52 protein-coding genes and 1 pseudogene (1 of these 53 running past the window's edge) are annotated in these 56342 nt (G+C 72.6%); 29 read left to right on the forward strand and 24 right to left on the reverse strand.

The window, feature by feature from the left end; translation table 11 throughout:
* Positions 1-1016 precede the first annotated feature (1016 nt).
* A complete protein-coding gene (locus PV682_RS33910) occupies positions 1017-1808 on the reverse strand; it encodes a DUF429 domain-containing protein (protein WP_319735667.1) in 792 nt (263 codons plus the stop codon).
* Positions 1809-2069: 261 nt separating this feature from the next.
* Between PV682_RS33910 and PV682_RS33915 the strand changes: the two genes are divergently transcribed.
* The 3 genes from PV682_RS33915 to PV682_RS33925 all read left to right on the forward strand — a co-directional run bounded on the left by PV682_RS33915 (position 2070) and on the right by PV682_RS33925 (position 4049).
* Positions 2070-2654, forward strand: coding sequence for a sigma-70 family RNA polymerase sigma factor (locus tag PV682_RS33915; protein WP_319735591.1), 585 nt, complete (start codon positions 2070-2072; stop codon positions 2652-2654).
* The gene (locus PV682_RS33920) at positions 2651-3403 is read left to right on the forward strand and encodes an anti-sigma factor (RefSeq protein WP_319735592.1); all 753 of its coding nucleotides are present in this window, start codon (positions 2651-2653) and stop codon (positions 3401-3403) included. Before PV682_RS33915 ends, PV682_RS33920 begins: the two co-directional genes overlap by 4 nt.
* Before the next feature lie 76 nt (positions 3404-3479).
* On the forward strand, positions 3480-4049 hold the full coding sequence (locus PV682_RS33925; protein WP_319735593.1) for a helix-turn-helix domain-containing protein: 570 nt from the start codon (positions 3480-3482) through the stop codon (positions 4047-4049).
* A 6-nt stretch (positions 4050-4055) separates the two neighbouring features.
* Here the strand turns inward: PV682_RS33925 and PV682_RS33930 are convergent, their stop codons facing one another.
* Genes PV682_RS33930 through PV682_RS33940 form a run of 3 tightly spaced genes read right to left on the reverse strand, consistent with a single transcriptional unit; the run spans position 4056 to position 5607 of the window.
* Positions 4056-4394, reverse strand: a complete 339-nt coding sequence (locus PV682_RS33930; protein ID WP_319735594.1) for an Asp23/Gls24 family envelope stress response protein — start codon at positions 4392-4394, stop codon at positions 4056-4058.
* Positions 4391-5011 (reverse strand): Asp23/Gls24 family envelope stress response protein, encoded by a 621-nt coding sequence (locus PV682_RS33935; RefSeq protein WP_319735595.1) that lies wholly within the window; start codon positions 5009-5011, stop codon positions 4391-4393. The genes PV682_RS33930 and PV682_RS33935 overlap by 4 nt, the downstream gene beginning before the upstream one ends.
* Positions 5008-5607 (reverse strand): RNA polymerase sigma factor, encoded by a 600-nt coding sequence (locus PV682_RS33940; RefSeq protein ID WP_319735596.1) that lies wholly within the window; start codon positions 5605-5607, stop codon positions 5008-5010. The genes PV682_RS33935 and PV682_RS33940 overlap by 4 nt, the downstream gene beginning before the upstream one ends.
* A gap of 253 nt (positions 5608-5860) precedes the next feature.
* Here PV682_RS33940 and PV682_RS33945 point away from each other — a divergent pair, with 253 nt between their 5' ends.
* From PV682_RS33945 to PV682_RS33970, 6 genes are all read left to right on the forward strand, one after another.
* Positions 5861-7450 (forward strand): sulfite oxidase, encoded by a 1590-nt coding sequence (locus PV682_RS33945; protein ID WP_319735597.1) that lies wholly within the window; start codon positions 5861-5863, stop codon positions 7448-7450.
* Between the two features lie 81 nt (positions 7451-7531).
* Complete coding sequence (locus PV682_RS33950) at positions 7532-8188, forward strand: fasciclin domain-containing protein (RefSeq protein ID WP_319735598.1); 657 nt, start codon at positions 7532-7534, stop codon at positions 8186-8188.
* 132 nt (positions 8189-8320) lie between these two features.
* Complete coding sequence (locus tag PV682_RS33955) at positions 8321-8821, forward strand: Asp23/Gls24 family envelope stress response protein (RefSeq protein WP_319735599.1); 501 nt, start codon at positions 8321-8323, stop codon at positions 8819-8821.
* Between the two features lie 54 nt (positions 8822-8875).
* Positions 8876-9061 (forward strand): hypothetical protein, encoded by a 186-nt coding sequence (locus PV682_RS33960; protein WP_319735600.1) that lies wholly within the window; start codon positions 8876-8878, stop codon positions 9059-9061.
* Complete coding sequence (locus PV682_RS33965; RefSeq protein ID WP_319735601.1) at positions 9058-10032, forward strand: DUF6286 domain-containing Asp23/Gls24 family envelope stress response protein; 975 nt, start codon at positions 9058-9060, stop codon at positions 10030-10032. The genes PV682_RS33960 and PV682_RS33965 overlap by 4 nt, the downstream gene beginning before the upstream one ends.
* Positions 10032-10616: a hypothetical protein gene (locus tag PV682_RS33970; RefSeq protein ID WP_319735602.1), complete on the forward strand. Its 585-nt coding sequence runs from the start codon at positions 10032-10034 to the stop codon at positions 10614-10616. The genes PV682_RS33965 and PV682_RS33970 overlap by 1 nt, the downstream gene beginning before the upstream one ends.
* 378 nt (positions 10617-10994) lie before the next feature.
* Here the strand turns inward: PV682_RS33970 and PV682_RS33975 are convergent, their stop codons facing one another.
* The 7 genes from PV682_RS33975 to PV682_RS34005 all read right to left on the reverse strand — a co-directional run bounded on the left by PV682_RS33975 (position 10995) and on the right by PV682_RS34005 (position 17791).
* Positions 10995-11816 (reverse strand): DUF1295 domain-containing protein, encoded by an 822-nt coding sequence (locus PV682_RS33975; protein WP_319735603.1) that lies wholly within the window; start codon positions 11814-11816, stop codon positions 10995-10997.
* The gene (locus PV682_RS33980) at positions 11813-12832 is read right to left on the reverse strand and encodes a cyclopropane-fatty-acyl-phospholipid synthase family protein (protein ID WP_319735604.1); all 1020 of its coding nucleotides are present in this window, start codon (positions 12830-12832) and stop codon (positions 11813-11815) included. The genes PV682_RS33975 and PV682_RS33980 overlap by 4 nt, the downstream gene beginning before the upstream one ends.
* The gene (locus PV682_RS33985) at positions 12829-14109 is read right to left on the reverse strand and encodes a class I SAM-dependent methyltransferase (protein WP_319735605.1); all 1281 of its coding nucleotides are present in this window, start codon (positions 14107-14109) and stop codon (positions 12829-12831) included. The genes PV682_RS33980 and PV682_RS33985 overlap by 4 nt, the downstream gene beginning before the upstream one ends.
* Positions 14106-14834 carry a DUF1365 domain-containing protein gene (locus PV682_RS33990; RefSeq protein WP_319735606.1) on the reverse strand — a complete coding sequence of 243 codons (729 nt, stop codon included), beginning with the start codon at positions 14832-14834 and terminating at the stop codon, positions 14106-14108. Before PV682_RS33990 ends, PV682_RS33985 begins: the two co-directional genes overlap by 4 nt.
* The gene (locus tag PV682_RS33995) at positions 14831-16090 is read right to left on the reverse strand and encodes an NAD(P)/FAD-dependent oxidoreductase (RefSeq protein WP_319735607.1); all 1260 of its coding nucleotides are present in this window, start codon (positions 16088-16090) and stop codon (positions 14831-14833) included. The genes PV682_RS33990 and PV682_RS33995 overlap by 4 nt, the downstream gene beginning before the upstream one ends.
* Positions 16091-16868: 778 nt before the next feature.
* Positions 16869-17324, reverse strand: a complete 456-nt coding sequence (locus PV682_RS34000; RefSeq protein WP_319735608.1) for a pyridoxamine 5'-phosphate oxidase family protein — start codon at positions 17322-17324, stop codon at positions 16869-16871.
* 125 nt (positions 17325-17449) lie between these two features.
* Positions 17450-17791, reverse strand: coding sequence for a hypothetical protein (locus PV682_RS34005; protein ID WP_319735609.1), 342 nt, complete (start codon positions 17789-17791; stop codon positions 17450-17452).
* A 201-nt stretch (positions 17792-17992) separates the two neighbouring features.
* Here PV682_RS34005 and PV682_RS34010 point away from each other — a divergent pair, with 201 nt between their 5' ends.
* Together PV682_RS34010 and PV682_RS34015 are read left to right on the forward strand one after the other, a co-directional pair.
* Positions 17993-19684: a GAF domain-containing sensor histidine kinase gene (locus tag PV682_RS34010; protein ID WP_319735610.1), complete on the forward strand. Its 1692-nt coding sequence runs from the start codon at positions 17993-17995 to the stop codon at positions 19682-19684.
* A gap of 103 nt (positions 19685-19787) precedes the next feature.
* Positions 19788-20210: an Hsp20/alpha crystallin family protein gene (locus tag PV682_RS34015; protein ID WP_109360904.1), complete on the forward strand. Its 423-nt coding sequence runs from the start codon at positions 19788-19790 to the stop codon at positions 20208-20210.
* 68 nt (positions 20211-20278) lie between these two features.
* Here PV682_RS34015 and PV682_RS34020 read toward each other — a convergent pair whose 3' ends face one another.
* Positions 20279-20917 carry a CBS domain-containing protein gene (locus tag PV682_RS34020; RefSeq protein ID WP_319735611.1) on the reverse strand — a complete coding sequence of 213 codons (639 nt, stop codon included), beginning with the start codon at positions 20915-20917 and terminating at the stop codon, positions 20279-20281.
* 209 nt (positions 20918-21126) lie between these two features.
* On the opposite strand from PV682_RS34020, the gene PV682_RS34025 reads away from it, so the two are divergent.
* The gene (locus PV682_RS34025) at positions 21127-21294 is read left to right on the forward strand and encodes a hypothetical protein (RefSeq protein ID WP_319735612.1); all 168 of its coding nucleotides are present in this window, start codon (positions 21127-21129) and stop codon (positions 21292-21294) included.
* A gap of 78 nt (positions 21295-21372) precedes the next feature.
* Here PV682_RS34025 and PV682_RS34030 read toward each other — a convergent pair.
* Positions 21373-21657, reverse strand: a pseudogene (locus tag PV682_RS34030) (universal stress protein); the annotation flags it as partial.
* A gap of 154 nt (positions 21658-21811) precedes the next feature.
* On the opposite strand from PV682_RS34030, the gene PV682_RS34035 reads away from it, so the two are divergent.
* From PV682_RS34035 to PV682_RS34050, 4 genes are all read left to right on the forward strand, one after another.
* The gene (locus PV682_RS34035; protein ID WP_319735613.1) at positions 21812-23014 is read left to right on the forward strand and encodes an NAD(P)/FAD-dependent oxidoreductase; all 1203 of its coding nucleotides are present in this window, start codon (positions 21812-21814) and stop codon (positions 23012-23014) included.
* Positions 23015-23131: 117 nt separating this feature from the next.
* Positions 23132-24178: an ABC transporter permease gene (locus PV682_RS34040; RefSeq protein ID WP_319735614.1), complete on the forward strand. Its 1047-nt coding sequence runs from the start codon at positions 23132-23134 to the stop codon at positions 24176-24178.
* 58 nt (positions 24179-24236) lie between these two features.
* Positions 24237-25193 carry a sigma-70 family RNA polymerase sigma factor gene (locus tag PV682_RS34045; RefSeq protein WP_319735615.1) on the forward strand — a complete coding sequence of 319 codons (957 nt, stop codon included), beginning with the start codon at positions 24237-24239 and terminating at the stop codon, positions 25191-25193.
* A gap of 8 nt (positions 25194-25201) precedes the next feature.
* Positions 25202-25333 (forward strand): hypothetical protein, encoded by a 132-nt coding sequence (locus PV682_RS34050; protein WP_319735616.1) that lies wholly within the window; start codon positions 25202-25204, stop codon positions 25331-25333.
* A 130-nt stretch (positions 25334-25463) separates the two neighbouring features.
* Here PV682_RS34050 and PV682_RS34055 read toward each other — a convergent pair whose 3' ends face one another.
* Positions 25464-26171, reverse strand: a complete 708-nt coding sequence (locus PV682_RS34055; RefSeq protein WP_319735617.1) for a CBS domain-containing protein — start codon at positions 26169-26171, stop codon at positions 25464-25466.
* 184 nt (positions 26172-26355) lie between these two features.
* Here PV682_RS34055 and PV682_RS34060 point away from each other — a divergent pair, with 184 nt between their 5' ends.
* Entirely contained in the window at positions 26356-27246 is an 891-nt protein-coding gene (locus PV682_RS34060) for a universal stress protein (RefSeq protein ID WP_319735618.1), read from the forward strand.
* A gap of 109 nt (positions 27247-27355) precedes the next feature.
* Here PV682_RS34060 and PV682_RS34065 read toward each other — a convergent pair whose 3' ends face one another.
* The gene (locus PV682_RS34065) at positions 27356-28573 is read right to left on the reverse strand and encodes an MFS transporter (RefSeq protein ID WP_319735619.1); all 1218 of its coding nucleotides are present in this window, start codon (positions 28571-28573) and stop codon (positions 27356-27358) included.
* A gap of 184 nt (positions 28574-28757) precedes the next feature.
* On the opposite strand from PV682_RS34065, the gene PV682_RS34070 reads away from it, so the two are divergent.
* Genes PV682_RS34070 through narI form a run of 4 tightly spaced genes read left to right on the forward strand, consistent with a single transcriptional unit; the run spans position 28758 to position 35317 of the window.
* Entirely contained in the window at positions 28758-32426 is a 3669-nt protein-coding gene (locus PV682_RS34070; protein WP_319735620.1) for a nitrate reductase subunit alpha, read from the forward strand.
* Between the two features lies 1 nt (position 32427).
* Positions 32428-33912 (forward strand): nitrate reductase subunit beta, encoded by a 1485-nt coding sequence (gene narH, locus PV682_RS34075; protein WP_319735621.1) that lies wholly within the window; start codon positions 32428-32430, stop codon positions 33910-33912.
* Positions 33909-34622 carry a nitrate reductase molybdenum cofactor assembly chaperone gene (gene narJ / locus PV682_RS34080; RefSeq protein ID WP_319735622.1) on the forward strand — a complete coding sequence of 238 codons (714 nt, stop codon included), beginning with the start codon at positions 33909-33911 and terminating at the stop codon, positions 34620-34622. Before narH ends, narJ begins: the two co-directional genes overlap by 4 nt.
* Positions 34619-35317, forward strand: coding sequence for a respiratory nitrate reductase subunit gamma (gene narI / locus PV682_RS34085; RefSeq protein ID WP_319735623.1), 699 nt, complete (start codon positions 34619-34621; stop codon positions 35315-35317). Before narJ ends, narI begins: the two co-directional genes overlap by 4 nt.
* A 109-nt stretch (positions 35318-35426) precedes the next feature.
* Here the strand turns inward: narI and PV682_RS34090 are convergent, their stop codons facing one another.
* The gene (locus PV682_RS34090) at positions 35427-37619 is read right to left on the reverse strand and encodes an MMPL family transporter (RefSeq protein WP_319735624.1); all 2193 of its coding nucleotides are present in this window, start codon (positions 37617-37619) and stop codon (positions 35427-35429) included.
* Positions 37620-37782: 163 nt separating this feature from the next.
* Between PV682_RS34090 and PV682_RS34095 the strand changes: the two genes are divergently transcribed.
* On the forward strand, positions 37783-38673 hold the full coding sequence (locus tag PV682_RS34095; RefSeq protein WP_319735625.1) for an acyl-CoA thioesterase: 891 nt from the start codon (positions 37783-37785) through the stop codon (positions 38671-38673).
* Positions 38674-38679: 6 nt separating this feature from the next.
* On the opposite strand, the gene PV682_RS34100 is transcribed toward PV682_RS34095, so the two are convergent.
* A complete protein-coding gene (locus tag PV682_RS34100) occupies positions 38680-39417 on the reverse strand; it encodes an SDR family oxidoreductase (protein ID WP_319735626.1) in 738 nt (245 codons plus the stop codon).
* A gap of 93 nt (positions 39418-39510) precedes the next feature.
* On the opposite strand from PV682_RS34100, the gene PV682_RS34105 reads away from it, so the two are divergent.
* Positions 39511-40350, forward strand: a complete 840-nt coding sequence (locus tag PV682_RS34105) for a LysR family transcriptional regulator (RefSeq protein WP_319735627.1) — start codon at positions 39511-39513, stop codon at positions 40348-40350.
* A 22-nt stretch (positions 40351-40372) separates the two neighbouring features.
* Here the strand turns inward: PV682_RS34105 and PV682_RS34110 are convergent, their stop codons facing one another.
* The 4 genes from PV682_RS34110 to PV682_RS34125 all read right to left on the reverse strand — a co-directional run bounded on the left by PV682_RS34110 (position 40373) and on the right by PV682_RS34125 (position 47802).
* The gene (locus PV682_RS34110) at positions 40373-41134 is read right to left on the reverse strand and encodes an SDR family oxidoreductase (RefSeq protein ID WP_109360940.1); all 762 of its coding nucleotides are present in this window, start codon (positions 41132-41134) and stop codon (positions 40373-40375) included.
* On the reverse strand, positions 41131-42558 hold the full coding sequence (locus PV682_RS34115) for a coproporphyrinogen-III oxidase family protein (RefSeq protein WP_319735628.1): 1428 nt from the start codon (positions 42556-42558) through the stop codon (positions 41131-41133). The genes PV682_RS34110 and PV682_RS34115 overlap by 4 nt, the downstream gene beginning before the upstream one ends.
* 69 nt (positions 42559-42627) lie before the next feature.
* On the reverse strand, positions 42628-46533 hold the full coding sequence (locus PV682_RS34120) for a type I polyketide synthase (RefSeq protein WP_319735629.1): 3906 nt from the start codon (positions 46531-46533) through the stop codon (positions 42628-42630).
* 429 nt (positions 46534-46962) lie between these two features.
* Complete coding sequence (locus PV682_RS34125) at positions 46963-47802, reverse strand: helix-turn-helix transcriptional regulator (RefSeq protein WP_319735630.1); 840 nt, start codon at positions 47800-47802, stop codon at positions 46963-46965.
* Between the two features lie 171 nt (positions 47803-47973).
* Here PV682_RS34125 and PV682_RS34130 point away from each other — a divergent pair, with 171 nt between their 5' ends.
* The 3 genes from PV682_RS34130 (at position 47974) to PV682_RS34140 (ending at position 51337) form a co-directional block, all read left to right on the forward strand.
* Positions 47974-49023, forward strand: a complete 1050-nt coding sequence (locus PV682_RS34130; protein ID WP_319735631.1) for an aldo/keto reductase — start codon at positions 47974-47976, stop codon at positions 49021-49023.
* A gap of 126 nt (positions 49024-49149) precedes the next feature.
* Positions 49150-50193, forward strand: coding sequence for an SMP-30/gluconolactonase/LRE family protein (locus PV682_RS34135; protein ID WP_319735632.1), 1044 nt, complete (start codon positions 49150-49152; stop codon positions 50191-50193).
* Between the two features lie 310 nt (positions 50194-50503).
* Positions 50504-51337 carry a PIG-L family deacetylase gene (locus PV682_RS34140; protein WP_319735633.1) on the forward strand — a complete coding sequence of 278 codons (834 nt, stop codon included), beginning with the start codon at positions 50504-50506 and terminating at the stop codon, positions 51335-51337.
* 18 nt (positions 51338-51355) lie between these two features.
* On the opposite strand, the gene PV682_RS34145 is transcribed toward PV682_RS34140, so the two are convergent.
* Positions 51356-52612, reverse strand: coding sequence for a cation:proton antiporter domain-containing protein (locus PV682_RS34145; protein ID WP_319735634.1), 1257 nt, complete (start codon positions 52610-52612; stop codon positions 51356-51358).
* 74 nt (positions 52613-52686) lie between these two features.
* The gene (locus PV682_RS34150; protein WP_159052224.1) at positions 52687-52854 is read right to left on the reverse strand and encodes a hypothetical protein; all 168 of its coding nucleotides are present in this window, start codon (positions 52852-52854) and stop codon (positions 52687-52689) included.
* Between the two features lie 147 nt (positions 52855-53001).
* On the opposite strand from PV682_RS34150, the gene PV682_RS34155 reads away from it, so the two are divergent.
* The 3 genes from PV682_RS34155 to PV682_RS34165 all read left to right on the forward strand — a co-directional run bounded on the left by PV682_RS34155 (position 53002) and on the right by PV682_RS34165 (position 55985).
* Positions 53002-54297, forward strand: a complete 1296-nt coding sequence (locus tag PV682_RS34155) for an aminotransferase class I/II-fold pyridoxal phosphate-dependent enzyme (RefSeq protein WP_319735635.1) — start codon at positions 53002-53004, stop codon at positions 54295-54297.
* Positions 54298-54315: 18 nt separating this feature from the next.
* Positions 54316-55173 (forward strand): dihydrodipicolinate synthase family protein, encoded by an 858-nt coding sequence (locus PV682_RS34160; protein ID WP_319735636.1) that lies wholly within the window; start codon positions 54316-54318, stop codon positions 55171-55173.
* A 125-nt stretch (positions 55174-55298) separates the two neighbouring features.
* Positions 55299-55985: a B3/B4 domain-containing protein gene (locus PV682_RS34165; protein ID WP_319735637.1), complete on the forward strand. Its 687-nt coding sequence runs from the start codon at positions 55299-55301 to the stop codon at positions 55983-55985.
* A 2-nt stretch (positions 55986-55987) separates the two neighbouring features.
* On the opposite strand, the gene PV682_RS34170 is transcribed toward PV682_RS34165, so the two are convergent.
* A protein-coding gene (locus PV682_RS34170; protein WP_319735668.1) for a helix-turn-helix domain-containing protein crosses the window boundary here: on the reverse strand, positions 55988-56342 show its 3' portion. The gene runs 215 nt beyond the window's last position; 355 of the gene's 570 nt are visible here — the last part of the coding sequence; its start codon lies off the right edge, out of view; the stop codon is at positions 55988-55990.

Below are 56342 nucleotides of genomic sequence, written 5' to 3' on the forward strand. Positions count from 1 at the left end.
GAACCGAACTCCACGACGCATTCGTCTCTTTGGCCTGCGCTCTGATCTGCTGGAGACGCCTCAAGAAACACCGATCATGATCGTGTTACGAGCTCTTAGCCTCGATCTTTCGTGAGCTCGGGCGGCTCTCCGGGAAGGACTTCGTTTCGAAGGAGGCACCGACGATCGGCTCACCGGTCCATGGGAGTTGCCGTCACCCATCGCCGCTCCCACGAGGCACGCGCCCCACGAAAGGGTGCGGCACTCGAAGCGCGTCTCGCGGAACGCGGCCCACTCGCCGACCGGCCGTCTCATGCGAAGTGCCGTGCGACTCATCGAGAACATGATCGACTGTTGGATGAGATCTCACGGCTCCCCAGAGGTCACCGGCCACCACGCGCAGTAATTCGGACTCGGCTATCCGAAGGATGTCTGACAGATGTCGAGTCGCCCCTCGCCGAACCGGCAGGACGGCTGGTGCACGACCTGCGGGGAATCTCCTTGCCCATACGGAATCGACACGGTCGCGCAGGATCTCCTCGACGATCTGATCCAGGGATGCGATCAGGCCGACGCCTTGGCGAGGGCTGTCGGCGAAGTCGAGCGAGCCGGCAACGACTTCGTCGGAGCCGACCTCAGCAGGATCAAACTGGATGGAGTCCTGCTCGAAGGAATCCTGTGCGACGCCACCACACGGCCGGAAGCACGGGAAGTCGGTACATCATCTCCCGCCACCCGATCCATCGGCGGGCTCCGAGACCTACGCATGACGAGACGATGAGCGCTCGTGTCTGCTGGTGCCGCGTCGTGCCAGCCCATGACGTTTCCGCTGATCAGAACAGGTGTCTCAGGTTGGGCTGTGCTGCTCCGTGTCGCACCGTCCAAAAGCGTCCGCCCACCGGCTGTCCACCGATGGAAGCGCCAAAAGCAACGGCCGTTGTCGACTGGACGTTCCGGTCCGAGGTCCGATGCCCTCGCGAGCGCTCGTTGTCTCCGGACCACCGCATAGCCCATGCCCGAAGAACCCGTCTCTGGGTTCAGAACTCGGTCCGCCCCCGAACTTCGGCAAGGCCGACGTCCCGACGGGGCAGGTGTATCCAGCCCTCGACCGCGGCCATGGCCCGCTCATGGTCGGTGGCAGGCGCCTCTGTCAGGCCACGCGCGGCGGCCCGTGCGACGACTGCCGAGATCAGGGCGTCCAGGTCGTGGTCACTGGCCGTACACCGGTCACGGACCCGGTCGGACAGCTCCAGGTCCAGGCCGGCTTCAAGACCGGTGAGAATCCGGGACCGCGCAGCCGTGGCGCCCTTGCCCTTGTAGGTCCCCTCTTGGGCGAGTCCCCACTGGATGAGCGCGAACGCCGGGTAGACCTCGACAACGGAGCCCGAGCCGTCGCGCGGTACCGCCGGACCGCCCTCGGCCAGCCGGGCCAGCAGACCGGCCGCACGCATGGCGACGATGCCGAGCTTGTCGGCCGACACCGACAGCGGACGCCGCTTGCCCGCCCCGGTGCGCTTCCAGGCCACGTCATCGGTCAGCCGGTGGGTGAAGGTGTTGCCGAGTCCGGGGCGGCCATCGGCGCACGCTGCGTGGTGATCGAGCGCAGGCAGCTCGCCACCGGTCCGGTGCGCGGTGAGCAGGGCAATGAAGGCGACCGGCCAGCCCAGGGGCGAATCAAGCCCCGTCTTGTCCGCGGACCGCATCGCCGCCAACAGGTCGTCGTCATGCCTCGCGGGAAGGAGTTCGGCCGTAGGCCGCCGCCCCCACGTCACACGGCACACGCCCGTGGTTCCGGTACGCCCGGCCAGATCAACGCCCACCGTGACCATGGCACCACGCCGCACCCCGCCGTCGGCCTCTGCTGTCACGGGCTGCACCTGCACGTGGTCTCCCTTCTGTGGCCCACTGGCAAGTGTTCATCCGCCGTCGGCCACCACCAGGAGTCTGCCGGACGGCCCGGACCGCGCTGTTCCCGGTCCTCCCCGGTCCTCTGCCACCGACGTCGGCGAATTTCGCCACGAGTGCAACCAATCCACGTGGCCGACGGGAACGGATTACGCCCGGACATGTCCCGACGGTGGAGGACCTCGGTGAAAGAAGCGGTACATATCATCAGAAACCCCTCTGCGGGGCCCGACCTGGAGGAACTCGTGGGGCAGGTGGCCCTGGGAAACGAGGAAGCGTTCGCTCACGTGTACGACATCGTCGCGGGCCCGGTCCTGGGCGTCGTGCGTGCCGTCCTGCGGGATCACGCGCAGTCGGAGGAGGTGGCGCAGGAGGTCCTGGTGGAGGTGTGGCGGACAGCTCCCCGCTACCGGCCCGATCGCGGAACGGCGGTCAACTGGATTCTCACCCTGGCGCACCGCCGGGCGGTGGACCGGGTCCGTTCGGTGGACGCCGCGACGGCCCGGGACCACAAGGCCGCACTGCTCGACAAGGTGCCGGAGTACGACGAGGTGGCAGAGCATGTCGAGGCGCGGCTGGAGCGGGAACAGGTGCGGCGCTGCCTGCGCACGTTGACCGAGCTCCAGCACCAGGCCGTCACGCTCGCCTATTACCGGGGCCTGACCTACCGCGAGGTCGCCGAGGCACTGGAGATCCCGCTCGGGACCGTGAAGACCCGACTGCGCGACGGACTGATCCGGCTGCGCGACTGCCTGGGGGTGACCGCGTGACGACCATCGACCCGCACCGGCTGACGGGCGCGTACGCCCTGCACGCCCTGTCCGACGAGGAGAACGCCTCGTTCGAACGTCACCTCGCGGACTGCGAGCCCTGCACGCAGGAAACGGCCGAGCTCGGCGCGACCGCCGCCCGTCTGGGACTGGCCGTCGCCACGCGTCCGGCCCCGGCACTGCGCGAGCAGGTGCTGCGCCGGATCACGACCGTCCGCCAGGAGTCGCCCGGCGCGTCCGTCCGGGTCCTTCCGGCGCGGGCGGGACTCACGGCCCGGCTGGTGTCCCGGTGGGCGCTCGCCGCCTGCCTCGCGGCGGCCACGGCGCTCGGCGGGACGGCGGTGTGGCAGCACCGGCAGGCCGCGGACGCCCGCGCCGAGGCACGCCAGGCGTCCCGGAGTGCCGACGAGATCGCCGCTGTCCTGTCCGCCCCGGACGCCCGCGTCCGGGCGTCCGGGCTGGCCGGCGGCGCGACCGGTACGGTCGTCGTCTCCCACAGCCGGGACAGGGCCGTGTTCGCCGTCTCGGGAATGGCCCGTCCACCCGGCGGCAAGGTCTATCAACTCTGGTTCGACGACGGTGGGACCATGCGGTCCGCCGGGCTCATGGACCCCGGCCGCAGCGACCAGGCCGTCCTGATGCGAGGCGGTGTCGACCAGGCGTCGGGCATGGGCATCACCGTCGAGCCCGACGGCGGCTCGAAGCAGCCCACCACCGCGCCGATCGCCTTGATGGCCTTTCCTGGCTGACCACGACTCGATACTGCATACGGGTGCATTACATGACATAAAGTCACATGGCGTGCCGACTTGTTGTCATACGGTCATGACGATCGATGTTCTGCCCCGACAGCCCATGCCGTCCCACCCCCGTCGACGTGACGGCAGAGTCCCGTTGCCGGCCCCCGAGGAGCGCGTACGGCTGCGCCGGGCGTGGCGGCTCACCGAAGAGCAGGTCGCCGCCGCGTTCGGCGTGACCGTGTCGACGGTCCGCTCCTGGGAGGCGGGGCGCACCGCACCGACCGGTCTGCGCCGGGCCTCCTACGCCGCGTTCCTCAGCGGACTGGCGTACGGGCTGGTACCGGTCCCGGCTGCCGGCGCTGCTTCCGCGACCGGCACACGGCCGGCCCGGCGGGCCGAACGCTCACGCCGAGCCGTGCCCCCGCCGGCGGCCCGGCCGCTGGAGGGTCGCCGGGGCGAAGGCCCGCTGTCGGACGGTGCCGTGCCCGTCCTGCCCGGACGTGCTCCGGCGCCGGCTGCCGGGCGGCCGGTCGGCGTTGGACCGGACCCGGTCTCCGCCCTCCGTCTGCGCAGGTTCCGGATGACGGCGACCGCGGTCGGAGTGTGGATCGTCGTGGCGCAGTTGATGGCGACCGCGCCTCCGCCCCACTGGTGACCGGCCTCAGAGCAGCCCTGTGACCGTCACGGTGATCCGGGGCGGGGATTCGGCGGGGGCCAGGACGTCCAGGCGCCGCCCTACCTCGTCGCGGACACCGCGAGCCACGTCCGCGGTCCGCACCTGCCGGAGCGCCACGACGTGGATCTCGACGTGCCAGGGCCCCTCGCCGTCCGGTCGGGTCATCCGGACCCCTGCCGGGTGCTGCGCCGGTCGCGGCAGCGCGGTGCGCAGCCGGCCGGCCAGGCCGGGCCGGAGGAAGGCCACCCCCGGTACACCGGTCACGGCGGTGGCGAGTTCCTCGACGAGCGTGCTGTGCGGGGTCCTCGCGGTGTGCTCGGTCATGGCGTACGGCCTTCCCGGTCGTCGTCGGCCGTCAGGGGGAGGAGGTCCGTGACCCGGATGTGTACGGCCGCTATGGCCATGCCCAGGGCGCGGTCGGCGGCCTGTCCGACCTGTTCCCGCACCCGTGCGGTGAGGTCGGGCAGGGGAACGCCGGTCGGGGCGTGGATGTCGAGGCGGACCTCGACCGTTCCGTCCGCATGGCCGTCGAGGAGGCGGCAGGAGCCGGCGTGGACGCCCGGGACCGTCTCCGCCGCGGCGCGCAGGGCGCGGGCCGCGACCGCTTCCATGATCCACAGGTCCTCCGAGGGGTCACCCAGCGGCAGGGGGCGGCCCGGACGCAGTTCGAGGCGGACGACGTCCATGATCCGCCGGGTCAGCGGCTCGGCGTCGTAGGAGCCGGTGTCCGCCGTCTCCGTGCGCAGCCCGCGTACGGCGGACTCCAGTTCGTCGAGCCCGCGCACCGCGTGCCGGCAGTGCGGGCAGGTCCGCGCGTGGGTGTCGTCGGCCTGGGTCTCCCAGTCGGCCCACGCTCGGGACAGCAGCCGTCCGCAGGGCAGGAGTTCGTCATCGTCCTCCTGCGCGGACGTGCCGTACGGCGGGTCGGTCCGGTCGGTCATCGCCAGGCCCCCAGTGCTTGTGTCAGACAACGGCGCGCGCGGAAGACACGGGCGCGGACGGCCTCCTCGCTGATGCCCACCGCTTCCGCGACGAACTCGTAGGATCGCCCGTCCAGCTCCCGCAGCACCCAGCAGGCCCGCTGTTCGGCCGTCAGCAGGTCGAGGGCCTCGCGCAGTTCACGTACCGCGCTTCGGCCCTCGGTGATCCGCGCCGGGGACGTGCTGTACTCGGCCGCGGCCACGTCCTTGGCCTCCTCCAGCGGGGCCGTGGGCCTGCGGGAACGCAGCACGTTCAGGCAGCGGTTGGTGACGATCCGGTATATCCAGGTGCCGAAGGAGGAACGTCCCTGGAACTCGGGCAGCCGTCGCCAGGCGCTGAGGAAGGCGTCCTGGACCGCGTCCTCCGCCTCGGTCCTGGTGCCGAGCAGCCGGGTGGCGAGCCGGGTCAGCGACGGCGCGTGCCGTTGCACGAGCACGGCGAACGCGTCCTCGTCGCCCTCCGCGGCACGGACCGCCAGCAGGGCGTCATCCGTGTCGGACCGGGTGTCCGGTGGTGCGCTGCCGCATGGTGCGCTCGGTGTGCGGGCCCCCGCCACTGGGCGGCTCCTCTCGTCCGGTCTTCCGGTCTTCCCTTGGTTGGACCCTTCGGTGCGGTCCCTGTTACGCGGTACTTCGGGGCGCGCGGGCCCGGCGGATGCGGACGGCCGCCGCCCTCTCCGACGGCCGGCGAAACGAAAAACGTTCGACAAGGAATCCGTAGCCGAAGCGGGCGCGGATTGGCGGGAAAACAAAATTCATCCGATCGTGGGTGCGACCAATCCGGCGGGGTTCCAGAACCGGATTCCTCACGTGACCGAGAACGAGAAGGATCCCCGCCGCCGGCCCGGCCCGACGCGGCTGCTGCTGGGCGCGTTCAGTGGTGTGCTGGCCGGGTGTGCGGCGCTCGCGGTCGCCGAGGCCGTAGCGGGTGCGGTCCGCCCGCAGGCCGGTCCCGTCGTCGCCGTGGGCGGCGCCGCGATCGACCGCACGCCCGCCGCGGTCAAGGACTGGGCGGTCCGGCATTTCGGCACCGACGACAAGCTGGTTCTCCAGCTGGGAATTCTCGTGGTCCTCGCGCTTTTCGCGGTGTCGCTCGGAATTGCCGGACTGCGGTTCCGCCGTACGGCCGCAGCGGGCGTGCTGTCGTTCGGGGTGGTGGGAGCCCTCACGGCGACCGGACGGCCCGACTCGGCCGGCGTCGCGGACGCGCTGCCCTCGATGGCCGGGGCCGTCGCCGGAGCCGTACTCCTGTACGCGCTCACGGGCCGCCTCGCACCCCGCCCGCCCGCGCCGGTGCCGTCCGATGCGGACTGGGACCGCCGGGGCTTCGTGATCGCGGCGAGCGCGGCGGCCGTGGCATCGGCGGGAGCCGGTCTGCTGGGCCGGTCCCTGGCCGGAGCCAAGGGACGGGACGCGGTCGCCTTCCGGCGGAACGTAGTGCTGCCCGCGCCCGCGTCTCCCGCTCCCGCCGTACCGAAGGGCGCGGCACCGAAGGTCTCCGGCCTCAGCCCGTTCATCACGCCCGACGCGGACTTCTACCGCGTCGACACCGCCCTGGTGGTGCCCAAGGTGGACGCGACGTCCTGGCGGCTGCGGATCCACGGCACGGGCGTCACCCGGCCGGTCACGCTCTCCTACGACGATCTCCTGCGCCGCACTCTGGTCGAGCGGGACATCACGCTGACCTGTGTCTCCAACGAGGTCGGCGGCCCCTACGTCGGCAACGCCCGCTGGACCGGCGTACGGCTGGCCGATCTGCTGGCCGAATGCGGGGTGAAGCCGCCCTCGAAGGGTGGCCCCGCCGATCAGCTGGTGGCCCGTTCCGTGGACGGCATGACGATCGGCAGCCCGGTCGAGGACGTGATGGATGGCCGTGACGCCCTCCTCGCCCTGGGCATGAACGGCGAACCCCTGCCTTTCACGCACGGCTTCCCCGTCCGCATGGTGGTGCCCGGCCTGTACGGGTTCGTCTCCGCCTGCAAATGGATCAAGGACATCGAGCTCACCACGTTCGACGCCTACGACCCCTACTGGGTCAAGCGCGGCTGGGCCCGCAGGGCGCCGGTCAAGACGCAGTCGCGCATCGACACACCGAAGCCGTTCGCCCGGCCCGAGGCGGGCACGGTGATGGTCGCCGGCGTGGCCTGGGCCCAGCACCGCGGCATCGACAAGGTCGAGATCCGCGTCGACGACGGTCCCTGGCAGGAGGCCCGGCTCGCCGCCGAGGACACGGCCGACACCTGGCGCCAGTGGACCTTCCCCTGGCAGGCCACCAGGGGCGGCCACACCCTCACCGTCCGGGCCACCGACCGTACCGGTGCGGTGCAGACGGAGAAGCGCACCCGCACCATTCCCGACGGCGCCAGCGGATGGCACTCCGTGGTCGTGACCGTCGACTGAACCACCTTCCCCTTTCCCCGTGTCGAGGCAGCTCAGGCTGCGCCGATCAAGCCGATCAAGCCGATCAACAGGAGAAACACCATGAACACCCGTATCCGCCGTACCGCCGCCACCCTGGCCGCCGCGGCCGTCCTGCCTCTCGCCCTGAGCGCCTGCTCCGACAGCGGCTCCGAGTCGGCGAAGTCGGATTCCGCGTCGGCGTCGGCGTCGACGTCCGCCCCGGAGGACGGCATGACCGGCTCCGGCAGCGGCACCGCCACGGACAAGCCCTTCGGTCCCGCCTGTTCCGCAGTGCCCGCGAGCGGTGCCGGTTCCTTCGACGGCATGGCCCAGGACCCGGTCGCCACCGCCGCCTCCAACAACCCGGCGCTGTCCACCCTCGTGGCGGCGGTGCAGAAGGCCGGCCTGGTCGACACCCTCAACAACGCCCAGAACATCACCGTGTTCGCTCCCACCAACGACGCCTTCGCCAAGATCCCGAAGGCCACCCTGGACAAGGTCCTCAACGACAAGGCCCAGCTGACGAAGATCCTCACCTACCACGTTGTCGGCCAGAAGCTCACGCCGAAGGACCTGGAGAAGGGCTCCTTCGAAACCCTGGAGAAGGGGAAGCTCACCACCTCGGGCTCCGGCGAGTCCTACACCGTCGACAGCTCCGCCAAGGTGGTCTGCGGCGGCGTCAAGACCGCCAACGCGAACGTCTACATCATCGACAGCGTCCTGATGCCCACCAGCTGACGCCGCGTCATCGGCGGGGTGCCACGCGTATGGCACCCCGCCGATCTGTTTCCGGTCCCTCGTCACAGACGCGCCTGGACCGGGTCTGACGACGTGAGAGCCCGTCGAGAACGAAGCCGAGAGGAACCCGCGATGACCACGCAGACCGCATCCGCCCCCAAAGACCTGTCCGCGCCGCAGACCGGCAGGCCGCCCCACACCACAGCCGTGTCCGGTGGCACGGCCGGGGCCGACCAGCCCGCGCCCGACCGGGGCCGTACCTCGATCGCCGACGTCGTCGTCGTGAAGGTCGCGGGCATCGCGGCCCGCGAGATCCCCGGTGTGCACGACATGGGCGGCGGCCTCTCCCGCACCATCGGCGCCGTCCGTGACCGCGTCCCCGGAGGCCGGCCGAACGTCGGGCGCGGCGTCAAGGTCGAGGTGGGCGAACGGCAGACGGCGGTCGACCTGGACCTGGTCGTCGAGTACGGCGTCTCCGTCATGGACGTGGCCCGGGACGTCCGGGAGAACGTGGTCGACGCGGTGGAGCGGATCACCGGCCTGGAGGTCGTCGAGGTCAACATCACCGTCAACGACGTCCACCTGCCCGACGAGGACGAGTCCGGGAGCACCGCCGGCTCCCGCGTGGAGTGACGGCGCCGGGCACGGGACACGCGGTGAGTCGTACGAGGTGAGAGGCACAGGGACATGAGCACACCAGTGGTGGGAATGACCGCGGGCATGGCGCTGGCGTTCGCCGGCTTCTTCGGCGGGTTCGGCGCCTTCCTGCTCGTGGCCGCGCTCGGCGGCCTGGGCTGGGCGCTGGGCCGGTGGATCGAAGGCGGCGGCAGCGTCCAGGACGTGCGCGACACGTTCGAGCGGAACCACCGATGACGGCCTCGGCCGAGCGGGGCACCACCACCGTCTCGGAACGGGCCGTGCGCCGGATCGCCGAGCAGGCCGCCACCGAGACACTCCCGCGACGGGGAGTCTCACGGGCGACCGGGGCCACGGCGTCCGTGCACGGCGGGCGGGCGGAGCTCTCCCTGGGGATGACGCTGCCCTACCCGGCTCCCCTCACCGACACCGTGCGGGACGTCCGACATCATGTCACCGCGCGCACCGGGCAGTTGACGGGGCTGGACGTGACATCCACGCGGATCACGGTCACCTCGCTGGCCGCGCTCCGGGGACCGGTGCCCCCCGCTCCCCGGAGCGAGGAGGGCCGTACGCCCCGCCGTTGGTGGTCCCAGCGCCGGGTCCCCGTCGCCGTGCTCACGGCGACGGCCGCCGCGGCCTGTGGCGCGCTCGCCTTCGACATGGTCCAGGTGCACACCTCCCACCGGGCGGTCGCGCCCTGGCGGGTCCGGGCCGTGGACTGGCTGTCGGGGCACGGGCCCGGGGATCCGGCCGTGGTCGCCGTCGGCGCGCTCACCGCCCTGCTCGGTGCCTGGCTGATCCTGCTCGCGGTGACCCCGGGCCGGCGCCGCCAGTCCACGGTCGCCGCGTCCACGGCCCGTGTGGACGCGGCGGTGGACCGTTCCGCGGTGCGGTCGCTGGTCCATGACGCGGTGGCGGACGTGCCGGGGACCGGAGCGGTGCGCGTACGGGTGCGCAGGCGCCGCGTCAGCGTCCGGGCCGGTCTCCGCTTCGGCGACCGGGCGCACACGCGGGACGCCGCCGCAGCCGCCGCCCGGAGCGCCCTGACCGCCTGCGACCTGCGTCGCGTCCCCCGACTGCGGGTCATCGTCGTCCCGGAGCCGGTCTGGGGCCCGCCTCTCCACCCGGTGCGGGAAGCACCCCACGATCACACGGCCGACCGGTCCATGCCAGTGTCCGCTCGTACCCCGGAAGGCGACATGTGATGAGCCGCGCCCGTACGACCGTCAACCGGACCGTCCTCACCGCCGCCGGGCTCGCCATGCTCCTGGCGGGCGCGTGGCTCAGCCTGACCGGTGGGCCCCTCCGTGAGCGGCTGCCGTCGTGGTGGCCGGCCACAGGCACGGACACCGTCCTGCTGGACCGCACCCGCCTGGCACAGCTCCGTGCCGAAGACTGGTGGACCCCCACCGTCCTGGCCGCGACGATCGCCCTGACCCTGCTCCTCGCGTACGGGGCCCTCGGGCAGCTCCGCTCGGGCCCGGCCCGGCGCCTGGCCCTGCCCGCTCCCGGCTCCGCCGTCCGCACCCAGGCCCTCGCGGAGGCCCTGACCGCCCGCGCCGCGACCGTACCCGGGGTCGCCCGCGCCCGGGCACGCGTACTGCCCCGCCGACGCCAACGCCTGGACGTCGGTCTGCGAGTCTGGCTGCACCCGGGCACGCCTCCGCACGCCGTCCTGCCCCCGCTCCAGGCCGTGATCGCCGAGGCCGAGCGGGCGACCGCGCCGTACACCTCGTACACCCGCATCCGGCTGAGCACGCTCTCGCGCGGGAAGTCCCGTGTCCGCTGAACCGTGGGCGGGGCCGTGTCCCGCGTCGTGAGTGAGCGACCTTGCCCTACGGGCTCCGGTGGGCCGCGCGGCGGCCACCCCGTCGGACCCGGCACGGCGGCCGACCTGGCGCCGACGCCACAAGCGCTCCCGAACCGCGGCGATACGGCGATGACCTGCGGATTTCCACGCCTTGATCCCCTGCACCGGTGTGCAGGGCGGCCCGGCCGCACGGACGGCAGGACGTCCTCTCGGGGTAGCGCGGCGGTCACGGTCCACAGCACCGGGTTCGTCCGCGGGGCCGGGCGCTCCGGAAGGGACTCGGTGTCGTCCCCCAGCACGATCGGAAGCCCCGTGTCGCCTTGAGCCGCACTCGCGCCTTGTCCTTCGGCCGACCCGTCACCGCCGCCCCCGGCGTGTGCCCCGCTTCGGCGGCCGGGGGAAGAAGCCGCTGGTGCGGGCGCGGTACTCGGCGTAGCCGGGCCGGTCCGCCATGTGCCGTTCCAGTAGCCGCTTTCCGCTGCCCCGGGTCAGCAGCAGGCTCATCACCAGGGGCGACACGGCGGACACGGCGGCTGCTGCCGGGGAGTCGCAGACGAGCAGGAACAGGCCCCACCAGACGCAGAAGTCACCGAAGTAGTTGGGGTGCCGGGTCCACGCCCACAGTCCCCGGTCCATGATGCGTCCGCGATGGGCGGGGTCGGCCTTGAACCGGGCGAGCTGAGCATCGCCGATCGCCTCGAAACCCACGCCGGCCGCCCACAGCGCGACTGCGGCCCAGGCCAGGAACGACGGCCGGCCGGGCACGTACTGGGCCGCCTGCACGGGCAGGGACACCAGCCACACCAGGGCGCCCTGGAGCAGGTAGACCATGCGCAGGGCGTACGTGTTCCGGCTGCCGGGAGCCTTCGCGAGCATCGCCTCGTAGCGCGGGTCCTCTCCGTGGCCCCGGCCCCGGCGGGCGATGTGCACCGCCAGGCGCAGCCCCCAGACCGCCGTCAGCACGGTCGCCAGCAGCCGCCGTACGGGATCGCCGTGCCCGGCGGACGCCGCGAAGGTCACGGCCGCCACCGCCGTGAAGCCGATCCCCCAGGCCACGTCCACGATCCGGTGCAGGCCCAAGCGGAGCGCGACGGCGAAGGTCACGAGCATGACCGCCAGGGCCGCGGCGGCACCCCAGGCCAGGTTGAGCGCGAACACACTCCACGGGAAGGTGCTCACAGGTCTTCGTACCCAGCGCTTGAGGTGGACGGCATCCCGGCCGCGCCGACCGGATAGGGCCGCCACACCCGGGCGGTCTCCTCACCGGCCAGCCGCACGAAAGCGTCCCAACGCTCCTCCAGGGTGTGGTGCCAGGCGGCGACCGTACGGGCGTAGTGCTCGCGCAGCGACTCCGTGTGCCGGACCTCCAGACCGGCTTCCTCCAGCAGCGTCACGGTCTCGCCGAGGGGACGCATGTGCGTGTCCGGGGCGTTGTACGCCTCGATGAACGCCGGGTACTCGGCGTCCCCGACGTGCTCACCCATCTCGACCGTGGCGACGGCGTCGTATCCGCTGCCCTGGATGTCCCGGTAGTCCTGGCACACCACCTCCACCCGCTCGGTGAGTCCGCGCTCGCGCACCTGTCCGCGCACGTACGCCGCCTGCTCCCGGGCCAGGGTGGCGGCGGTGACCTGGACGCCGTGCCGTTCGGCCGCGTGCAAAACGAGTGAACCCCAGCCGCAGCCGATGTCCAGCAGCCGGGCACGGGGTTCCAGGGGCAGCTTGCGGCAGATCAGCTCCAGCTTGGCCCGCTGTGCGTCGGCGGCGGTGAGGCCGGGCTCGTCGCTCGCCCAGTAGCCGCAGGAACAGGTCATGGTCTCGTCGAGGAGAAGGCCGTAGAAGTCGTTGGACAGGTCGTAGTGGTGGCTGATGGCGGCCCGGTCGGTGGACGTCGGCCGGGGCGGGCGGGGGCCCCGCTCCCGCTGGGCCGCCCACATGGTCCGCAGCCCCTCCGCGAGGTCGCCCTCGACATCGAGTTCGCCGGTGACGTACGCCTGCGCGAGGCCCAGCTCGCCCGGCTGCCACAGCAGTCGGCGCAGTGCGCGCCGGGAGCGCACCACCACGACGGGTGCGTCGGCCGGGCCGGTCTCGCTGCCGTCCCAGGCGCGCAGGCGCAGCGGCAGGGGACCATCGAGCGCGTCCTCGACGAGGGCGGCGAGCAGCTGGGCGGCACCGGGCCGGGCAAGGGTGCTCATCGGGTGGGATTCTCCTTGGTCTCCTCGTTCTCCTTGGTGAACAGGTACTGCTGGACGTCGAGGTAGCCGGAGCGGAATCCGGCCTCGGAGTAGGCGAGGTAGAAGGTCCACAGGCGGCGGAAGGTCGCGTCGAAGCCGAGGGCGTCGACCTCGTCGGCGCGGTGCGTGAACCGCTCGCGCCACAGCCGCAGGGTCTCGGCGTAGTGGGCGCCGAAGGCGTCACGGCGGGACAGGCGCAGCCGGGTGTGCTCGCGGGCGGTGTCCTCGATCGCCTCGGTGGAGGGAATGAGGCCGCCGGGGAAGACGTACTTGTGGATCCAGGTGAAGGTGTCACGGGCGGCCAGCATGCGGTCGTGGGGCATGGTGATCGCCTGGAGCGCCACCCGGCCGCCCGGGGCGAGCCGTTCGTCGAGGGTGCGGAAGTAGTCCGGCCAGAACTCCGCGCCGACCGCCTCGATCATCTCCACGCTGACGACGGCGTCGTACTCCCCGCCCGCCTCCCGGTAGTCGCGCAGCTCGACCGCGACGCGGTCCTGGAGGCCCGCCGCCCGTACGCGTTCCAGGGCCAGGGCCCGCTGCTCGGCGGAGAGGGTGAGCGAGGTGACGCGGGCGCCTCGGGCGGCGGCGCGCAGGGCCAGTTCGCCCCAGCCGGTGCCGATCTCCAGCAGCCGGGTGCCCTCGCCGGCACCGGCGAGGTCGAGCAGCCGGTCGATCTTGCGGTGCTGGGCCGCCGCCATGAGGTCCCAGCTCGCCGGGAAGCCGCGGAAGACGGCCGAGGAGTAGCTGAGGGTGTCGTCGAGGAAGAGGGCGAACAGGTCGTTGGAGAGGTCGTAGTGGCGGCTGATGTTGGCGCGGGAGCCGTCGGGGGTGTTGCGTTCCTCGTGCGGGTGCCGCAAGGCCCACAGTCCGCGCAGGCGTTGCAGCGGGGCCGGGATCAGGCCGGCCAGGTCTCCGGCGAGCACGGTCAGGACGGCGACGAGGTCGGGGGCGTCCCACTCGCCGGCCATGTAGGACTCGCCGAACCCGACCAGGCCGCCGGTGCCGATCCGGGCGTGGAAGGCGGCCGGGTCGCGCACCTCCAGCAGCGGGCCGCCCCGTCCCGCGTCGTCGCGGCCGGCGAACCGGGCCCGCACGGGCAGCCCGTCCAGCGCCCGGCGGACCAGCGCGCCGGTCACGGCGGTACGCGGCCACGAGGATGCGGGTACGACGGCCACGTCCGGCCAGCGCTCGGCGTCGACGGGCGTGTCGGCGGTGCTGCGGTGGTCCGCGGTTCTCATGTCGTGTTCTCCGGGGTGCGGTGGTCGTCGGGTCGGGGCTGGACGGGCAGGCCCCGCAGGTGGAGGCGGATGCCGTGGAAGCGGATCGCGGCCGAGACGGCGAGGGTGGACCAGGGGTGGCGCAGGGCGGCCCGCAGCAGGTTCGGGACGGTCGCCGGGTGCCGGGTGCCGTGGACGGTGGCCGTCAGGGTGCGGGCGGCCTCGCGGTCCAGGCGCACGGTCAGGTCGAGCCGGGGGCCCGGTCTCGGCAGCCGCATGCGGTAGCGGCCGTCCACGGGGAGGAACGGTGAGACGTAGAACTCCTTGTCGGCACCGGCCGTCCCGGTCTCGTCGGGGTGGAGGAGATAGGCGTGCCGGCCGCCGTAGGTGTTGTGCACCTCGGCGACCACGCAGCGCGGTTCGCCGTCGGGTCCGTGGCACCAGTACAGGCTGATCGGGTTGAACACGTACCCGAACACCCGGGCGTGGGTGAGCATCAGCACCGGCCCGCCCTCCAGGTCGACCCCGTGTCCGGCGAGGAAGGCGTCGAGGGCGGCGCGCAGGGACGGCTGGTCGCCGGTGAAGTGGTCGCGCGGGTCGAACCTGGCCAACGGCCGCAGCGGGAGGGGCAGTCGGGGCGGGCGGTCGGGGTCGATCAGCCACATGTACGTGCGGTGGCGCAGCGCGTACCGCGACGGGGTGGTCCGAACATGGCGGATCGTGCAGGTGTACAGGGCGGCGTTCACCAGCGTGCCCCCAGCGCGGCGGCGGCCTCGACGCCTGAGCGGCAGCCGTCCTCGTGGAACCCCCACCCGTGGTAGGCACCCGCGAACACGCAGACGTCGCGGGCGAGTTCGGGCAGCCGGCGCTGGGCGGCCACCGACTCCGGGGTGTAGACGGGGTGTTCGTAGACCATGCGGGCCAGCACCCGTCCGCTGTCGACGCGGTCCTCGCCACCCAGGGTGACGACGAACGTCTCGGCGGCGTCGAGGCGTTGGAGCCGGTTCATGTCGTAGCTGACCCGTACGCGGTCGGCGCCCGAAGTGCAGGACGGCATGAGGTAGTTCCAGGAGGCGCGGGCGCCGCGGGCACGGGGCAGCAGCCTGGTGTCGGTGTGCAGGAACGTGGTGTTGCGCGAGTAGCGGAACGCCCCCAGCACCTTCCGCTCCCGGTCGGTCGGGTCGGCGAGCAGGCGCAGCGCCTGGTCCGGGTGGACCGCGATCACCACGGCGTCGTACGACTCGGTGGTGCCGTCGGCGACGGTCACCTCGGCGCCGTCGTCGCGGCGGCTCACCGCCCGGACGGGGGTGCCGGTGCGAATCTCGCCGATGTGCTCGGCAACCCGGTCGACGTACTCGCGGGAACCGCCGGTGACCGTACGCCACACCGGTGAGCCGCCGACCGACAGCAGCCCGTGGTGCTCCAGGAAGCGGAACAGATAGGCGGCCGGGTAGCGCAGGGCGGTGACGGCGTCGCAGGACCACACGGCCGACACCACCGGAGTCATGAAGTGGGCGCGGAAGTAGGCCGAGAAGCCCTCCCGGTCCAGGAACTCGCCCAGGGTGAGGTCCTGTTCGCCGTCCCGGGCCAGCAGGCGCCGCGCGGCCCGGTGGAAGGCGGGCACCTCCGCGAGCAGCCGCAGGTACGCGCCGCGCAGGGCGTGGCGGGGGCGGGCGAGCAGACCGGCGGGGCCGCGTGCTCCGGCGTACTCCAGGCCGCAGCCCTCGCACCGGACCGACATGCTCATCTCCGACTCCTGCGTGGCGACGCCGAGTTCGTCGAAGAGGCGCAGGAGGTTCGGGTAGGTGCGGCGGTTGTGCACGATGAACCCGGAGTCCACGCGGTGCACCCGGCCGTCGTACGGCGAGGTCAGCTCGTGGGTATGCGCGTGTCCGCCGAGCCGGTCGTCGGCCTCGTACAGGGTGACGTGGCAGGTCCGGCCCAGGATGTACGCGGCTGTCAGTCCCGCCACGCCGGAGCCCACCACAGCTGTCCGCCTCATCCTCTTTCCTCCCGGGCTCGCGATCAGGTCCACGCGTAATCCGGAGCAGGTGGCGCCGCGGATTGGAGTGGAGCCGCATCAGGTTCCGGGGCCTCGGGGGCACCGTCGACGAACCGGAGGGCCAAGGGGCGGGGGCGTACAGGACTCGATCACCCGCTCGGTACCAGGCTCCCTGTCCGCGCCTGGCCCCCCGAGCACTCTCCTCGCAGCGCCGCCGTCTCCGCGTTTCCCCTGAGCGGTGCGCACCTTGACGTCGCTGGTCACGAAGCTGGCGCGCGTGGACATCGGGATACTCGTGCCGGTCGAAGAGCCGAACGTATGCCTCGTACTCACAGCCCGGCCAGGACCGCCCGCAACGCTTGGGCGAAGCAACCGGATCGAACTCGGTATCGTGCCCCGATTCCCACTCCGGCAGTTGCTCATCCGAGTACCGGCCGGAGGCGAGCGCGGCACGACCGGACCGATCTCCACCACGGCAGGCGGGCGAGCCCTCCGGTCACCCCCAAGCCCGCGCCTTGCCCTGGACGTGACACTGTCAGGACCACCTAGTCCCGACGTCTCCGGCAGCCCCATCGAAGACCGGTGGACTCCACCCGTCGGCCGGGGTGGCGAGAATCTCTGACGGAGTTTCACGCACGGCTGTCCACCGGCTGTCCACCGGGGCTTGCCTCGTCAGCATGAACCGCTCCCCGCAAGCCGTCGAAAGACCAGTTCAGCCTCACTTCACCGATCCCGTCGCAGAGACGAAACCTCTGGCCTGCGCATGACGACGCGCAGATCACAGGTCGTCGGCCACGAGCCGGACCCCCGTCACCAGCGCCGGAAGGATCCGTACCGCGTGTTCCATGGTCCGGTCGACCCAGGGACGCAAGAGCGTGTCGTACAGGGCGAGTTCGGACGGGTCCGTGACGAGGTGGGCGTAGCCGGTGACGACGACGCTCCAGCCGAGGTGGGTGCGGGGGTCGATGTCGTCGGCCTCGTAGGCGACGACGACGCCGGTGGCGTCGGTGTGGGTGGCGTGCAGGGTGAGGGCGGCGTGTTCGTGGGTGCGGATGACGAGGGCGCCGTCGACGACGACGTGGTTGACCGGGCGGATGGTCGGCAGCGCCTGTCGGGTGAAGACGACCCGTCCGAGGGAGACGCTGCCCAGCAGCCGCAGCGCCTCGGCGCTGTCGAGTTCGACGCTTCTGCGCACGGAGACCGGGGTCGGGGCGTGGGTGGGCTCGTCGGTCATGGTGAGTTTCTGTGAAGGGGTGGCAGTGCTCGGTCGTACGGGCGGAGCGGCACCACGGGGGTGGGTGCCGCTCCTGTCTCCACTGTCCCGCCGGAAAGGTCCCGGCTCCGGGACCGGCCGGCCTTTCATGTCCCGGGGGCCGTGCGCCAGGGAGGTGGCGTGTGCGTCCGGCTGTGGGCGGCCTGTCCGGCGCGCGCGAGGACCCGGTCCTCCAGCCGGTCGGCGAGTTCCCGCGCGGTGGCCTCCTCCGCGTGGACGACGAGGACCGTGCCGTGCACCAGGAGCCGGGCCGTGGCGCACCAGGGCCGCCGGATGTGGTGGGCCTGTGCCCTGACCACGGTCAGCGCGCCCTCGGCGGCCAGACCGAGACGTCCGCAGGCCGCGTCGAGCTTGGCGAGGAGCCGGGTGACCTCCTCCTCGCCGACCTCGCCCTGAGCTCTGACCCGTACGGCCCCGTGTGCCGTCATGTGCCTCACGTCCTTCCGCTCATGCGACGGATCCAGCCTCGTACGGCGGGTGTGCGCGCGGCAGGTGCTGTCCGGTCCCGATCCGAGGGCCGGTCGGCCCTGGCGGAGGACTTGGCCCGTTCTCGGTGTCCGGGCCCGCTCCCGGCCGCTACCTTGGGCCTCACCGGAAAGGCCGGGACGCGGAGTTGCCGAGGAGTGCGGGTGGGAAGTGCCGAGGAGGCCCGGGTACGGCTGCCTCAGCTGCGGCTGGACGAACTGCTGGACGAGTTGCAGGTGCGGCTGGACGCGGCGAGGGGGACCCGGGACCGGGTGCACAGCCTGCTGGAGGCGGTGCTGTCGGTCGGCCGGGAGCTGGATCTGGAGCAGGCGTTGCGGAGCATCGTGGAGGCGGCGGCGGTGCTGGTGGACGCCGAGTACGCGGCGCTCGGCGTGATCGGTCCCGACGGCAAGCGGCTGTCGGCGTTCCACACCGTGGGCATCAGTGCCGAGCAGATCGCGGAGATCGGCCCGTACCCGGAGGGTCACGGCATCCTGGGTGAGCTGATCCGCCACCCCGAGCCGCTGCGGCTGGCGAAGATCTCCGATCATCCGGCGTCGTACGGCTTCCCGCCGCACCACCCGCCGATGAACACGTTCCTCGGCGTCCCGATCCGGGTGCGCGACCAGGTGTTCGGCAACCTGTACCTCACGGAGAAGCGCGGCGGGGTCCTGTTCGATGAGGAGGACGTCTCGGTGACGGCGACCCTCGCGGTCGCGGCGGGGGTGGCGATCGACAACGCCCGCCTGTACGCGGAGTCGCGGCTTCGGGAGCGGTGGCTGGGCGCGAACACGGAGATCACGCACCGGCTGATGTCGGGCGACGGCCGGACGGCGGTGCTGGGTCTGATCGCCGAGCGGGCGAGGGACATCACGGGTGCGGCGCTGGCCGTCGTCGCGATGCCGATGGAGGACACCGGGTCGTTCACGGTGGAGCTGGCGATCGGTCAGGAGGCGGACGCGCTGCGCGGTCTGGTGCTGTCCACCGAGGGGGGCCTGGTCGGTACGGCGTTCGCTCGTAGGAGTGCCGTCACGAGCGACGAGCGGCTGTCCCTCGTACCCTCCCTCGGTCCGTCCGTCGCCGTGCCGGTCGGGACCGGCGACGACGGGGTGCGCGGTGTGCTGCTGCTGGTGCGCGAGGCGGGACGGGTGCCGTTCACCGGGAAGGAGATCGAGCCGCTCCAGGTGTTCGCCGCGCAGGCGGCCATCGCGATGGAGCTGGCGGAGCGGCGCCGGGACGCCGAGGAGATCGCGGTGCTCAAGGACCGTGACCGCATCGCCCGCGACCTCCACGACCTGGCGATCCAGCGGCTGTTCGCGACGGGGATGACGTTGCAGAGCGCGGGTCGCTTCATCGAGCACTCGGAGGCGTCCGAGCGGGTGCTGCGCGCGGTGGACGACCTCGACGAGACCATCAAGATCATCCGTTCGACGATCTTCGGGCTGCGGGCGCGGGAGGGCGTCTCCGGTACCGGACTGCGGGCCCGCGCGGTCCGCGTCGTCGGCGAGGCGGCCCTCTCGCTCGGGTTCGCGCCGAGTTTCCGCATGGAGGGTCTCATCGACACGGACGTACCGAAGGAGATCGCCGACCATGTCGTCGCGGTTCTCTCCGAGGCCCTGACGAACGTCGCCCGGCACGCCCACGCGGATGCGGCGGAGGTGACCCTCACGACGGACGGCCGCGAGCTGACCCTGACCGTCCATGACGACGGCGACGGCATCCCGGCGGAGGGACGGCGCAGCGGGTTGCTCAACATGGAGGAGCGTGCGCTGGAGCTGGGTGGCCGGCTGGAGTGGGACTGTCCCGACGGAGGCGGTACGACGCTGGTGTGGCGGGTTCCGGTGGCCGCTCCGTAGCGCGCCGGGGCCGACCGGCCCTCGGTCGGGGTCGTTCGGCTCGCTGCTTCTCCACCTCTCGCGCGTCACCCTGAAGTTGACGGACACAGAGAGGAGGAAGCGCATGAGCGGCATGATCGAACGGTTCCCCGGCTGGCCGGTACTGCCCGACCTGTTCGGCTGGGTCGAGTCCGGGCTTCCCGGACTGCACGGCGTCGCGGGTCTGCACGGCATCCGCGTCGAGGAACACCTGGCGGACGGCGCGTACGTGCTGCGCGCCGAGCTGCCGGGGGTCGATCCCGGCAAGGACGTCGAGATCACCGTCTCCGAGGGTGTGCTGACCCTGCGGGCCGAGCGCACCGAGGAGACCGCCGAGGGACACCGTACGGAGTTCCGCTACGGCACGTTCGCGCGCAGCGTCCGGCTGCCCCTCGGAGCGAAGGGCGACGAGGCGACCGCGGCGTACAGGAACGGCGTCCTGACCGTCACGGTCCCGCTCCCGGAGGAGAAGACGGGGACGCGGACCATCCCGGTGAACAGCGGCTGACCCGGAGGATCACCACAGCCGCACGGGTGCGCGGCCGGTTCGAACAGGCCGCGCACCCTGTCGTCGCGTCAGGAAGCCGCTGGTTCGAGGCGGCAGCGGACCTCGACCACGCCCTCGACGGTCCGCGCCAGCCGTCCGGCCGCGTCCAGCGAGGTGCTGTCGGCGGCGCTCCCGGTCAGGGTGACGACGCCGTCGACGGCCTCGACCCCGATCCGGTCGCCGGCGACCTCGGCGATCGACCGCCTTACCTCCGCGGCGAGTTCGCGGTCTTCCCGCAGGAACACCTTCAGCAGGTCGGCGCGGCTGACGACGCCTTCGAGGTAACCCTCGGCGTCGATGACGTACAGCCGCTTGACCCGGCGGCGGGCCATGATGCGCGCGGCCTCCGGCACGGTGGTGTCGGCGTGCACGGTCACGGCGGGCGCGCTCATCGACTCCCCGGCGGTCAGCGCGCCGGCCTTCGCCAGGTCGGTGAGCCGCTCTCTCTGGACAGCGCGGTCGGGGACGCGGTCGCGGAACTCTTCCTTGGGCAGCAGGTCGGCTTCGGAGACGACACCGATGACCCTGCCGTCGCCCTCCAGGACGGGGACGGCGTCGACCTGCCACCGCTCCATCAGCGTGACGACGTCCTTGAAGAGGGTCTCCCGGCCGACGGCGACAACCGTGCGGGTCATCACGTCGCGAACGGTGTACGGGCCGGTGTCCATGGGGTCCTCCCCGGTCGTGACCTGTCCTGTCGCCTCCAGCGTGGAGGCGGGCGTCTCGCGCGGGCCACGGGCCGCTCGGTCCCGGCGACGGGCCGTACGGCCCTGCCCGGCGGGGCCGGTGCGCGGGCCGTTCGCCCCATACGCCGGGCACGGCGCGGACGTTGACTGGAAGCACAGGGGAAGGGCCCCGCCGAGGAAGGGTGAGGACAGTGGGCACGAGTCTCACACCGGAGTTCTGGGAGCGCTTCGCGATCCTGCTGGCCATGGCGATCGTGGTGACGGTCGCGCTGAGCACGGCACTGGACGCGCTCGTCGTCCGGCTGCGCCACCGGCCCCCGCGGCGGCCCCGGCTCCCCCGTACTCCCGCACACCGCTAACGCCCCGGTCCGAGCGCCCTCGTCCCTGTGCAGGACGGGTTGTACGGCGATGTCGACGCGTTCGCCGAGTGTCTTGAGGAGGCTGTCCTCAAGGACGCGCGCGGCCGTCGGACAGGCGGCTGCGGAGGCGTAGGGCGCGATACGGCGGGGGGCCGGCTCCCAGGCGTGGACGGCGACCACCCGCGTGTGCAGCAGACGGGCCTGCCCGGCCGCCCGGTACAGGGCGGCCAGGGACTCCTCCGCACCGTCGACGCCCACCACGATGTCGGTCGTTTCCGGAACTCCCGGTGGTCGTCGTGGCCGCCGAAGCAGTGCCGTTCCTCGACGCAGGCCCTGGAGTCCTGGCTCAGACACCAGCCGCACACCAGGGCCGACCTGGGGCCGGTTGTCGTCGTGTCGCGCCCCCGCACACCTGCCGGCGCCACTCCGTGACCCACGTCACATCCGGTTCCTGTCAGGAATCGGGTCGCTGTCCCGCTCAAGTCGCCAAAGGCAAGCGAGTCGACAGGAGCGAGACATGAAGCACCGCATCGTCGTCCTCGGCGCCGGCTACGCCGGGGCCTACGTGGCCGGGACCCTGGCCCGTCGGCTGTCGCCCGCGGACACCGAGATCACCGTGGTCAACGCCGAGCCGGACTTCGTCCAGCGGCTGCGGCTGCACCAGCTCGCGGCCGGCCAGGAGATCGAGGCCCCGCAGCTCGCCGACGTCTTCGCGGGCACGGCGGTACGGCTGCGCCGGGCCCGTGTCACCGCCGTCGACCCCGAGCGCCAGGTCGTCGCCGTGGCCGATACCGACGGCGGCGGCGAACTCGGCTACGACACGCTCCTCTACGCGCTCGGCAGTCACGGCGCGGACCACAACGTCCCTGGCGTGGCCGAGCACGCCTTCGACGTCGCCACCCGGCCCTCCGCACTGCGCCTGCGCGAGCGCCTGGACAGCCTGAGCGAGCGGGACGCAGGTGGGAGCGTCCTGGTCGTCGGCGACGGGCTGACCGGCATCGAGACCGCCACCGAGATCGCCGAATCCCGGCCCGGCCTGTCGGTGACGCTGGTCGCACACGGCGAGCTGGGCGCCCCGCTCTCCGCCGGAGCCCGCGGCCACCTGCGCCAGACCTGCGACCGGCTGCGCATCACCGTCTTGGAACACACCAGCGTCGAAGCCGTCGAAACGGCGCGGGTGCTGTGCGCCGACGGCACCGCCCTGGCCTCCGACGCCACCGTGTGGACGGCCGGGTTCGCGGTCAGCCCCATCGCCACCGCGAGCGGGCTGGAGGTCACCGAGGACGGCCGGATCGTCGTCGACCGCACCATGCGGTCGGTCTCGCACCCGAACGTCTACGCCGCCGGCGACAGCACCTACGCCATCGGCGACAACGGCCGGCCGCTGCCGATGTCCTGCGCCTCGGCCGGCTACACCGGCCGTCAGGCCACGGACGCGATCGTGGGACGCCTGACCGGGCGCGAGATCGCCAACACCAAGCTGGAGTACGTCGGGAACCACATCAGCCTCGGGCGGCGGGACGGGATCCTGCAGATGGTCGACGAGCAGGGGCAGGCGAAGCCCAAGTACATGGGTGGCCGGAAGGCCGCACGGATCAAGGCGGGCATCGTCAGGATGTCCCTGTGGGCCACCGAGCATCCGACCTTCGGCCTGCCCAAGCGCAAGCACCACCTGGCCGCCGCGCCGGACGCGTCCCCCGCCGAGAAGGCGACCGCGTAGCCGCGCCCTCCACCCCATTGGTCAATACGGCAATCCACCCGGGCTCGGACCGTGTTCCGGCGTCGGATCCGAAACCCCGCTCCCCGGTGATGAACTCCCTCCTCCGAAGGAGAAGCCATGTCCGCTCAGGCCGCGACCGCAGCCGACGCGTCGCCCTCCCCCTGGCCGACAGTGGTCAGGGCGGTCGCCTTGCTCACGGTGACCATCAGCCTGCTGCTCACCGCCTTCGCCTGGCCGTCGGTACGCTCATCGGTGCATGACGTGCCGATCGCTGTCGCCGGGCCCGCTGCCGCCGTCAAGCGGATCACTCCCCTACTCGACCAACGGTCTCCCGACGGCTTCAAGGTCACCGAGGTCGCCGACACCGCCGCCGCCGAACAGTTGATCCGCGACCGCAAGGTGTACGGGGCGATCGACCTGAGCTCCGGCACCCCACAGATCATCACCGCATCAGCCGGAAGCACCGCCGTCACCCAGACCCTGAACACCATCGCGACCGGCCTCAGCCAGGCCCAGGGATCCGGCACCGCTGTCGCCGCCCGCGACCTCGTACCGCTGCCGGCCGACGACCCGCGCGGCGCCGGACTGGCCGCCGGAGCCCTGCCGCTGGTCATGGGCGGCCTGCTCGCCGTCCTGCTGCTGACCAGGCTCGTCCACGGCAGCGTCCACCGCGTCACCGGAGCACTCTTCTTCGCTCTCACCGGCGGACTTGCCGCGGCAGCGATCCTGCAGTTCTGGCTCGGCTCACTCGACGGTCCCTACTGGGCCAACTCCGGCGCCGTCGCCCTGACCATCGCGGCCACCTCGCTGACCGTCATGGGGCTCGAGTCACTGCTCGGGTACGCCGGCTTCGGCCTCGGCGCCGCCGCCATGATGCTCATGGGCAACCCCCTCTCGGGCACCGCGACCGCACCCGAGATGCTGCCCGGCTGGTCCGGCGCCCTCGGCCAACTGCTACCGCCCGGGGCCGGCGTCCGGCTGCTGCGCTCCACCGCCTTCTTCGACGGCCACGGCGCCAGCGCCGCCGCCACCGTCCTGGCGACGTGGTTCGCGCTCGGCACGGTGCTGTGCCTGGCCGGCAGCCTCCGCCGCCGTTCCACCGCCACGGCCGCAGACCCCGCAGCACGGCCGGCCCTGCCCGTGACCGTCCACCCCCCACAGTAGTGGCCGACTGCCAGAGGTGTCCGCACCACGGGAAACGGAGCGTCCTAGGGTGGCCCGCATGGACAGCACCGCCGCGGATCTCTTCGACACCAGTCGGTTCGAGGCCAGCCGCAGCCGGCTGGCCTCGCTGGCGTACCGGCTGCTGGGCTCCGCCACCGACGCCGAAGACGCGGTGCAGGACGCGTTCTTGCACTGGCAGGCCGCGGACCGGCAGCGGATCAAAGTACCGGAGGCGTGGCTGACCAAGGTCGTCACCAACCTGTGCCTGGACCGGCTTCGCTCGGCACAGGCCCGCCGCGAACGCATCGCCGGTGCCTGGCTGCCCGAACCGCTCCTCGACGGCGACCCGATGCTCGGCCCGGCCGACACGTTCGAGCAGCGGGAATCGGTCTCCCTTGCCCTGCTGACGCTCATGGAGCGCCTGTCCCCCGTCGAACGGGCCGTCTACGTCCTGCGCGAGGCGTTCGCCTACGGCCACGCCGAGGTCGCCGAGATCCTCGACATCACCGAGTCCGCGAGCCAGCAGCACCTCCACCGGGCCCGGCGCCGCATCACCGCCGTCCGCAGCGGTGGTGCCGAAATCGACCCCGCATCCGCCCGCAGAATCGTCGAGGAGTTCCTCGCCGCCGCCACCTCAGGCCGCACCGAACGGCTGGTGGCACTGCTCACCGACGACGCGACCGCGGTCTCCGACGGCGCTGGCGGCCTGGCCACGACGCTGCTGCGGTACGACACCCCGCAGCGCATCGCCGCCGTCGTACGGGCCGGCCTGAAACCCACAGAAGCGAAGCGGCGGATGGTTGGTGGCACGCCGGCCATCCACTACGCGCTCGTCAACGGTGCCCCGGCCATTCTCTTCGTGCTCGGCGACCAGGTTGTCGGCTCCACGATGTTCGACATCATCCACGGCAAGATCGCAGCCATGCACGGCATCGCCGCCCCCCACCGCCTTGCCCGTCTCGCTGAAGCCTGGCGGCAGCACGAACCGGAGGCGCCGCTCATCTCCCAGTGGTGACCCGGCCCGTGCGCCTCCGCGACCGCGCCCTCGAAGGCCACGAGAGCGCGCGGAAGCGCGGCAAGACCATCGGCGGCGCCGGGGCCATGCGGATGCCGCGGGAGCACGACGAACAGTCCGCCGCGGCGGCAGGCGCGTGATCATCCGGCTGGTTCGCGGCTGGTGTCCGAGCCAGGACTCCAAGGCCACGTGCTCACGTTCGCCCGGCCGCAGGACCGAGCCGGGGACGCCGATGAGGGCGAGCGGGATCATGGCCATGCGCCGCGTCGGTCAGAGCTTGCGCAGCCAATCGTCGGCGACGCCGTGCAGGGCCTGTTCGGCGGGGCGCAGGCGAGTGTCGTCGATGCGGTAGGTGAGGTGGTCGACGACGTCCACGACGCCGTCGAGCCGGCGTGTCATGCCGACCGCGACGGGGATCTCGCTGCGCCGCTCCAGCCGTCCCGTGAGGGAGACGACGCCCTCGCTCACGGCGACGTCGATGGTCTGCGGGACCAGCCAGAGGGTGTCGAGGAGGACCTCCTGCCGTACGGCGCGCAGGATCTCCTCGTCCGGGCGCAGGAAGACGTGGAGGAGGTCGTGGCGGGTGACGATGCCGGCGAGCCGGTTCTCCTCGTCCACGACCGGCAGCCGCTGCACGCGGCGCGCGGCCATCAGGCGGGCCGCCTCGGTGGCGGTGGCGTCGGCGCGGACGGTGACGGCGGGTGCCGTCATGATGCCGCCGGCGGTACGGGCCCGGCTCCGGGCCGCCGCACGCCGGGCGCGGGGACTGAAGCGGTGCCGTACGCCGGAGCGTCCCGCCTGGTGCGGGACGAGGTCGGTCGCGGAGATCACGCCGATGACCGTGCCGTCGTCGCCGATGACCGGGAGGCCGCCTATGCGGTGCTCGTCGAGCAGCCGCACCACCTCCTTGAACGGGGTGCCGTACCGGGCGGTGACGACCTCACGGGTCATCAGGGCGCCGACCTCGATGGGCTTCATGTCCAGGCCTCCTTCGACTCTGCGCGGAGCCCTCCTCACCGGACCCCGCCTCCAGGTTCCGGCGCGGCGCACCCGGTTCACAGGGGCTGGGCGGGCACGGGAGAGGGCCGGACGGTCCCTGTCGCGGCATCGGTGGACCGCTGGATGCTGGCCACAGGTGAGCAGCCCGGCCGGAGGAGTCGTGATGGAACAGTCCGTGGTGGTCGGAGTCGACGGGTCCGACGAGAGCATGGCCGCAGCGCTGTGGGCGGCCCGTGAGGCGGTCCGGCGGGGCCGGCCGCTGCGGCTGGTGCACGCCGGGGAGCGGTACCCCCGTCAGCGCGACACCGTGCTCGCGGGCGCCGCCCAGCGGCACCTGGCCCGCCGTGCGCTGCGCCGGGCCGAGGAGCGGATCCGGGCCGCCTGCCCCGGACTGCCGCTCGACGACGAACTGGTGGCGGGTCCGGCGACCGCCGCCCTGCTGCGGGAGGCCGGGCGGGCCCGGCCGCTGGTGCTGGGGTCGCACGGGTGGAGCGGGTTCGCCGGGTTCCTGGTGGGGTCGGTCGCGCTGGGGGTGGTGGCGAAGGCGGAGGGTCCGGTCGTGCTGGTGCGCGCGGACGCGGACGCGCCCGACGAGCATGTCCCGCAGGACGACGGCAGCGCTGCTTGCGAGTGCACCGGCTACCGGGACGTCGTGCTCGCCGTGGACGTCGCCGGCACGGGCGACGAGGTCATCGAGTTCGCCTTCGAGGCGGCCCGGCTGCGGCGAGCCCGGCTGCGCGCCGTGTACGCCTGGAACGCCTCCGGCGCGCTCGGGCTCGGCCCGGGTGACGTCGCGCTCCTGGACCGTCCGGCCCAGGCGGAGGAATGGCTCGGCTTCCTGCGGACCGTCCTCGACCCCTGGCGCGACAAGTATCCCGGCGTGACGGTCCTGGAGACGGTCGTCGAGGACAAGCCCGCCACGGCCCTCCCGCGCGCGGCGGCCGACGCGAGCCTCCTGGTCGTCGGCCACCGGCTCCCCCACCGCACGGGACCTGTCGCGCACGCCGCGATCCAGCACGCGGGGTGCGCGGTGGCGGTGGTGCCGCACCGGTGAGGACGCGAACCGGCGCACCCGTGGCGGGAGTTCACCCCGGATGCGCCGTCCGCCGTGTCCTGCGCGCCGAGCACGGGCCGGGCGGGGAGATCCCCTGTCCCGGCCCGCTTCACCGCGTGCGCCGCCCCACCGCGTACCGCACCCCCGTCTCCGTGAACATCAGTGCTCCCGCAGCGACCGCACCCAGCAGGAGCAGGCCGACGGCGTACGACCCGTAGGCGCCGTACAGCGCCCCCATGACGAGTGGCGGGACGAAGCCGCCGAGTCCTCCCGCCGCCCCCACGACCCCGGTGACCGAGCCGATCCTGCCCGCGGGTGCCAGCAGGGCGACGAGCGCGAAGACCGCGCCGCTGGCCGCTCCGAGCGCGGCGGCCATGGCGAGGAAGGCGACCGTGCCGACCGGCGCCAGGCCGGGGGCGGGGGACTGGACGCAGGCCCCGGCCAGGACGGTGCCGAGCGCGACCGCGAGGACGCGGACGGGCCCGACCCGGTCGGAGAGCCAGCCGCCGACCGGCCGCATGGCGACGGCGAGCAGCACGAACCCGGCCATCCGGTCGGCGGCGTCGGCCTGGGCGAGGCCGTAGCCGGTCTTGAGGTAGGTCGGCAGGTAGACGGAGAAGGCGACGTACCCGCCGAAGGCGACCGCGTACAGGGCCGCCGCCTGCCAGGTCACCGTGAGCCGGAGGGTGTCGGCGAGGGTGCGGGCCAGCGGCTGGGTCACCGGCGTGCGGCCGGGGGCGTCGCGCAGGACGAGAGCCGCGAGGACGGCGTACGCGACGAGGCCGGCGGCGGTGATGAGGAACGGGGTCCTCGTGCCGTGCGCGTCGACCAGCTTGACGGTGCTCAGGGCGCTGATCGCGGTGCCGCCCATGCCCATGCCGAAGACGCCGATGGCCAGGCCCCGCCGCTCGGGCGGGAACCAGGCGTTGACGAAGGGCACCCCGACGGCGAACGCCGTGCCGCCGACGCCGAGGAAGAACCCGCCGGCGAGCAGCGCGGTCAGCGAGGAGTGTCCGGCGAGGCCGAGGTAGAGCACGGGCAGGACGGTGGCCGCGGAGACGGCGGGGAACATGACGCGTCCGCCGTAGCGGTCGGTGAGCGCCCCGACGGGGATCCGGCCCAGCGAGCCGACCACGACGGGCACGGCGACCAGCAGCGACTGCTGGAAGGAGCTGAGGTGCAGGGTGTCCTTGAAGCGGGGGCCGAGCGGGCTGAGCAGCGCCCAGGCCCAGAAGTTGACGGCGAATCCGACGGTGGCCAGGGCCAGCATCAGCCAGGCTCTGCCCGCCACCGGGCCGGTGTGCTCTGCTGGGGACGACCGGTGCATGGTGTCCGTCCTTTCCCTCACGGCTGTACAGGGCGCCCCGGCGGTACGGGGCGCCCCGACTCTCGCGTCACCGCCCCGGGCCCGGCGCCTTCCGACCGGTCCCGATCACCGGGGCCGATGGGCCTCGTGACAGGGCCGTTCGGCCCCGGGCGGCCGTCGGGCGGGCCCGCCTAGCGTTCCGGGCATGGTGAACGACACAAGGACCTGGCCCCTCGCGGCGCGGCGGCTGCTGACCCGCCGTGAGGTGTCGGCCGACGGCCGCGCGGAGTTCGGCACGGGCGACGCCCGCTGGGAGGGCTTCTACCGGGACCGGTGGGCGCACGACAGGGTGGTGCGCTCCACGCACGGCGTGAACTGCACGGGGTCCTGTTCGTGGCTGGTGTACGTCAAGGACGGCATCATCACCTGGGAGCACCAGGCCACCGACTACCCGTCGATCGGCGCGGACTGCCCCGAGTACGAGCCGCGCGGCTGCCCGCGCGGGGCGTCCTTCTCCTGGTACACGTACTCCCCCAGCCGGGTCCGCTACCCGTACGTGCGGGGCGAGTTGCTCACCTTGTGGCGCGAGGCGCGGGAGCGGCTCGGCGACCCGGTGGCGGCCTGGGCCGAGATCACCGGCGACCCGGACAAGGCCCGCGCCTACAAGCGGGCCCGCGGCAGGGGCGGCCTGGTCCGCGCCGGCTGGGACGAGGCGACCGAGCTGGTCGCCGCCGCGCAGGTGCACACCATCAAGACGTACGGCCCGGACCGGGTCGCGGGCTTCTCCCCGATCCCGGCGATGTCGATGGCGTCGTTCGCGGCCGGCGCGCGCTTCCACTCGCTGATCGGTGGCACGCTGCTGTCGTTCTACGACTGGTACGCGGACCTGCCGATCGCCTCGCCGCAGGTCTTCGGCGACCAGACGGACGTGCCCGAGGCCGCCGACTGGTGGAACGCGGGCTACCTGATCATGTGGGGGTCGAACATCCCCGTCACCCGCACCCCGGACGCGCACTTCCTCACCGAGACCCGCTACAACGGCGCGAAGGTCGTCGCCGTCAGTCCCGACTACGCCGACAACGTCAAGCACGCCGACGAGTGGCTCGCCCCGCATCCGGGCACGGACGGCGCGCTGGCGATGGCCATGGGACACGTGATCCTGCGGGAGTTCCTCGTCGACCGCGAAGTGCCGTACTTCCGCGACTATTTGAGCAGGTTCACCGACGCGCCGTTCCTCGTGACCCTGCGCGAGCACGAACGGGGACTCGTCCCGGACGGGTTCCTGACCGCCGCCGATCTCGGCCGCCGCGAGGAGGAGAACGCCGAGTTCAAGACGGTCCTTCTGGACGGGGCCACCGGCGAACCGGTGGTCCCCGGCGGCTCGCTCGGCTTCCGGTGGGGAGAAGCCGGGCGGGGCCGCTGGAACCTCGATCTCGGGGACGTCGTACCGGAGTTGAGCCTGATCGGCCGCGCCGAGGACACCGCCGAGGTCGTGCTCCCCCGCTTCGACGAGGGTCCGACGGAGGGAGGGTCGACGATGGTGCGGGGTGTGCCGGTCCGCACCGTGGGCGGGCGGCTGGTGACGACCGTGTTCGACCTGATGCTGGCCCAGTACGGCGTGCACCGCCCCGGGTTGCCGGGTGCGTGGCCGGCGTCGTACGAGGACGCCTCCCAGCCGTACACCCCCGCCTGGCAGGAGACGGTCACCTCGGTGCCGGCCGTGCAGGCGGCGCGGATCGCGCGGGAGTTCGCGCGCAACGCCGAACGCACGCAGGGGCGTTCGATGATCGCGCTGGGTGCGGGGACCAACCACTGGTTCCACTCGGACACCATCTACCGGGCGTTCCTCGCGCTGGTGACGATGACCGGCTGCCAGGGTGTCAACGGCGGCGGCTGGGCGCACTACGTCGGCCAGGAGAAGATCCGTCCCATCACCGGCCTCCAGCACCTGGCGTTCGCGTTCGACTGGCAGCGGCCCACCCGGCACATGGCGGGCACCTCGTACTGGTACCTCAACACCGACCAGTGGCGCTACGAGGCGTTCGGACCCGACGAGCTGGCGTCGCCGCTGGGCGAGGGACGGTTCGCCGGGAAGGCGACCGCGGACTGTCTGGCGCAGGCGGTCCGGCTCGGCTGGACGCCCGGCCACCCCGGCTTCGACCGCAACCCGCTCGACCTGGCGGACGAGGCGAAGGCGCGGGGACGTGAGCCGGCCGAGTACGTCGTCGGCGAACTCAAGGCCGGGCGGCTGAAGTTCGCCGCCGAGGACCCCGACGACCCGGCCAACTTCCCCCGGGTGCTGACCGTGTGGCGGGCGAACCTGCTCGGCTCCTCCGGCAAGGGCAACGAGTACTTCCTGCGTCACCTGCTGGGCACCGACGCGGCCGTCCGCTCCGAGGAGACCCCGCCCGAGGGGCGCCCGAAGGACGTGGTGTGGCGCGAGGAGGCGCCGGAGGGCAAGCTCGATCTGCTGGTCACCCTGGACTTCCGGATGACGTCGACGGGCCTGCTCGCCGACGTCGTCCTGCCGGCCGCGACCTGGTACGAGAAGGACGACCTGTCCAGCACGGACATGCACCCCTTCGTGCACGCCTTCACCCCGGCCATCCCTCCACCCTGGCAGGCCCGCACCGACTACGACGCCTTCCTCGGCCTGGCGGACCGGTTCAGCGAGCTGGCGAAGGAGCACCTCGGCACGCGCACGGACGTCCTCGCGGTGCCACTGCTGCACGACACCCCCGACGAACTCGCCCAGCCGGGCGGCGTCGTACGCGACTGGAAGCTCGGCGAGTGCGAGCCCGTGCCCGGGCGGACGATGCCGAAGCTGGTCGTCGTCGAACGGGACTACGCCGCGACAGCGCAGAAGATGCGTGCCGTCGGCCCGCTGCTCGACACCCTCGGCACCACCACCAAGGGCGTCACCGTCCACCCGGACCGGGAACTGGACGGCCTCCGGCGCCGCAACGGCACCGTACGCGACGGAATCGCCGCCGGACGCCCCTCGCTCGCCACGGCGAACGACATGTGCGAGGCGATCCTCGCCCTCTCCGGCACCACCAACGGCCGCCTCGCCACCGAGGGTTTCCGGCGGCTGGAGGAGCGCACGGGCAGCGCGGGCCTGGTGGCGCTGGCCGCCGAGCGCGAGGCCGAGCGCATCACCTTCGCCGACACCCGCACCCAGCCGCGCGCGGTCCTCACCTCGTACGAGTGGTCCGGCAGCGAGGCCGGGGGCCGGCGCTACTCGCCGTTCGTCATCAACACCGAGCACCTCAAGCCCTGGCACACCCTCACCGGCCGCCAGCACTTCTTCGTCCAGCACGACTGGATCGCCGAACTCGGCGAGCAACTCCCCGTCTACCGGCCGCCGTTGAACACCCGCCGGCACTACGGCGACGAGGAACTCGGCGGCGACCGCGCCGAGGTGACGGTCCGCTACCTGACCCCGCACTCCAAGTGGTCCATCCACTCGGCCTATCAGGACAACGCCCACATGCTCGCCCTGTCCCGGGGCGGGCCGGTCATCTGGATGTCCACCGCCGACGCCGACAGGATCGGCGTCAAGGACAACGAGTGGATCGAGGCGTACAACCGCAACGGCGTCGTCGCCGCCCGCGCGGTGGTCACCCACCGGATGCCCGAGGGAACCGTGTACATGTACCACGCCAAGGACCGCACGGTGAACGTCCCGCGGACCGAGGTCAGCGGCAGGCGCGGCGGCATCCACAACTCCCTGACCCGTCTCCTGGTCAAACCCACCCATCTCGCGGGCGGCTACGCCCAGTTGACATACGCCTTCAACTACTACGGCCCCACCGGCAACCAGCGCGACGAGGTCACCGTGATCCGGCGCCGCTCGCAGAACGTGGAGTACTGACATGCGCGTTCTCGCCCAGGTGGCGATGGTGATGAACCTCGACAAGTGCATCGGCTGCCACACCTGTTCGGTGACCTGCAAGCAGACGTGGACCAACCGGCCCGGCGTCGAGTACGCCTGGTTCAACAACGTCGAGACCAAGCCCGGCGTCGGCTACCCGCGCCGCTACGAGGACCAGTCCCGCTGGAAGGGCGGCTGGGCGCTCGACAGGCGCGGGCGTCTGGTCCTGCGCTCCGGCGGCCGGGTGAAACGCCTGCTGTCGCTGTTCGCCAACCCCGACCTGCCGTCCATCGACGACTACTACGAGCCCGTCACCTACGACTACGACAACCTCGTCACCGCCCCCGCGGGGCCCGACCTCCCCGTCGCCCGCCCCCGCTCCCTCCTCACCGGCAGGCCCACCGCCGTCACCTGGGGCGCCAACTGGGAGGACGGCCTCGGCGGCGCCCCCGAGATCGCGGGCGCCGACCCGAACCTCGGCGGCGCCTGGGCCGAGAAGGTGCGGTTCGAGTTCGAGCAGACCTTCCTCTTCCACCTCCCCCGCCTGTGCGAGCACTGCCTCAACCCGGCCTGCGTGGCGGCCTGTCCGTCCGGCGCGCTGTACAAGCGGGTCGAGGACGGCATCGTCCTCGTCGACCAGGACCGCTGCCGGGGCTGGCGGATGTGCGTGACGGCGTGCCCGTACAAGAAGGTGTACGTCAACCACGCCACCGGCAAGGCCGAGAAGTGCACCTTCTGCTTCCCGCGCATCGAGGCCGGCCGGCCCACCGTGTGCTCCGAGACCTGCGTCGGCCGGCTGCGCTACCTGGGGCTGCTCCTGTACGACGCCGACCGCGTCGGAGAAGCCGCGGCCACCCCTGACCCGCGGGACCTGCTGGAGGCCCAGCGCGGCGTCTTCCTCGACCCCCACGACCCCCACGTCACCGCGGCGGCACGGGAGTCGGGGATCCCCGAGGACTGGCTGGACGCCGCACGCCGCTCCCCCGTGTACGAGCTGGCCGTCCGCCACCGCATCGCCCTGCCGCTGCACCCGGAGTACCGCACCCTGCCCATGGTCTGGTACGTCCCCCCGCTCTCCCCGGTCCTGGACGCCGTCACCGGCGCGGGCGGGAACCAGGACGACCCCGACCACGTCTTCGCGGCCGTCACCCGGCTGCGCATCCCTCTGGAGTACCTGGCCGAACTGTTCACCGCCGGGGACACGGACGTCGTCGCCGGGGTGCTGATGAAGCTCACCGCGCTGCGCTCCTCCATGCGGGCGCGCACCCTCGGCGACGACGGCACCCTCGACGCCGTACACCTCACTCCCCGCGACGCCGAGGACCTGCACCGGCTGCTCGCCGTCGCCAAGTACGAGGACCGGTACGTCGTTCCGGCCGCGCACCGGGAGGACGTCGCGGCGCTGGAGGACCGCTGCCCCGTCGAGACGGCCGGCGATCGCCGGGTGCCGCTCGGCATGCCGACCCTGCGAGGAGGACGACCGTGAGCCCGCTGCCTTCGACCCTGACCGGCATGGTCCGCACCCGGGTCCGGGCCGCCGTACGCCGCCTCACCCCCGAGGAGACCGGGGCGCGCGCCCTGCTGCTGCGGCTGTGTTCGCTGCTGCTCCAGTACCCGGACGGTGAACTCGTCGCGGCCCGCGCGGAGTTGACGGCCACCGTCGAGGCGTTGCCGTCCTCCTCGGCCGCCGGGCACCTGAGCGCGTTCACCGCCTGGCTCGCCTCCCAGGAGCCGCAGGCCCTGGAGCGGCACTACGTCGAGACGTTCGACCTGCGGCGCCGCAGCAGCCTGTACCTCACCTACTACCTGCACGGCGACACCCGTCGCCGTGGCATGGCGCTGCTGACCCTGGGCCGGCGTTACCGCGCCGCCGGCTGGGACGTCGGCGAGGGTGAGCTGCCCGACCATCTGCCGGTCGTCCTGGAGTTCGCGGCGCTCGCCGGGCCGCGCGGCGGGGAGGCTCCGCTGCGTCAGCACCGGCGCGGCCTGGAGCTGATCCACCAGGCCCTCGGCGACGCCGGCTCCCCGTACCGGCACGTCCTGGCCGCACTGCTCACCCTGCTCCCGCCCCCCACCGAGGCCGACCGCGCGGCGGTGGCGCGGCTCGCCGCCGAGGGACCGCCGGACGAGGAGGTCGGCCTCGCCCCCTACCCGGGCTTCGACGGCGGCGAGCGCGTTCCTGGGGAGCGGCGATGAACGTCTCGGCCACCGGCCTGCTCCTGTGGGTCGCCTTCCCCTACGCCTGCCTCGCCGTGTTCGTCGCCGGACACGTCTGGCGCTACCGCCACGACCAGTTCGGCTGGACCACCCACACCAGTCAGCTCCTCGAACACCGCTGGCTGCGCTGGGGAAGTCCGCTGTTCCACCTGGGTGCCTTCCTGGTGATCGCCGGGCACGTGGTGGGGCTCGCGGTCCCGGAGGCGTGGACCGAGTCGGCGGGGGTGAGCGAGCACGCGTACCACACCGCGGCCGTCTGGCTGGGTTCGGTTGCGGGACTCGCGATGGTCGCCGGGCTGGGCCTGCTGTGCGCCCGCCGCCTGCTGGCCCGCAGGATCCGCCTCACCACGGACCGCAGCGACAGACTCCTCTTCCCCCTGCTGGCCACGACGGTCCTGCTGGGCATCGCGGCGACCGCCGCGCACAACGTCTTCGGCGCCGGGTACGACTACCGCGAGACCGTCTCCCTGTGGTTCCGGGGTGTGTTCACACTCCGACCCCGGCCGTCGGCGATCGCCGACGCTCCCCCACTGTTCCGGCTCCACGCGCTGAGCGCCTGTCTCCTCTTCGCGGTCTGGCCGTTCACCCGGCTCGTGCATGTCTGGAGCGTGCCGGTCGGCTATCTCGCGCGGCCGTATCTGGTGTACCGGCGCAGAGCCACCCCGGCGGCCTGAGCCTCGGCCGGCGCGGCCCCCTCAGCTCCCCGGCGTGCACCTCGGCGCCTCCTTCACCGACGGCACCTTGAGGGTCGCCACCGGCACCCTCATCGGCCCGCGACGCCGGTCACGCCTCGGTGTCCTCCCGCAGCCCCACCCGGTCGTGGAAGCGGCGCAGGGGTGTGGGGGCCCACCAGTTGGCGCGGCCCGCGAGGCGCATGAACGCGGGGACGAGGACGGCGCGGACGAGGGTCGCGTCGAGGATCACCGCGAGGGCGAGGCCGACGCCGAGGAGCTTCAGCAGGGTCACTCCGCTGACCGCGAAGACGAACAGGACGACGGCGACGAGGAGTGCGGCGGCGGTGATGATCCGGCCGGTGTGCTGGAGGCCGAAGGCCACCGACTCGGTGTTGTCGCCGGTGAGGAGGTATCTCTCGCGGATGCGGGACAGGAGGAAGACCTCGTAGTCCATGGAGAGTCCGAAGGCCACGCAGAAGGTCAGGATGGGGATGGTCGCGTCCAGGGTGCCGGTGTGCAGCGGGCTGCCCACGAGGAAGGAGAGGTGCCCTTCCTGGAAGACGAACACCATCGCCCCGAACGTGGCGCTGAGGCTGAGGGTGTTGAGGACCAGCGCCTTCAGCGGCATCAGCACGCTCCCGGTGAACAGGAACAGCAGCACGAGGGAGAGGCCCACCACGATGCCGATCGCCGCCGGGGTGGCCCGGGTGATGGCCGCGGTGCTGTCCGCGACCTCGGCGGCCCGTCCGCCCACCCACACCCCCTGGGCTCCGTCGGGCGGCGTCACCTCCCGCAGGCGGCCGACGAGTTCGGTGCCGGCGGACGAGTCCTGCTCCACCGCCGAGACCACGGAGAGCAGCGTGAGGTCGCCGTCCACCAGGGCGGCGGCAGCCGGGCCGGGTTCCTGGACGCGGCGGCCCCCCTGGTAGGAACCGGTGGACGCGCTCACCTGCCGGACGCCCCGCACCGTGGACAGTGCCCGGGCGTAGGGGTCCAGGCTCGGCCCCGTGCCCCGGACCACCACCGGGACCGTGCCCAGCACCCCGGCGTCGAAGCGGTCGCGCAGCATCTGCGTGGCGCGGTGGACCTGGGAGTCGGCGGGCAGCGAACGGTCGTCGAAGAGACCGGAGGAGACCCGCGTGAAGGGGGACGCCAGGACCAGCAGCAGGACGGTCACGGCGCCGCCGTACAGGACGGGGCGGCGCATCACCGCCTTCGCGAACCGGTACCAGCGCCCCGCCTCGGCGGCGGCGGGCGGCGCGGCGCCGCGCCAGCGGGCGAAGACGTCGTAGCGGTTGACCCGGTGGCCCAGGACGGCCAGCAGTGCGGGCAGGACGAGGACCGCCCCCGCGGCGGCCGTGAGGACCACCGCGATCCCGCCGTAGGCGAAGGACCGCAGGAAGAACTGGGGGAAGACCAGGAGGGCGACGAGGGACAGGGCGACGGTGAGCGCGGAGAACGCGACGGTCCGCCCGGCCTTGCGCACGGTGGGCACCAGGGCCTCCTGGACCGTGGCGCCGCCGCGCAGTTCCTCACGGAAGCGGGCGAGGATGAACAGGCTGTAGTCGATGGCGAGTCCGAGGCCGAGCGCGGTGGTGGAGTTCATCGAGTACACCGAGATCGGCACGGCGCCCGCGAGCGCGTTGAGCACCGCCCGGCTCACCAGGATCGACAGCAGGGCGATGACCAGCGGCAGGGCGGCGGCGACCGCGCTGCCGAAGATCAGCAGCAGGAGGACGAGGGTGACCGGCGTGGCGATCGCCTCCGCGAACAGCAGGTCGTGCGCGGTCTGCTCGCCGACCTCCGACTGCACCTGCGCGGTGCCGGCCGCCATCACCGTCAGCCCTTGCGCATGTCGCCGCATGTCGGGCACCAGTCGCTCGGCGGTCTTGGCCCGGTCGTCCTCGTCGCCGCGCAGGGAGAGGGTGACGAGGCCGATGGAGCTGTCCCGGGAGCGGAGCGCGGGCGCGCGCCCGGCTGTCCAGTACGAGGTGGCCGCCCGCACGCCGGGAGTGCGCTCCGCGCGCCGCGTCAGCTCCGTACCCACCGAGGTCATCCGCTGCGAGTCGACCGGGCCCGCGCCGCGCAGGAGCAGCACCAGGTCGTCGTCGGCGGCGGGGAAGTGCTCGGCCACCAGGCGCTCGGCACGGGAGGACTGGGCGCCGGGATCGGCGAACCCGCCGTGGACCAGGCGGTTCTCCACGCCCAGGCCGCCGAGCGCGGCCAGGACGACAACCGCCGCGCTCACCCAGAGCACGACCGTGCGTCGCCGGTACAGCAAGGCTCTGACGCGGTCGGACATGGGGGTCCTCCGATCGTCGGCCGGGCGTCACTCCGGGGTACCGTACCGACTGACGCCCTGTCAGCGGCTCAACTCGGCCACCTTCAGGGCCTGTTCGGTTGATGGGCCGGGCCGGCCTGGCGATACTGGCCGGCACACGGCGACGCCGAGGTGAGGGGGGTCCATGGATCAGCGACACGCACTGCTCGACCTGCTCGGCCTGCTCGATGTGGACGCCGTGCCCGGCCGGGGCGAGGGCGCGTACTTCCGCGGGCGGGCCCCGCTGGAGCAGTCCGCCCCCGTGTACGGCGGGCATCTGGCCGCCCAGGCGCTGGCCGCCGCGGGACGTACGGTGTCCGACGCGCTGGCCGTCCACTCGGTGCACGCGTCGTTCACCCGGCCCGCCCTGCCGGACGCGCCCTTCGAGCACCGGGTCGAGCCGGTGCGCGACAGTACGGCCTTCGCCACCCGGCGGGTCTGTACGAGCCAGCGCGGCCGGGAGGTGTTCGCCCTGACCGCCTCCTTCCACCGGCCCGAGCCCGGCCTCGCCCACCAGACCCCCATGCCGGCGGCCCCGGCGCCGGAGGGGCTGCCCACTTACGAGGAGCGGCTGTCCGAGGCGTTCGGCGCGTACGTGTCACCCCTCGGCAAGCCCTATGACCAGCGGTTCGTCGGGCCGTTGAGCTTCGACGTGGAGAAAGACCCGTCGCTGGCGTCCGCCCGGACGCGGGTGTGGCTGCGCACCCAGGGCGAGTTGCCTCCCGGGGCGGGCGGCGACCGCGAACGGCTGCTCCACGCCTGCCTCCTGGTCTATCTCTGCGATGTCACCATGCTGGAGACCGTGCTGGTGCGGCACGGCGTCTCGTGGTTCCACGCCAGTGGCCGCAGCCTCGACTACACGGTGTGGATCCACCACCCCTTCCGCGCGGACGACTGGCTGCTGTGCGCCCACGAGACCCCCGTGGCCGCCGGCGGGCGGGGGCTCGTCCTCGGCCAGGTCTTCACCCGTGACGGCATCCTGGCCGCCACCCTCGCCCAGGAGGGCCTCCTGCGCGTGAGTGACGGCCATGGCTAGGTCGGCTCACCAGGGGACGACCCCGTTGTCGTCGAACAGCTGGCCGGTCGGGCCGTCGTCGGGCAGGGTGGCCAGCCGGATGGCGATCGCCGCGCCCTGTTCGGGGGTCCGGGTCCCGCTGAATCCGTTGAGGTCGGTGGCGACGTAACCGGGACAGGCGTTGTTGATCAGGATGTGGGTGCCGCTCAACTCCTTGGCGTACTGGATGGTGACGGCGTTGAGACAGGTCTTCGTCGGCGCGTAGCCCCCGCTGATCCCTCCGAGGTCGACGCCGGGCGTGGTCTGCAAGGTCAGGGAGCCGACGTGGCTGGACTGGTTGACGATCCGCGGGTGCGCGGAACGGCGCAGCAACGGCAGCATCGCGTTGGTGACCCTGATGACGCCGATGACGTTGGTCTCCAGCAGCCGCCGTACGGTGTCGAGGTCGATGGTCGTAGGTTCCTCCGGCCGGCCGCCGGCTGTACCGGCGTTGTTGACCAGGACGTCGAGCCGTCCTGCCCGCTCCTCGATCAGGTGGGCCGCGGCGGTGACGCTCTCGCCGTCGGTCACGTCCAGGGGTACGCCGAACGCGTCGGCGCCGGCCGCGCGCAGCTTCGCCACGGCGTCCTGGCGGCGCCGCTCGTCCCGGGCGCCGACACCGACGCTCCAGCCCCGCGCCCCCAGTCCGGCCGCGATCTCGTACCCGATTCCTTTGTTCGCGCCTGTGACCAGCGCGATCGTCTTCTCGCTCACGACAGCGAGCATGCCTGTGCCGCAGTCGGGCACCAACACCGGCTCGGTGGTGCGGCGATACCCGGACGGTATCGATCGGCCGTCTGCCGTCATTAGCCTGTACGCATGGAGATACGCGAGCTGCGGTACTTCGTCGCCGTCGCCGAGGAGCTGCACTTCGGCAGGGCCGCCGAGCGCCTCGGGATGGCCCAGCCGCCGCTGTCCCGCGCGATCGTCCAGCTCGAACGGCGGCTCGGGATCGCGCTGCTGGAACGCACCAGCCGCAAGGTCACGCTCACCGGGGCCGGAGCCGTGCTGCTGGCCGAGGGGCGGGCGATCCTCAGCGCGGTGACCGCGGCCGAGCGGCGTACCCGACGGGCCGCGGCGGCACAGCCCAGCCTTGTCCTGGCCGTGAAATCCGGCACCGCCGGTGAACTGCTGGCGAAACTGCTCGCCGCCTACGCCGGGGAACCCGGCGCGGCCACCGTCGATCTGCTGCTGTGCGAGGCACACCAGCACCAGCGGCTGCTGCGGGACGGGCGGGCCGACGTGGCGCTGCTGCACCTGCCCTTCGACTCGGCGGCCGGTCTCGACACCGAAGTCCTGTGCACCGAGGGACAGGTCGCGGTCCTGCCGGCCGCGCACCCGCTCGGCGGCCGCTCCGAGGTCCGGATGGCCGACGTCACCGCACTGCCGGACCTCCCGATGGCCCGCTGGCCCGGTCCGGACGGCACCTACCCGCAAGGGCCGGGCACGGAGGTACGGAACCTGACGCAGCTCTTCCAGATGATCGCGCTCGGCCGCACCACCGCGGTCCTTCCCGAGTCGGCCGGCGCCGGCCTGCGCCAGGACCTCGCCGCCGTGCCGGTCCTGGACGCGCCGCCCGTGACGACGGTGATCGCCTGGCCGCCGCACAGCCGCCTTCGTGCAGTGGCCGACCTGGTCCGCGTCGCGACATGCCGGTGAACCCGGACCAGGTGAGCAGCCGCTAGACGACCAGGCCGCCGGAGACCTCGATGGCCTGCCCGGTGATGTAGCGGGCCCGGTCGGAGGCGAGGAAGCAGACGAGGTGTGCCACGTCCCGCGGGGAGCCGAAGGCGTGGCCGGGGATGAGGGACTTGAGGAACTCGGTCCTCTCCGGCGGTATCGCGGCGGTCATGTCGGTCTCGATGAGCCCCGGGGCGACCGCGTTGACGGTGACGCCCCGGGCGCCGATCTCCTTGGCCAGCGCCTTGGTGAAGCCGATCACCCCGGCTTTGGCGGCGGAGTAGGCCGTCTGGCCGGGGATGCCGTGCAGCCCGGAGGAGGACGCGATGTTGACGATGGCGCCGCCGCGCTGTTTGACCAGCGGCATCACCAGGGGTCTGGTGACGGCGTACATGCTGTCGAGGTTGGTGCTGATGACCTCGTGCCACTGCTGCGGCGCCATGCGGGCGAACGTGGTGTCCCGGGTCACGCCCGCGTTGTTGACGAGGACGTCGAACCGGTCCAGGTGGCCGAGCGCCGCGACGGCGAAGCGCTCGGCCTCGTCGGTGTCGGCGACGTGGGCGTACAGCGGGACGCAGAGCCGCCCGGGGTGGGCGGCTCCCAGTTCGTCGGCGAGGGCGCGGGCGCGGTCCTTGTCGCTGTGGTAGCCGAAGACGACATCGGCGCCCTGTTCCAGTGCGAGACGCACCACCGCGGCGCCGATGCCGCGCGACCCACCGGTGACGACGCAGCCGCGCCCCGCCAGGGGGAGCTCGTCCGTCACTGTCCGCTCCGGGACGCCGCCGCCGGCCTGCCGGACTCCTTCTTGCGCCGGGCCGCCTCCTCGCGCAGTTCGCGGTAGCGGTCCTCGGCGAGCAGGGCCGAGATCATCGGCGCGTAGAACGCGCCGTCGCCGGTCAGCGTGATGCGTTCCGGTGTGATCCGGGCGTAGCCGCGCTCGGCCAGGGCGTCCCAGACGGTGGCGAACTCGTCGTAGACGTCGAGCCCGAAGGCGGCGCTGTACTGGGTCCGGTCGATCTCGGTGCTGATGAGGCTGCGGAAGAGCAGCATCATCAGCCAGTCCTGCGGGGTGTGCCGGTAGCCGCGTTCGACGGGGAACCTGCCGCTGTCGATCGCCGCCTTGTACTGGGCCAGGTTGCGCTGGTTGATGAACGACCAGGAACGGCCCGGGGGAAGCGCGGGGTTGCCGAAGAAGGTGATCGCCGCGTAGCCGAGCCCCAGGGTGTCCAGGTGGTCGAAGCGGGTGGTGTAGCCCTCGCGGAAGTCGTGGGCCGTGGGATCGCCGGGGCGGCGGAAGTTGTACGTGGAGAGCTGCTGGTAGCCGCGGTCGAGCAGGAAGTCGCGCCCCGCCCGGTACATCTCCAGGTTGGCCAGGGTGCTGGGCAGTTCGTGGAAGCGGTTGAGCGCGAAGTCGGTCGGACCGCCGACGTTCAGCTCGTAGTGGGTGATGTCGTAGACGTCCCAGGAGACCAGGGTCTCCAGGTCCTCCAGCATCGTGTCGACGGTCTGCTGCGGCCAGCCGAAGATCACGTCGACGTTGGCGGACAGCCCGAGTTCGCGGGCCCACTCCAGGCTCTGGATGACGTGCTTGGTGGTCTGTTTGCGGCCGCTGAAGCTGTTGAGGCGTTCGTTGACCTGCTGCACGCCCATGCTGATGCGGTTCATCCCGGAGTCGCGGATGGCCTGCATCTTCTCCCGGGAGAACAGCTGGGGGATGCCTTCCAGCGTGAGGTCGGCCTGCTCCGAGATCTCCGGGAAGAGGCGGCGGACCATGTCCATCAGCCGGTGGTAGACGGGGCCCTTGTAGAGGTTGGAGGTGCCCCCGCCGAAGTACGCTCCGGCGAGGACGGAGCCCCGCATCTGCTCCCGGTACATCTCCGCTTCGCGCTCCACGTACCCGTAGTAGGTCTCCAGGGCGGCGTTGCCCTGGAACTCCTCCACGGGGAAGAGGCAGTACCCGCACTTTCCGGGGTCGGTCTGGATGCAGTACGGGACGCCGACGTACAGGAACACCGGCGACGTGCCGTGCGCCTCCCGCAGGCGGGTCCGGTCCTCGGCGATCTCGTCGAGGGGCACGGACAGTTCGTTCCAGTAGCGCGGCGACGGGAAGCCGTGCTGGATCTTGTTGACCTGGCGTTCACCGAGATGGCTGTCGAGGTAGTTGTTGACGTAGTCGGGGCTCAACACGGTGCTGGCACTTCCCCTCTGGTGGGATCTGCCGGGATGTGGTCTGCCGGTCGCGGCGAGGGACCTGGCTCAGGAGCGCGCCGGAGCGTCCGCGCCGGCCGGGTCCGCGAGGATCACGTGGTGGAGGAGGTACTCCGCCAGTTCGTCGATGCTCTGGTACTCCAGGGCCTCCATGGCCTTGAAGCGGAAGTCGAGCTTCTCCTGGATGCGCCGCTGGAGTTCGGTGATGGTCAGCGAGTCGAGGCCGATCTCCAGCAGGGCCAGGGAGGGGTCGAGGTCGCTCAGGTCGATCTCCAGCTCCGCCGACATCCGGCCCAGGGTGTCGACGATCTCGACCGTCAGCCAGTCGATGACCGCCTGCCGGCGCTCCCCGGCCGCGAGCGGTTCGACGCGTTCGCGCAGTTCGCGCCGCGACTCGCCGCTCTCGTGGGAGCGGCTGTCGGCCGCCGAGGGGCCGGCCGGCGAGCCCAGGCGCCGGAACTCGATGCCGTCGAGGTCCGCGAGGAGGTGCCCGGCGTCGTCCAGGACGCGCAGGCGCGCCGTGAACGCGGTGTCGGTGGCGTCGGCGCTCAGCCGGACGTGGCCCCAGATCTGGTCGGGCAGGGGTGCGTGCAGCACCATCCGGCCGATGCCCGCCGGCAGGTAGGTGCCCTTGGCCGCGCCGTCGCGTGCCGCAGCCGCGGCCAGGTGCAGACAGCCGTCGAGCATGGTCGCGAAGCGGTGGGCGTGCCCGGCCCGTGCCGCGCCGTCGGGAGCGGCGGTGATCCGGCCCAGCGCCTGGCCGCCGGCTTCGTCGGTCCACAGCTCACGGACGGTGGAGAAGCTCGCGCCGTACTCCAGGCCGTCCTCGCGCAGCAGCCCGTACAGCCGCCCGGGCGCGAGCGCCGTGGGCATCTGCGCGCGCAGTTCGTCAAGGGGCTCGGCGGGGGCGCCGGGGTGTCCGCCTGCGGGGCCGACCGTCCCGTGGCAGTAGCGGGGCGCGTCGTCGCCGTCGCCGCCCGCCACGGTGAACCGGAAGCGGCCGTCGGCCGGGGCGCCCTCCGCGGCCAGGTCCACCCGTACGCTGCTGGACCCGGTGGGCGCCAGGACGAGCGGCCGGACGAAGTGGACGTCGGTGAGCTCGACGGGCGCGGCGCCGTAGCCGTCGGCCGAGGCGCGGGCGTCCACGGCCAGCTCCAGATAGCCGGTGGCGGGAAACACGGTGGCACCGAGGATGCGGTGGTCCACCCAGGGCGTGCCGGGCCGCACGTCCTGCCGGTGGACACGGTGCACGGCCGGCTCGGGTGCCGCCGTACGCGGCGCCGGCGCCGTCGCGCGCTCGGCGTCGTCGGGTGTCACCCAGTACCGGTCCCCGCGGAAGGGGTACTGCGGGGCGGTGGAGGTACGGCGGTGGCCCGGGCCCCGGTAGAGCGCGGGCAGGTCGATCGCGGCACCCGCCGTGAACAGGGCGCCCGCGGCGGCGAGGAGGTTGCGTACGTCCCGCCCGTCGCGCCGGAGGGTGGGGATCACCGTCACGTCGGATGTGCCGAACGCCTCGGTCACGTACGTCCGCAGCGCGGGGTGGGGACCGATCTCCACGACCGTCGTGCAGCCCTGGGCTGCCACCGCGCGAAGGGCGTCGTGGAACCGGACCGGCCGACGGGCCTGCTGGGTCCAGTACTCGGGCCCCTCGGCGCCGGTCAGGGCCTCGCCCGTGACGCCGGAGAACACCGCGAGCGCCGGTGCGGCCGGACGGAGCATGGCGGCGGCCTTGCCCAGCTCGGGCAGGGCCGGGTCCATCAGGGGCGAGTGGAAGGCGTGGGAGGTGCGCAGCCGGGTGACCCGGATGCCCTGCGCCGCGGCGAGGCCCGCCACCTCGTCGACGGCCTGCGCCCGGCCGGAGACGACCACGGCGCGCGGCCCGTTGACCGCGGCCAGGGAGACGTCGGCCTCGCGCCCGGACAGCCAGCCCTCCACCGTGCCGGGGTCGGCGTCGACGGCGAGCATCACGCCGTCCCGCGGCAGCTCACCCATGAGCCGGCCGCGTACGGCGCTGAAGTGGGCGGCGTCCTCCAGCGTGAGGACGCCGGCGACGCACGCGGCGGCGACCTCGCCGATGCTGTGCCCCACGACCGCGTCCGGCACCACCCCCCAGGAGCGCAGCAGGGCGCAGAGCGCGTACTCGACGGCGAACAGCGCCGGCTGCGCCAGGCGTGTGTCGTCGAGCGCCTGCGGTGACTGCTCCTCGAACAGGAGCTGCCGCAGCGGTACGGGCAGTTCAGTGTCGAGCACCTCGGCGCACCGGTCGATCGCGGCGGCGAACTCCGGCTCGTGGTCGTACAGTTCGCGGGCCATGCCGGGGTGCTGGACACCCTGGCCGGTGCAGACGAAGGCCGTCCTGGCCGCCTTGAGCGGGCGTCCCGAGGTGACCGACGAGGGCGTGCGCCTGGTCCGCCACAGCCGCAGGTCGCCGGCGATCTCGGTGCCGCTGCGGCCGGCCACCGCGAGGCGGTGGCGGTGCGTGGCCCGGCCCGCGGCGGCGGTGTACACGGCGGCCGGGAGGCTCTCCCGGTCGGTCTGCGCGAGGTACTGCGCCCAGCGGTCGGCCAGCGCGTCCAGGCTCGTCGGGGATTTGGCGGACAGCACCAGCAGTTCGGCGGGGCGCCGGCGCTCCGCGTCGGTGTGCGGGCGCGGTCGCGGGGCTTCGCGCAGCAGGACGTGGGCGTTGGTGCCGCTGTAGCCGAAGGAGTTGACGGCGGCCAGGCGCGGCGCGTCGCCCCGGGGCCAGGGCACCGGCTCGGTGGGGATCTCCACCGCGGCGCCGCCGAGGTCGATCTTGGGGTTCAGGCGGTCGAGGTGGACGCTGGGGTAGATGGTCTCGCGGTGCAGGGACAGGGCGGCCTTGAGGACGCCGAGGAGTCCCGCGGCTGCCTCGGTGTGTCCGAAGTTGCTCTTCGCCGAGCCGACGTACAGCGGCCGGTCGGCGGTGCGCGGGCGTCCGTAGGCGTTGGCGATGGCGCCCATCTCGATGGGGTCGCCGACCGGGGTGCCGGTGCCGTGCGCCTCGATGTAGCCGACCTGCGCCGGGTCGATGCCGCCGCGGGTGAGGACGGCGCGCATCACCTCCTCCTGGGTCCGGCCGTTGGGGGCGGTCAGGGCGGGGGTGCGGCCGTCGTGGTTGATCGCGGTGCCGACGATGTGGGCCAGGACCGGATCGCCCCGCTCCTCGGCGAGCGAGCCGCGGCGCAGCAGCGCGGCCACGCAGCCCTCGCTGCGGACGTAGCCGTCCGCCTTCGCGTCGAACGAGCGGCACTGGCCGCTGGGCGAGAACAGGCCGAGTTTGCAGAACGCGATGTGGACCTGCGGGTTGAGGATCAGATTGGCGCCGGCCACGATGGCCGCGTCGCACTCGCCGGTGAGGATGGACTGCCGGGCCAGGTGCATGGCGACCAGCGAACCGGAGCAGGCGGTGTCCACCGTGAGGCAGGGGCCCTTGAGGTCGAGGAAGTGGGCGACGCGGCCGGCGCTGATGCTCATCGAGTCGCTCATGGAGTCGTAGGCGGTGATGCCGCCCAGGCCCACGGCCTCGTGCTTGAGGATGAAGTAGCTGTTGCTGTTCATGAGGGCCAGGAACACGCCGGTGTTGCTGCCCCTGATCTCGTCGGCGTTCTGTCCGGCGTGCTCCAGCGCGTGCCACACGGTCTGGAGGAGCAGGCGCTGCTGCGGGTCCATGCGGGCAGCCTCGGCGTCCGAGATCCCGAAGAACGCCGCGTCGAACAGGTCGACGTCGTCGACGAACCCGCCGTGGCGGGTGTAGGTCTTGCCCGGGGCCAGGGGGTCGGGATCGTAGAACTCGTCCACGTCCCAGCGGCTGGGCGGGATCTCTTCGACGCAGTCCCGCCCTTCCCTCAGGACGGTGTGCAGGTCGTCCAGCCCGTGAACCCTGCCGGGCAATGTGCATCCGACCCCTACTAACGCAATGGGCTCAGCATCCATGCCGATCTCCTTCGGCTGGGGGTGACGGCGCTGTCGTGGCGGGGCCCACCTGAGGTGGAGGCCCGGGACGGCCACACGGTGTGAAGGATCGGAGCGCGTTCACTTGTCGGCGGCATCCAGGACTTCGGCGAACCGCCGGTCCGTGCACGAGTCAGCCGAAATGCCCCTCAGCGCAGCTTTGCAAGGTTAGGTGCGGCACGGCTACGGGGTCAAGGGCGCCGCCGCCGGGCGGCACGGCACCCGCGGAAGTGCGCCACAGCGCTCCGCCGGCCCGTTCTCGGGGTCCTCGTGGCCGCGTTCGGAGCGGGCTCCTGCGCGGACGCGGGCGACGAGGTGGGGTGCGTTCGCGGCCCGCCGTCGTTGCCGGGCCGCCTTCGTCGCGTACGCCCGGAACGCGGGATCTCGCCCGGCCCGGGTGGGCGAGACGGATCAGCTGGAGATCCAGCTGCCGATCAGCCGCAGCGCGTCGGCCGACGGGGTGCCGGGCTGGGCCGAGTAGGCGATCAGCTTCCAGTTGCCCGTCCCGGCCACGTCCACGGCCTCGTAGTGCAGGTCGAGCGGTCCTACCAGCGGGTGGTCGAGCCGGTAGCGGCCGTGCGACTTGTCGTTGACGTCCTGCTGCGCCCACAGCCGGCGGAACTCCTGGCTGCGCATGGACAACGTGCCGATGAGCTCGATGAGTTGCGGGTCGTCGGCGTACCGACCGGCGTTCAGGCGCAGGTAGGCGACGGTGTCGGCGCACTTGCGCGGCAGGCTCTGCCCGAACAGTTCACGGAAGGTCTGGTCGAGGAAGACCAGCCGGGCGGCGTTGCGTTCGGCCGCCGGCAGCGTGGAGAAGTCGGCGAACACGCCCCTGGCGAGGTCGTTCCAGGCGAGGAACTCCGCGCGCGGTCCCACGATGTAGGCCGGTCCCGCGAGGGTGTCCAGCAGCATCCGCAACGAGGCACGCACGTCGGCCACCGGCTCCTGCTGGGAGCGGCTGGACTCGGGACGGGCGAGGTTGCGCAGGTGGCGGGTCTCGTCGGCACTGAGCCGCAGGGCCCGGGCTATCGCGTCGAGCACCTGCTCGGACACGTGAGGATTACGTCCCTGCTCCAGCCGTACGTAGTGATCGATGCTCACCCCCGCGAGCTGGGCGAGTTCCTCCCTGCGCAGCCCCGGCACCCGGCGCCGGCCGTGCGTGGCCAGTCCGACCTCCTGCGGCGTCACCCGGTCCCGCCGTGAACGCAGGAACATGCTCAACTCTGTCCGTCGATCCACACCGCCCATTATGGGCGGGCCGCCACCCCGTCAGGGTGGGGAGCTTTTCCCCAGGATGGACCTGCCCTGGCAAGGCTCGCGCGGCCCGGCCGACAGTGGTGCGCGGCGGGTCCGACCGGAAGCCGTCCGGTGTGCCGGGGACCCTCGCACCGCCGTCTATCGCCGTGGAAAGAGAGAGCCATGCTCGCCAAGCAACCGCTGGGCCGTACCGGGATGGAGATCACCCGGGTGGGGTTCGGATCCTGGGTGGTGGCCGGGTCCGGTTGGATGTTCAGCTGGGGCGACACCGACGACGCCGAGTCGGTCTCCGCGATCCGGCACGCGATCGCCTCGGGCGTGAACTGGATCGACACCGCGGCTGTGTACGGCCTCGGCCACGCGGAGGAACTGGTCGGCAAGGCGATCGCGAATCTTTCCGAGAAGCCGTACGTCTTCACCAAGGCGGGCCTGGTGTGGGACCGGGACAACCCGTCGGCCGCGCCTCGGCGGATCATGAAGCCCGCCGGCGTGCGCCGCGAGGTGGAGGACTCGCTGCGGCGGCTGGGCGTGGAGCGGATCGACCTGTACCAGGTGCACTGGCCCGACACCGGCGAGTCCTTGGAGTACGCCGGTGACGGCTCCGGCGCCGTATCGCCCAACGCCACGCCGCTGGAGGAGTACTGGCAGGTCATGGCCGATCTGAAGGCCGAGGGCAAGGTCGGTGCGATCGGCCTGTCCAACCACGACGTGGCGCAGTTGGAGGCGGCGGAGAAGATCGCGCACGTGGACGCGATCCAGCCGCCGTTCTCGGCGATCAACCGGTCGGCCGCGGCCGAGGTCGCGTGGGCGGACGCCAACGGCACCGGCGTGATCGCCTACTCGCCGATGCAGTCCGGACTGCTGACCGGCGCGTTCACCGCCGAGCGGGCGGCGTCGCTGGGCGCCGACGACTGGCGGTCCGCGCATGCCGACTTCACCACCGGGCTGGCCGCCAACCTCCGGCTCGCCGACGCGCTGAAGCCGATCGCCGCGCGCCACGGGGCGAGCGTGGCCGAGGTGGCCATCGCCTGGGTGCTGGCCTGGCCGGGCATCAGCGGCGCCATCGTGGGCGCGCGCAGGGCCGCCCAGATCGACGGCTGGATCGGTGCGGGAGATCTGGAGCTGACCGCCGCCGACCTGGACGAGGTCGGCGCCGCGATCACCGCCACGGGCGCGGGTACCGGCCCGGCCAAGCCCCGAAACGCGGGGTGAACTCTCCGCGACGGGAGCCTGCCGCGTGCCGGGCCGTCATGGCCCGGCACGCACCGGCCGGCCCCGACTGTGCTCGACCCCGACAAGCCCGACGAGCCCGACGAGCCCGACGAGATGGAGCATGTGATGGGACAACAGCCCGTGTCGCGGCGGAGGATGCTGACCGCCGCCGGCGCTGCCGCCGTGGTGGCCACGGCGGCCTGGACCCGGCCGACGTCGGCCACCGCGCAGGCCGGCGGCAGCGTGCCGCCCGGTACCGGCCGGCTGCCGGCGGAGTACATCGTCCCCGGAGACCAAGCCTTCCCCACCGGGCACGCGTATGACCCGCGCACCGGCCACATCTATGTCGGCAGCGCCGCGGACGGCACCCTCTACCGGGGCCATCTGACCGAGTCCGCGGTGCGCTCGTGGTCGGCCGACGGCACCGATGGCCGCAGCACCACGTCCGGGATGGCGATCGACTCCGCCGGACGGCTCATGGTCGGCGGCGCGGACACCGGCACACTGCGGGTGTACGACACCGAGCGCGGCGCACTGCTGGCCCTGCTGCGCGGCGTGGACGGCGGTTTCGTCAACGAGATCGCCGTCGCGCCGGACGGTGGCGCGTACGCCACCGACTCCTTCCGGCCCGTCGTCTATCGGCTTGCCGATTCCGGCAGCGGTTGGCGCCTCGAACGCTGGCTCGACGTCACCGCCACACCCATCGAGTGGATCGACGGTCGTCACAATCTCAACGGCATCACCTGCGTCGGAGACCATCTGCTGACCGTCAACAGCTCCACCGGACAGCTGTGGCGCATCGACCGGTACACGCGGCAGGTGCTCCGGGTCGACCTCGGCGGCCACCAACTCCCCAACGGCGACGGGCTGGCCTTCCGCGACGGGCTGCTGTACGTGGTCCAGGGCAATATCAACGATGCCCCGGGCCTCACCCCCCAGGTGACCGTCATCGCCATGTCCCCCGATCTGTCCCGAGGCCGCTACACGAGCCGGCTTCTCGCCCCCGGCGGCTTCCACCACCCCAGCTCCATCTCCCTCGCCCGCGACCGGGCGTTGGTCGTCAACAGCCAGTACAGCCGCTGGATCAACGGCCTCCCGCCCGAGGTGCTCCCCTTCACCCTCTCCGCCGTGCGGCTGGACGCGGCCGTCCCCGCCGATCAGGGCCGTTAGACCGAGGCCGTACGGTCCCCGCCGCGGTGCAGGCGGCAACGGGCGGGACCGATCGGGCAGATCAGAGCGTCGCCGAGGTGGCGGTGAGCCTTGGCGGGGTGTGCCGCGGTGGGGTGTGGATGCGGTCGACGTCCTCGACAGTCCCCCGGGAACAGCCGGTCCGGTCGTCGTGGTTGCATCGACGAGACACCCGGCAGCAGGGGGCGAGGGCCGGAGATCGCGAGGCCGCCCCGCCAGGCCCCCTGCCCGGGACCGTGGTGCGCTGTCCGCGCGCCCGGATCACGACGTACGTCCGCAGGAGGACTGTTCGATGACTGACCGGCCCTTGACGCTCATGGCGGTACACGCCCACCCCGACGACGAGGCCACCGGAACCGGAGGGGTTCTCGCGCGGTATGCGGCGGAAGGCATCCGCACGGTTCTCGTGACCTGTACCGACGGCAGTTGCGGTGACGGACCGGGCGGGGTCAAGCCCGGCGATCCCGGGCACGATCCGGCGGCGGTGGCCCTGATGCGCCGTCGGGAACTCGAAGCGAGCTGCGACATCCTGAAGGTCGCCGATCTGGAGACGCTGGACTACGCCGACTCCGGGATGATGGGCTGGCCGGGCAACGACGCGCCCGGCTCCTTCTGGCGGACCCCCGTGCGGGACGGCGCGGCCCGGCTCGCGGACCTCATGCGGCACTACCGCCCCGATGTGGTCGTCACCTACGACGAGAACGGCTTCTACGGCCACCCCGACCACATCCAGGCCCACCGCATCACGATGGCGGCGCTGGAGATGACCTCGCTGACGCCGAAGGTGTACTGGACCACCGCGCCCCGCTCGATGATGCGGCAGTTCGGCGAGGCCATGCGGGAGTTCCAGCCGGACCTGCCGGAGCGCGACCCCGCCGAGGCCGCCGCGCTGGCCGAGATCGGCCTCCCCGACGACGAGATCACCACGTGGGTGGACACCACCGGCTTCAGCGGCCAGAAGTTCGACGCGCTGGCCGCGCACGCCAGTCAGGGCGAGAACATCTTCTTCCTCAGGATGGGCAAGGAGCGGTTCGCGGAGCTGATGGGCATGGAGACGTTCGTCCGTGTCCAGGACACCACCGGCGCGGCCGTCCCCGAGAACGACCTCTTCGCCGGACTGCGCTGATCCGCGTCCTCGCCGCGGTCACGGGCCGGTGCGGATCAGCGCGGGCGTCCGCTCGGCCGTCGACCGTCTGATCAGCGCCTCCGAGCACATGCCGTGCAGCAGCACGCTGCCGAGGACGGACAGCACCGTCGTCTGGAGGACGGTGTCGGCGCGTACGCCGTCGGGGAGGCTGTTGTAGGCGATGAGGCCGAAGACGATCGTGGTGGTGCCCCGGGGTCCGAGGAGGCCGAGGAGCAGGCGGTCCTTGCGGCCGAGGGGGGAGCCGGCGAGGGCGACCAGGACCGGGACGATCCGTACGACGGTGAGGGCCGCCAGGCAGAACAGGACCGCCTGCCAGCTCACGCCGATCGCGAACGTCACGACCGCCGCGAGGCCGACGACGAACCACATGGTCATCGTCATGAGGGTGGTGACGTCCTCCAGGAGGACGACCTCGTGGCTGCCGAGGGAGGAGCGGTGGGCCTGGCGGCGGGCGACGAGGACGCGGTGGACGTAGCGGAAGGCGATGCCGCAGACGAAGGACGTGACGAAGCCGTTGCCGCCGATCTCGACGCCGGCCGTGTAGGCGATCAGCGGGGTGACCAGGACGGCGATCCGGCGGGACTGGGCGGTCGTCCAGTCCACGCGGTCGGCCCGGTCCAGGAGCCAGGCGACGAGGCAGCCGATGACGAGCCCGGCGATGACGGCCTTCACGGCCTGCCCGGCGGCACTGGTCAGCGCCTCGGTGGGGGTGTGCAGGGCGCTGTCCCCGCCGGCCAGCAGCAGGGCGAACAGGAAGAGGGGCGAGACGATGCCGTCGTTGTAGCCGCTCTCGACGTTCAGCACGCTGCGTACGCGCGACGAGAGCCGTCCGTCGCGTACGACGCCTTCGCTGGGCGCGAAGTCGATGGGGACGACGACGCAGGCGATGACCAGCATCAGCGCCCAGCCCAGGCCGGGGAAGACGAGTTTGCCGAGCAGCATCGCGACGCCGAGGCTGAGCGGGAGCGCGATGAGCAGGACGCGGGCGACGAGGCGGGGCGAGTTGCCCCAGAGGCGTCCGCCGCGGATCTCGGTGGCGTCGACGAACAGCAGGAACGCGAGGATGATCTCGGCGGCGTGCTGGGCGACCTCGGTGTTGAGCGCGGCGGCGACGGAGTCCTCGACGCTGAGTCCGACCAGGACCCCGGCCAGGACCATGGTCGCGGGTGCGCCGAGGTGCCAGCGCTGGAGGCGGAGTGCGGCGAGGGAGCGGATCAGGGCCATCAGCGCGGCGGCCAGGACGGTGGGGATCACGGGCGTGCGGACTTCCGGGGGGGGTGAGGGGAGGGAGACGGCTCGCCCCGAGCGGAGGGCGACCGGTGGCGGGGTCAGTGGGCCAGTGCGGTGACCGTTTCGGCGGCCCCCTCGATCAGGCCACCGTACAGGTCCGGCCTGATTACGGCCAGAACCGCGAATCCCGCCGCGAGGCACAGGACGAGGCCCTCCCACCGGCCTGCCCACGAGCGGTGCTTGGTCTGTTCTTCGTGTCGTTCCATGCCATCAGCTTCTCCGCCGGGCGGCCGGGCTGCCATCCGGCAGAAGTCTGTTCCTCACCCCCCGATCGGCGGGGGTGGGTCCACCGGAAGGAGGACCCGCGTTTGGCATAGGACAAAGCTGCTAGGGTCGGCGGCGGAGGTGATCGTGTGCCCATCACGGGGACGACGGCGGCGGAGATCGCCACCAGCGTGCGCGACCAGGTCGCGTCCGGGGCGCTCCCGCCGGGGACACCGCTGCCACCGGTGCGGGTGCTCGGCGCGGAACTGGGCGTCAACCGCAACACGGTGGCGCTCGCCTACCGGCGGCTCGTCGAGGCGGGGGTCGCCACGACCCGGGGGCGGGGCGGGACCGCCGTCGCCGCCGTGCCGCGGCTCGCGCGGGAGGGCGCGGGCGTCGGCGGCGCGGCCGTCGACCTGGCCAGCGGGAACCCGGACCCGGAGCTGCTGCCGGACATCATGGCGGCGGCACGCAGAGGGCAGTACCTGTACGGGGCGGACGCCGTCGACCCGCGGCTCGCGGCCTGGGCGGACGCCGACTTCGGCGAGGACGTCGACCAGCCGTTCAGGACGCTGGTCACGCACGGCGCGGTCGACGCGACCGAGCGGCTCCTCAACGCGCATCTCACGCGCGGCGACCTGGTCGCGGTCGAGGACCCCTGCTTCCTCGCGAGCATCGGCACGCTCCAGCTGAACGGCTATCGCAGCGCGCCCGTCCCGGTCGACGCGGCCGGGATGCTCCCCGACGCCCTGCGGGCCGCCCTGGACAGCGGCGCCCGCGCGGTGATCAGCACGCCCCGCGCGCACAACCCGACCGGCGCGAGCCTCACTCCGGACCGGGCGGCCGAGCTGCGCGCCGTCCTCGCCGGCCACCCTCAGGTGCTGGTCGTCGAGGACGACCACTTCTCGGCGGTGTCGGCGCGCCCGTATCTGCGCATCACCCCGCCGGGTACGGCGCGTTGGGCGCTCGTGCGGTCCGTGTCCAAGTTCCTCGGGCCCGATCTGCGCCTCGCGCTGGTCGCGGCCGACCCCGAGAGCGCGGCGCGGCTGGAGGCGCGGCTCAGCGCGGGGATGACGTGGGTGAGCCGGCTGCTCCAGCACACGGTCCACGAGCTGCTCGCCGACCCCGCCGTCCACGACCTCCACGAGCGGGCCCGCGAGAGCTACGCCCACCGCGCCGCCCTTCTCGTACGGCATCTGCGCGGGCACGGCATCGATGTCCCGCCCGGGAGCGACGGCCTCAACGTGTGGATCGGACTCGGCGTGGACGACGGGTCGGTGGCCGACGCCCTCGCGCGGCGGGGCTGGGCCGTGCGCCCCGGTCACCTCTTCCGCCACGACGTCTCCCGGCGCGGCGCGATCCGCGTCACCACCGCCACGCTCACCGAACCGCAGGCCGCGGCGTTCAGCGCCGAACTGGCCGCCGTGGTCGCCGAGTCGACCTGACCTTCCGAGGAGTCCGCCATGTTCCACGGCCTCAGCGCCTTCCCGCTCACCCCGACCGACGAGGACGGCATCGACACCGCCGCGTACGCCGCGCTGGTCGCCCGGCTCGCCGACGCCGGGGTCGACTCCATCGGCGCACTCGGCTCGACGGGGAGCTACGCCTACCTCACGCGCGAACAGCGCGCCCACGCCGCGCGGATCGCCGTCGACGCCGCGGACGGCGTCCCCGTGATGGTCGGCATCGGCGCCCTGCGCACCGCACAGGTCCTCGCGCTGGCCGAGGACGCGCAGAACGCCGGCGCCTCGGCGGTGCTGCTCGCGCCGATGACGTACCAGCCCCTCACCGACGACGAGGTGTTCGGGCTGTACGAGGACGTCACGCGCGAACTGTCCGTACCGCTGTGCGTGTACGACAACCCAGCGACCACCCGGGTCCGGTTCGGTGACGAACTCCACGGGCGCGTCGGGCAGTTGCCGAACGTCGGGTCGGTGAAGATCCCCGGCGAGGGGGCCGGGGAGCGGATCGGGGCGCTGCGGGGACTGCTGCCCGCGTCGGTGACGGTCGGGGTGAGCGGGGACTGGACGGCCGCCCGGGGGCTCAACTCCGGTGCGGACGTGTGGTATTCAGTCCTCGGCGGGCTGTTCCCGCGTACGGCGCTGGAGATCGCGCGGGACCCGGCGGGCGAGCTGTCGGGGCGACTGGAGCCGCTGTGGGCGCTGTTCCGGCGGCACGGAAGTCTGCGGGTGGTGTCGGCCGCCGCGTCCCACCTCGGGCTCGTGCGGGAGCGCAACCTTCCTCGTCCGCTGCGGGAGTTGGGCCCGGCGGACCGGCGCGAGGTCGTCGCCGTGCTGGACTCGCTCGGGCTCGACGGCTGACGTACCGGCGGCGGAACGGGCGGGCCCGCGCCGAGGATTGACTCGCGCCGGTCGTTTCACTGTACAGTTCAGTCGTTCCACTGACCTTCGAGGCTGGCCCCACCCCACCGGATCGGACCCCGCGCATGACTGCCCTCCACCTCAGCCCCGCCGTCGCCGAGGCGTTCCCCGGCACGCTCGTCGCCGTCGTCACCGCCTCCGGTCTGCGCGGTCACGAGGGCTGGCCCGACACCGTCGCCGCCCTCGCGGAGCTGGAGCAGCGGCTCGCGGACGGGGCCTGGACGCCGGCCGACGAGACCGACCCCCGCATCGAGGCGTGGCACACGGCGTACCGCTCCTTCGGGACGAACCCGCGCCGTATCCGCCCGAGCGTGGACGCGCTCGGGCGACGGATGGCGAAGAAGGGTTCGCTGCCCCGGATCAACCCGGCGGTGGACTCGTACAACGTGGTGTCGGTACGGCACGGGCTGCCGGCCGGCGCCTTCGACCTCGACCGGGTCACCGGCGACATCGAGATCCGGTACGCGCGGGGCACCGAGACGTTCACGCCCCTCGGGGAGCCGGACGTCGTCGAGACCCCCCGGGCCGGCGAGGTGATCTACGCCGACACCACGGACGTCCTGACCCGGCACTGGAACCACCGGGACGCCCACCGCACGCGGGTCACGGCGGACTCGGCGCGGGTGGCGTTCGTCCTGGAGACGCTGCACGCCGACCGGGACGGGCATCTGGTGAAGCTGGCGGCGGACGAACTCCAGGGCCTGCTGGCGCCGCACGCCGGGCGGACGGCCGTGGAGTACGTCGGCGCCTGAGGTCAGGCCGGCGGCAGGTGCACCGTCATGATCAGCCGGCACGTCCGCGTCCCCGCCCCCCGGTACGCGTGCGGCACATCCCCGTCGAAGGTGGCCGTCCGCCCCTCCTCCAGCGCATGCTCCACACCGTCCACCACCAGCGTCATCCGCCCCGTCAGCACACTGACCGTCTCCACGACCCCGGCCTGGTGCGGGTTGCTGGCGTACTCCTCCCCCGGCTCCAGCCGCCACCGCCACACCTCGACCGGCGCGGGCCCGGCCGTCGTCAGCATCAGCCGCGCCTCACCGCCCCGCTCCCCCTCCCACAGCGGGCCGACGTCCTCGGCGGCGACGATCCGCACGCGCCCTTCCGTGGGC

This window comes from Streptomyces niveiscabiei (genome assembly GCF_033794345.1).
Lineage (GTDB): Bacteria > Actinomycetota > Actinomycetes > Streptomycetales > Streptomycetaceae > Streptomyces > Streptomyces niveiscabiei.

Excerpts from the sequence above, each read along its gene's own strand:
- PV682_RS33910 (WP_319735667.1), bottom strand. The coding sequence starts at position 1,808 with ATGGTCACGGTGGGCGTTGATCTGGCCGGGCGTACCGGAACCACGGGC.
- PV682_RS33925 (WP_319735593.1), top strand. The coding sequence starts at position 3,480 with ATGACGATCGATGTTCTGCCCCGACAGCCCATGCCGTCCCACCCCCGT.
- PV682_RS33930 (WP_319735594.1), bottom strand. The coding sequence starts at position 4,394 with ATGACCGAGCACACCGCGAGGACCCCGCACAGCACGCTCGTCGAGGAA.
- PV682_RS33935 (WP_319735595.1), bottom strand. The coding sequence starts at position 5,011 with ATGACCGACCGGACCGACCCGCCGTACGGCACGTCCGCGCAGGAGGAC.
- PV682_RS33950 (WP_319735598.1), top strand. The coding sequence starts at position 7,532 with ATGAACACCCGTATCCGCCGTACCGCCGCCACCCTGGCCGCCGCGGCC.
- PV682_RS33955 (WP_319735599.1), top strand. The coding sequence starts at position 8,321 with ATGACCACGCAGACCGCATCCGCCCCCAAAGACCTGTCCGCGCCGCAG.
- PV682_RS33960 (WP_319735600.1), top strand. The coding sequence starts at position 8,876 with ATGAGCACACCAGTGGTGGGAATGACCGCGGGCATGGCGCTGGCGTTC.
- PV682_RS33965 (WP_319735601.1), top strand. The coding sequence starts at position 9,058 with ATGACGGCCTCGGCCGAGCGGGGCACCACCACCGTCTCGGAACGGGCC.
- PV682_RS33970 (WP_319735602.1), top strand. The coding sequence starts at position 10,032 with ATGAGCCGCGCCCGTACGACCGTCAACCGGACCGTCCTCACCGCCGCC.
- PV682_RS33980 (WP_319735604.1), bottom strand. The coding sequence starts at position 12,832 with ATGAGCACCCTTGCCCGGCCCGGTGCCGCCCAGCTGCTCGCCGCCCTC.
- PV682_RS33985 (WP_319735605.1), bottom strand. The coding sequence starts at position 14,109 with ATGAGAACCGCGGACCACCGCAGCACCGCCGACACGCCCGTCGACGCC.
- PV682_RS33995 (WP_319735607.1), bottom strand. The coding sequence starts at position 16,090 with ATGAGGCGGACAGCTGTGGTGGGCTCCGGCGTGGCGGGACTGACAGCC.
- PV682_RS34000 (WP_319735608.1), bottom strand. The coding sequence starts at position 17,324 with ATGACCGACGAGCCCACCCACGCCCCGACCCCGGTCTCCGTGCGCAGA.
- PV682_RS34005 (WP_319735609.1), bottom strand. The coding sequence starts at position 17,791 with ATGACGGCACACGGGGCCGTACGGGTCAGAGCTCAGGGCGAGGTCGGC.
- PV682_RS34015 (WP_109360904.1), top strand. The coding sequence starts at position 19,788 with ATGAGCGGCATGATCGAACGGTTCCCCGGCTGGCCGGTACTGCCCGAC.
- PV682_RS34020 (WP_319735611.1), bottom strand. The coding sequence starts at position 20,917 with ATGGACACCGGCCCGTACACCGTTCGCGACGTGATGACCCGCACGGTT.
- PV682_RS34035 (WP_319735613.1), top strand. The coding sequence starts at position 21,812 with ATGAAGCACCGCATCGTCGTCCTCGGCGCCGGCTACGCCGGGGCCTAC.
- PV682_RS34040 (WP_319735614.1), top strand. The coding sequence starts at position 23,132 with ATGTCCGCTCAGGCCGCGACCGCAGCCGACGCGTCGCCCTCCCCCTGG.
- PV682_RS34045 (WP_319735615.1), top strand. The coding sequence starts at position 24,237 with ATGGACAGCACCGCCGCGGATCTCTTCGACACCAGTCGGTTCGAGGCC.
- PV682_RS34055 (WP_319735617.1), bottom strand. The coding sequence starts at position 26,171 with ATGAAGCCCATCGAGGTCGGCGCCCTGATGACCCGTGAGGTCGTCACC.
- PV682_RS34060 (WP_319735618.1), top strand. The coding sequence starts at position 26,356 with ATGGAACAGTCCGTGGTGGTCGGAGTCGACGGGTCCGACGAGAGCATG.
- PV682_RS34065 (WP_319735619.1), bottom strand. The coding sequence starts at position 28,573 with ATGCACCGGTCGTCCCCAGCAGAGCACACCGGCCCGGTGGCGGGCAGA.
- PV682_RS34070 (WP_319735620.1), top strand. The coding sequence starts at position 28,758 with ATGGTGAACGACACAAGGACCTGGCCCCTCGCGGCGCGGCGGCTGCTG.
- narH (WP_319735621.1), top strand. The coding sequence starts at position 32,428 with ATGCGCGTTCTCGCCCAGGTGGCGATGGTGATGAACCTCGACAAGTGC.
- narI (WP_319735623.1), top strand. The coding sequence starts at position 34,619 with ATGAACGTCTCGGCCACCGGCCTGCTCCTGTGGGTCGCCTTCCCCTAC.
- PV682_RS34090 (WP_319735624.1), bottom strand. The coding sequence starts at position 37,619 with ATGTCCGACCGCGTCAGAGCCTTGCTGTACCGGCGACGCACGGTCGTG.
- PV682_RS34095 (WP_319735625.1), top strand. The coding sequence starts at position 37,783 with ATGGATCAGCGACACGCACTGCTCGACCTGCTCGGCCTGCTCGATGTG.
- PV682_RS34100 (WP_319735626.1), bottom strand. The coding sequence starts at position 39,417 with ATGCTCGCTGTCGTGAGCGAGAAGACGATCGCGCTGGTCACAGGCGCG.
- PV682_RS34105 (WP_319735627.1), top strand. The coding sequence starts at position 39,511 with ATGGAGATACGCGAGCTGCGGTACTTCGTCGCCGTCGCCGAGGAGCTG.
- PV682_RS34120 (WP_319735629.1), bottom strand. The coding sequence starts at position 46,533 with ATGGATGCTGAGCCCATTGCGTTAGTAGGGGTCGGATGCACATTGCCC.
- PV682_RS34125 (WP_319735630.1), bottom strand. The coding sequence starts at position 47,802 with ATGGGCGGTGTGGATCGACGGACAGAGTTGAGCATGTTCCTGCGTTCA.
- PV682_RS34130 (WP_319735631.1), top strand. The coding sequence starts at position 47,974 with ATGCTCGCCAAGCAACCGCTGGGCCGTACCGGGATGGAGATCACCCGG.
- PV682_RS34135 (WP_319735632.1), top strand. The coding sequence starts at position 49,150 with ATGGGACAACAGCCCGTGTCGCGGCGGAGGATGCTGACCGCCGCCGGC.
- PV682_RS34140 (WP_319735633.1), top strand. The coding sequence starts at position 50,504 with ATGACTGACCGGCCCTTGACGCTCATGGCGGTACACGCCCACCCCGAC.
- PV682_RS34150 (WP_159052224.1), bottom strand. The coding sequence starts at position 52,854 with ATGGAACGACACGAAGAACAGACCAAGCACCGCTCGTGGGCAGGCCGG.
- PV682_RS34160 (WP_319735636.1), top strand. The coding sequence starts at position 54,316 with ATGTTCCACGGCCTCAGCGCCTTCCCGCTCACCCCGACCGACGAGGAC.
- PV682_RS34165 (WP_319735637.1), top strand. The coding sequence starts at position 55,299 with ATGACTGCCCTCCACCTCAGCCCCGCCGTCGCCGAGGCGTTCCCCGGC.